Genomic DNA, 57,671 nt, shown 5'->3' with positions numbered 1-57,671 from the left:
TTCGCCGCCGGCCCGCTCGGACAGCCGGACAGCCAACTTCTGCGCCAGATCGTCGTCGACAGTCGGCAGAGCATTGAAAATACCCTTGGCCGACTTGCCGGTGACCACGGCCCACGTCGCAAACGTCAAGCGTTCAGCGGCATCTCGCGGCGGGACGTCGGAACCTGCGTCGTCCGCTGTGCCCGCACGGGAAGGATCGGCAGCAGGCATCTCCACCGGGAGCTCAACCGAAGCCGACGCCGAAACCACCTCGACGTCGCCGGCATCCGCCGCCAACTTTTCGGCAGCCTGCTGATCGGCCATCGCCTGAACCTCTTCGCGGTTCTCGATGGCGTAGCGCAGGTACTTGTTGACCTCGAGCAGGCTTGCATCCTTGACTGCCTGGAGCTGCAACTGCGGAATGTCGAACTCGTACTCGACGCGGTTCTTGATGCGCATCGCCATGAGCGAATCGAGACCGAGTTCGATGAGCGGAACCTCGGCCGGCAGATCTTCCGGCGAGTAACCCATGGATTCCGCGACAACGATCCTCAGACGGTCGTCGAGGCTCTGCGAACCGTGGGGATCCCACTTGTCGCCGGCATCTTCGACTACCTCGGCAAGAGCTTCCATAGCGCCCGTCGGACGGGCCGGTGCGGCGACGACAAGCTCGGGCAAAGCCTCACCCGACGTGACAACCGCGTCGAACAGCAACCGGAAGGAGCCGTTCTCGCGGGCATGCACCTGCACCGACGCTCCGCCCGGGTGCGGGTTGAGCGTAGTGGTGACCGTCGCGGCGCCTGAAAGCTCGCCGTGCGGGACGGCCGCGGTGAGCGTCACATCCGAAAGAACCTGAGCTGCAGCGGCAGTCACCAGAGCGGCCAGGTCGGAGACGACGGATGCGTCGGCTTCCCACACGTGGCGGCCGTCGGGCAGGGCAACGTGCGAACCGGGAACGCGTCCCGAGCCGCCCGCATTGACCCGAATGTCGAGCCAGTACGGCTTGCGCACAAAAGCAGTGCGCGGCAGAACTGCGAATTCACCTGCGGGAAGCAGAGATTCGAGATTCACAGCGTGACCGTGAACGTACAGCTGAGCCAAAGCCGACAGCACGCCGACGGACTCGTCTTCCTTACGCTTGAGCGTCTGAATGAGCTGCATGTCGTGCAGGCCGGCATCGAATGCCGTTGCGGCGACGGACATCAAGGTCACCGGATTGGGAGCAAGTTCCACAAACGTGGTGTGGCCGTTGGCAACTGCCAGACGCACCGCGTTGGTGAAGTACACACTGTGGCGCAGTCCCTTGACCCAGTACGCTTCCTGGTGGATCGGCTCGTGGCCGGCCCTGTAGAACGTGTCCTGATCGACGGACGAGTAGACGCCCACCTTCAATGTCGACGCTTCGATACCGGCCAACTCGGCAGCCAGTTCGCCGAGCAGCGGATCTACCTGCGACGTATGGCTTGCACCCTTGGTCTGCAGAACGCGAGCCATCTTGCCGTCGGCCTCAGCGGCGGCGACGATTGCCTCGATATCGGGCTGTGGTCCACCGATCACCGTGTGCGTCGGCGCCGCGTACACGCAGACCTCGAGCTTGGGATACGTGGGCAGCAGCGCTTCGATCTCGGTCGCGCTGTATTCGAGCAGAGCCATCAGGCGGATGTCGTCACCGACCAGAGCGCCCTCGGCTTCGCCCATCAGACGCGAACGCGAACAGATAACGCGGACAGCATCTTCCAAGTTCAGGCCACCGGACACGTAGGCCGCCGCAGCCTCACCCATCGAGTGCGGAACAACAGCGTCGGCGTCGGCGCCGTGATGACGCAGCAGCGCGGCCAGGCCGACCTGAATGGTGAAGATCGCGACCTGAGCGGTTTCGACGTTGTACTCGAACGAATCGTCGAGGAACATCTCCGCCACCGAGTACCCGGCCTCGTCCTGGATCAGCACGTCGACCTCGTCGACGGCTGCCTTGAACGCCGAGTTCTCCAGATACAGCTGCTTGGCCATCTTGCGGTGCTGCGAACCGAAGCCCGAGAACACCCACACCGCCCCCTTGGGCGACGGTGCGTCGGCGGAGAACACACCGGCAGCGGGCTTTCCGGCAGCAACGGCGCGCAGGGCGCTGATGGCTTCGGAACGAGTCTTGACCACAACGGCGGCGCGTGAGCGGCCGTGATTACGGCGCGAGAGTGTGCGCGCGACATCCACCAGCGGCGTCGTGCTGCCCTCTTCGGTTTCGAGCCAGTCCGCCAGATCAGCGGCCGCGCGGCGACGACGCGACGGCAATGCGCCGGAAACCGCGAGCACAACCGTCTGGTCTTCGACGAGCCCCATCGACTGCGCTGCGTCGGCAAGAACACCGGCAGCTTCGGTCTCGACATCCAGAGTCTCGACATCCAGATCAGCATCGGAGTCCGAAACAACAGCGGCTGCCGGCACGTACTCCGTCACCACGACGTGCGCGTTGGTTCCACCGAAACCGAAGCCGGACACACCGGCGATGGCCTTGCCGGTGTAGCGGGGCCACTCGATGGCCTCGGGCGTCACCTGCAGGTGCGCCTTCTCGAAATCGATGTGCGGGTTCGGGCCCAGGTAGTTGAGCGTCGCGGGAATCTTGTTTTCCTGCATCGCCAGGACAACCTTGATCAGTCCGGCAGCACCGGCTGCGGCCTCGAGGTGCCCGAAGTTGGTCTTTGCGCTGCCGAGCAGTGCCGGCTTGTTGTCGTCACGTCCACGCCCGACGACGCGGCTGAGCGCGTCGGCCTCGATGGGATCACCGAGATCGGTGCCGGTGCCGTGAGCTTCGATGTAGTCGACGGTGCTCGGCAGAATGCCGGCGTCGCGGTACGCAAAACGCAACACGTCGGCCTGAGCGTCCGGGTTGGGTGCAAGCAGTCCGTTGGAGCGGCCGTCCTGATTGACGGCGGAACCGGCGATGACCGCAAGGATGGAATCGCCGTCACGCTCGGCATCTTCGAGACGCTTGAGCACAACAAGTCCGCCGCCCTCGCTGCGAACGATTCCCTGTGCCTGAGCCGAGAAGGCGCGCAGTTTGCCGTCGGGAGCGAGCATGCCGATCTGATCGAACCCGAGAGTTCCGGGAGGGGCCAGCAGCATGTTGATGCCGCCGGCAAGCGCGATGTTGGAGTCGCCGCTGCGCAGCGAGCGCACAGCTTCGTGCACTGCGACCAGCGAAGACGAGCACGCGGTGTCCAGCGCGATGGACGGCCCGCGGAAGTCGAAGAAGTACGAGACACGGTTCGCGACGACGGCCGTCGACGTTCCCGTCAGTGCGTACGGGTGGGCGTTCGTGGGGTCGCTGACAGCGAGCAGCTGGTAGTCGTTGGCGGAACTGCCGATGAAGACACCAACCTGCTTGCCTTTGAGATCGCTCGCGGGAATGTGCGCATGCTCGAGCGCTTCCCAGGTCAGTTCGAGAGCGAGGCGCTGCTGCGGATCGACGTTGACGACCTCGAGCGGGGACATCGCGAAGAACTCCGCGTCGAATCCCTTGACGTCGTCGAGGTAGCCGCCCTTGGTGTTGGCGTTCTCGATCGCGGCCTTGAGAGCGGGATCGGACTTGAACTCGACCCAACGATCCTCGGGCAGGTCGCTGATACCGTCGCGGCCCGCGGACAGCATCTCCCACATCTCCGACGGCGTATGTCCGGCGCCGGGGAAACGAGTCGACAAGCCGACGATGGCAATGTCGTGGGCATCCGTGCTGGCGCCTGGCGCGTAGTACGACGCGTCGACGCTCTCTTCCGGCGTCTCGGGCTCGCCCTCGATGATCCGAGTGGCCAGCGACGCGATGGTCGGGTGCTGATACGCAACGGTGGCAGTCAGTGTGATTCCGAGCAGATCCTCGATGTCGCCGCTCAGGGCAACCGCATCACGTGATGCGAGCCCGAACTCCTCCATCGGACGATCGTCCGTGATCGTCGTGGCCGGCTGACCGGTCGCGTCGGCGATCCAGTTGCGTAACCACTCACGGAGCTGCGCGACACTCATGTCGACACCGCTCGCGTCAGCAGTAGCGCTCACGTCTACGGAACTGTCCTGCGCACCATCTTGTTCAACCATCAACTCACCAAGCTACCGATCATGAAGGGGATGTTCCTCAAACGCTATCGGGGAATGCCGTCTGCTGATAGCCACCACGCAGCGTCCCCTCGATGTAGCTTGCCTTGCACGCGCGGCGAGCGATCTTGCCGCTGGACGTACGCGGAATGGAACCGGCCGGAACAAGCAGGATGTCGCGTGCGGTCACACCGTGACGAGTCGAGATCGCGGCGCGGACCGTATCCGCGATCGGCTGCGGGTCGGCTTTACCGGCACCGGGTGCACGCTCGGCAACGATGACCAACTGCTCCGAGGAATCGTCGTCGTCGAACGTCAGACCCGAGTGGGAATTCGAGAAGACGACGGCAGGCAACTGGTTTGCCGGAACGGCAAACGCCGCGATGAAGCCCGGACGCAATGCGGGGCTCGCGTCCTGAGCGGAAGACTCGAGATCCTGCGGGTAGTGATTGCGGCCGTCGACGATCACCAGGTCCTTGACGCGACCGGTGATGTACAGCTCGCCGTCGACGTAGACGCCGTAGTCACCGGTACGCATCCAGTGCGCGTCCAGCGGGAGATCGTCGGTGTGGCTGTCTTCCGGCAGGCGGTTGGTCAGCGTGTTGTGGAACGTCTCGGCGGTCTCTTCGGGGCGGCCCCAGTAACCGACGCCGATGTTCTCGCCGTGCAGCCAGATCTCGCCGACGTGGTTGTCGGGGACCTCGGTCTGCGTTTCGGGGTCGACGATGGCGGCCCACTGGCTGCGTGAGACGTATCCACAGGACACCTGCGCGATGGCGTTGTCGGCGTGCTGATCGACGATGACCATGCGGCCGTTGTTGAGCTCGTTGCGGTCGACGTAGATGACCTTGGCCTCGTCGGAATGCTTGGTCGACGACACGAAAAGCGTCGCCTCCGCCATGCCGTACGACGGCTTGATCGCCGTCTTGGGGAGACCGTAAGGCGCAAACGCCTCGTTGAATTTGCGCATCGACGCCGTCGTGACCGGCTCACTGCCGTTGATCAGGCCGATGACGTTGCTCAGGTCGAGGTGCTCGCCGTCCTTGGGCAGGCCACGGGCAGCAGCATGCTCGAAAGCGAAGTTGGGGGCGGCCGCGAAGGTGCCTGCGCCGTCCGAGGCCGCTGCGAGTTCCTTGATCCAGCGGTTGGGCCGCTGAACGAAGGCGCGCGGACTCATGATGGTGATGTACTTGCCACCGAACGCAGGCAGGATGACCGTCAGCAGACCCATGTCGTGAAACAGGGGCAGCCAGGTGACGCCGCGCGAATCTTCGGTGAGCTCGATGGAGTCGACCATCTGCAGTGCATTGGTGCCGACAGCACGGTGGGTGATCTCCACACCGGCCGGAACTCGCGTCGAACCCGACGTGTACTGCAGGTAGGCGATGTCGTCGAAGCCGATATCGGGGCGAACCCAGGTTTCGCCGACGGTATCGGGAATGGCGTCGACGGCGATGATGCGCGGGCGTTCGGCGGCGGGCAGCGAACGGAACAACGCACGCACACCTGCGGCCGATGATCCGGCAGTCAGGATTGCCGACGGCTTACAGTCCCCGAGAACGGCGTGCAGGCGATCGGAGTGGCCGGGCTCGTCCGGATCGAAAAGCGGAACGGCGATGGAACCGGCCTGGATGGCCGCGAAGAACGAAATGACATAGTCGAGACCCTGAGGTGCCAGGATCGCCACGCGGTCGCCAGGCTTGGTGACCTGCTGGAGGCGGGCGGCAACAGCACGCAGACGTACACCGAACTGGTGCCACGTCAGCTCCTGTGCTTCACCGTCACGCTCACGCGAGTAATCGATGTAGCGGTACGCGAGCTCGTCCGCGTTCACACGCGAGTGTTGCTCGACGTAGTCGACCAGAGTGAAGCCCTCTTTCAGGCGAATCCGGCCCTTCTCGTCGAGAAAACCATCGAACAGCGCGTTCATTCCATCTCCTCCGAAGCGATCACACAAGCATTTTTGGTCATGCTTGCGCCCCAGACTTCCTTCGCTCTCTCGGGTATATCGTCAATCAATCGAAACGCACTACGTGCGCAACTCACCTGAATCACTTCATCGATCCCAAACCATCGATATGTTACAGATCGGCATCATCCGCATCGCCGCGCGTGCTCGGCCTCAGGGATCGTGGCGAGCGAAGAACCGATCATGGCGATCGTGTCCAGCGGCGTCGACACAGCCGATTCGCACTCCTCGAAAGTGCCGACTGCCAGGCACGCAGAGCCTGGCGGCTCCGGGGCGCCGCGCGTGCGCTCCACCGCTGCACCCCGCGGGATGCCGTGACCTGGAGTTGTGATCATCCCCACCCTGCAGCGAACTGCGAGCCGGGGCGCGCGACGCGCACCAAGGCTGTGGGTGGAACCCATGGATCACTCCTTCGTAGTCAAGGCTGGAACATCCGAACTTACTCGCCAGTCACGTTCGTGACAGCACTTTAGAGGACCAGGCGAGCAGTGGTCGCACTTTGCCACGACCAATCCAGCAGACTACTCGCCGACGCACCCCAGCCAGACAAAAAGGATCAACTGTGCGGGGGCGTCGGCGCCCCGTTGATCATGTCCGCTGCCCACTGTGCCATCCATTGGGTCGCCGTCGTGCCATCCGAATCAACTTGGAAGGAGTTGTACATGGCATGCACAGGATTGTTGTAGTACTCCGCCAAACGCGGCAGCGACGTCATGAGGTTGCCCGGATTCATCGCTCCTGCCGGGGCGTCACAGATTCCGTCACTCGGCGCACAGATCTGATAGGTGCGGTCGTTCAGCTTGCCGAACCCACCCTCACGGGGACCCGTCATCGTCAGACCCGGCAACTTCAAACCGTTCAGCGACAGCTCGGCACCCACACCGGCAACGCTTGGGCCAACGGTAATTCCGTACGCGGGATCACGACGCCCGTCCGCGATCAAGCCGACACCGAGCACCAGATCTGCCGGCACTGCGCCCGTCCCGTTGCCGATACTCGCGGCTACGTCACCGGCGATGACCGCGCCCTGCGAGAAGCCGGTGAGTACGTAACTCGTCAGTGGGCACTCGGCATGGCGCTGCACCAGAAAGTCGTTGGTGGCAGCAGTTCCCGCACCCCGGCTGTTGTTGTACGACTGCTGCCCGTCCGGCGGAAACGCCACCGGATTCGAGAACTGCGCAACGTAAGGAACCGTGTAGACATCCGCACGTGAAGCGTCGAACTGATTCTGCAAAGGACCCGTGACGTTGAGCATCAACGAAGCCGGATTTGCCGCCGGAGCATACGGATCGTCGGCAGCGCTGGACTCCCAGGTTCCAGGGATGGCAACTACCTGGACATCGGGACAACTAGCCGGCTGCGACGCCGGTTTCTCCGGTCCGGGTGGCAACGGCTCGGGTGTCGGCACCCGGCCGGCAAGGATGTACCAACCGCCGATCACCACGGCAGCGACCACCAGAATGATCAGCAGCGGGACCAGGCAACCCCGACGCTTTCCGCCTCGCGCCATCATCTATTTGCAGAATGTGGCGTTGGCGACATCGATGTAGATCTGAGCGTTGGCGGTGGCCTGCTCTGACGTGATCGCCGTGCCATCCGTCGCCGCGGAACCCACGACGGCCGTCACCAACGCAAGAATCTCCTCGTCCGAGGTTCCCTGAACATTGGCGGCGCAGATGTAGTTGGCCGTGTTGATCGCGATGCTGCCGTCACCCTCGGGAGTAACTCCCTTGGCCTTCAAACCGTCGAGGAATGCCTGTGCTTGCGGGTTGACCTCTACTTCTGTCGGACCGGGGAAACCCTCGATGCTCTGGGGCTGCTCCGGCGGAGCCGTAGCGGCCGCTCCGGGACTGGTGGGCGCTGCGGACGCCGTTGTGGTCGCGCTCGCGGAAGCCGAACTGCTCGCAGCCGACGACGATGCCGCGACGGACGTCGTGGTCGGGGTGGAGGTGACCGTCGAGTCGTCACTTCCACAAGCGACGAGCATCCCACCGGCGATCAGTGTCAGAGAGCCCACTGCGATCGCGCGCGCAAAAGTATTTCGGTTACCCGAGAAAAGCGACATCAATGTCCGTCCTTGCCTTCAGTCGAAAGTCCATCATCAGGTTACGCAACGCACAGCGGGCAGGCACCGATCCGTGATCGGGCCCGCCCGCCGTGCGTTGTGTGTCGTACGTTGCGTCCTACGGGTGAATCTCGGTCTTGCCGTCGATCACCGTGATCCAGCCGAACTGGAAGTTCTGCTGAGTTCCACCGGGGATGTCGAACTTGTCACTGAGCGGGTATCCGAGCTTGCCGCCTTCGTAGCCGACACTCTTCCATCCGTCGAAGATCGGGCCGTTGGCGACGGACCAGGCGCCCGTTGCAGGGCTCCAGTAGATGTTGCCGCCGTCGAACTCCGTGAAGCGACCGTTGTCCTTGATCGCCACTTCGTTGGACTTCGGGAACCCGAGCCATCCGTTTTCCCAACCGAGTTCGCCGTACTTGCCCATGATCATGCCGAGCACGGCGTACGTGCCGTTTGCACTGTTGTACATGGCGCCGATTTCGAAGCCCTGCACGGCGCCGGCCTTGCCGGGGGTCGCGATCTCCGCTGCGGTGGGGTACTTGAGCGGGCCACCCTCGTAGCCCTGTGCTGCCCATTCGCTGAGGATCGCTCCGCGGACGGCGTGTGCGCCGGTCCACCAGGTCCAGTAGATGGAGCCGTTCTGGAAGTGGTTGAACCGTCCCTGACCGTCGGGGGTTCCGAGTTCAGGCGTGGTCGGGAAGCCGAGCGGGCCGGCAGCTGCGCCGGTGTTCATGTACTCACCGGCGATACGGCCCGCGATGGGGTTAGCGCCGGTGGCGGAGGTCCAGTAGATGCGGCCGTTGCGGAAGTCCTGAGCCAGGCCACCCGCGACGCTGTACTCGGCTGTGACGCAGTCACCGATCCAGCTGTTTGCCGCTGCGGTTGCCGCGATGGCACCCGAAGCGCCACATGCCGGCTTCTCCACGTCGGTGCCGAGCGCGTTGGCGAGCTGCGGCCACAGCTGATGAAGCTCGAACTGCCAGTACGGCCACGAGTGCGTGCCGGACGGGCGGTAATTGATCTGCGCGGGAATGCCGAGCGAGTTGAGCTTGGTCGCAAATGTCTGCGAGGTCAGGCGCGCAAGAATCTCGAGGCCCATACCGGCGTAGTTGGTGCTGACACCGGGGATTCCCGACGGCTGATCGTACGGTCCGGTGGTGCCGCTACCGCTCGAGACGTACAGGCTGACGCCCTTGAGCTTGTCGGCCTGGGTGTACGGATCGTGGGCTGCCCACTGCGGGTTCGACGGCGGGCCCCACATCGCTGCGGAGTTGAACTTGCCCGCGTCGTTCATCGCGAACTGGATTGCCTGCGGCATTCCGAGCGACGTCGTGGTGAGGATGCCCGAGAGCGACGCGGCGAACTTGAAGAATCCGGGGTTGCGCGCGGCAAGAGACATCGCGGCCGTGCCACCCATGGAGAGACCGACCACGCCGCGGGTCTGCGTTGTGCGCCAATCGTTCTCGAGGATGGACGGAAGTTCCTTGGTGAGGAACGTCTCCCACTGGTAGAACACACCGTTGTCGGCCTCGAGCCAGTCGGAGTAGAAGCTGGACTGTCCACCGACGGGGAGAATCACGTTGACGTTCTTGTCTGCGTAGAACGACTCGGCATCGGTCTCGGCGGTCCAGCCGTTCTCGATATCGGTGGCGCGAAGGCCGTCGAGCATCCAGACGGACGGGAAGGTTGCCGACGGGTTCACGTTCCAGTCGCGGGCCAGAAGGATCTGAACCTGAATGGGGATTCCCATCGACGGGGAGTTGATCCACAGTGCGACACGGCGCTCGCTGAGCCATTCGACCTTGCCGACGGTGGCGCCGCCCTGGTTCTGGGTTGCGGCGGGCGCGGTGAGAGCCGGGCTCGGCGCAGCGGCAGCGGTACCTGCCGTGGTCAGACCTGCTGCGATCGGCAGAACCAGCAGTGCTGCCAGCGCTCCGACGACCTTGGTTCTATAGGTCCCGAAGGACCGACTGCGGTCCCGCTTGGCAAGGCCTACTCGCATGAGTTCACTCTCTTTCCCTTACTTCCGGTCCGCGTGTCTTACTACCCGGTGTTTCACGTACTCGGTATCTCACGTACTCGGTGTCTCACGTCTTCGGTATCTCACGTGTTCAGTGCCTACGCGGCGAGGCATCTCTGCCTCGCACACCACCTCGGCGACCAGAGCCCTGTCGAAACTCTTTCTACACGGAAACGACTCCGACTAGGGGTTGCCGCGCTGTTACTGGTGGTGCAATTGTTACCGAAGTTCCTGTTTACGGCATCTCCAAAACAGAAGTGCCGTTCCGGTCTTCCTCTCGGAAGTCCGGAACGGCACTTGTCTGTCTAGGTCTTGCGGTGGTGCAGCGTCATGCAGTGATGCACGGTAAAGCGGTGAAGCATGGTCACCAGGCGTTCATGGTGTCGAGGATCTGGCCGCGGGCCTTGAACAGTTCCTCGGACCAGTACGCCCACGAGTGGGTGCCGTTGGACGGGAAGCTGTAGGTGGCCGGAATGCCGAGCGTGTTCATCCGGATCTGGAATGCACGGGTGTTGGCCAGCGCAAGTGCTTCGAGGCCCATGGCGTTTGCCGTGTTGTAGTAGCCGACCAAGCCCTTGGGGTTGTCGTACTTACCGGTCAGACCGCTTGCTGCGGAGATGTACATCGACAGGCCCTTGAGGCGAGGCGCGAAGACGAACGGGTCGTTGCGCAGCCATGCCGGGCTCCACGGGGGTCCCCACATGGAGTCGACGTTGAAGCGGCCGGCATCGAGCATCGCGACGCGGATTGCTTCACGCATACCGGGAGCCGAGATGTTCAGGTAACCCGACAGCGAGCCGGCGAACTTGAACTGGTCGCGGTGGTACGCAGCGAGTGTCAGTGCGGCACTGCCACCCATCGACAGGCCGAGGACAGCGTTGTTGTTAGGCGAGACGCCGTAGTTCGCGAGGAAGTTGGGCAGCTCTTCCGTGAGGAAGGTTTCCCACTTGTAGGTCATCTGCTGACCGTTGAAGTTCGAGGGTGCGTACCAGTCGGTGTAGAAGCTGGACTGTCCGCCGACCGGCATCACGAGGGTGATGTTGTCGTTGCGGTACTGCTCGAGAGCGTTGGTCTCGAAGCTCCACGCATTGGCGTCGTCACGAGCGCGGAGGCCGTCGAGCAAGTAGAGGGCAGCGTTTCCGCCGCGAGCGGCCCACTGGACCTGAACCTTGATGTTGCCCATCGTGGAGGGCACCCACAGCTCTTCGAATCCGCCCCACGGCGCGGTCTGGACCGGCGCAGCGTGCGCGGGAGCAGCGGTAGCAACTGCGCTACCGGCGACGCCTGCGGCAAGGGGAAGCACGAGTGCTGCCGCACCGATGGCAAGTGCTCGGTGCTTGAGGCGCTGTGTCAGCCTCGTCGGGGCAAATCGCATGGATACTGCTCTCTCTCTTCGTCTGCGGTAGCTACCCCCGACTAGGGGAAGTACCGACGGATTCCGTCGGGGAACAGGTATGTGCGCCAGCCTGGACAAACCAGACTGGCAGCGGACCTCGTTCCAAGTCACACTGCGCTCGGTGGACCCTATGTCACAGGTTTGGTTGTGACAAATGGATCTCAACCACCGGGCGCTTCTCCCCTGGTGCTCACGGGAGCATTTCGGGTAGGTGAATCGTCTTCGGATACATCGGCGCCGATCACGGGAGCGTTACGGGATCGCAACATGTTTTCTCCTACGGCATAGTGATCTGCATCACTTTTGGGTTTCAAGTGGCACAAGACCACATCGCTGTAGTTCGTACGCCGGCACTCGATCGAATCGATATTTTGCCAAGTCGAATGCCTGACGGAAGTTCTGCTTGAATCGCGCCCACGTCAACTCACTGCGGTAGGAGGTCAGCAACTCCTGCGTTTCCGGACAGGTCAGCGCCAGCTTCGCGTCAGCTACCCATTCCTCGTCGAGGAAGAAGGGCAGCCACGGGTGGACGTCGACCATCCCGGTGTCCGCAACCACCCAATCCGGATACAGGTTCTTGTCGTGACCGATACGGCCGTCTTCCAGCCTCTCCGTGTGCGCGGCGAGCGGGTACGCCAGTCCCATCTGATCGAGCACACGAACGTCGAGCCCGACGTTCATGCTCGTCATACCGAGGTTCAGGAAGAAAACGACATGCTCGCCCGATTCGTCTATCGGCCCTGGCGGCGGAACGACGAACCACGCGTTGTAACTGGGAGACGGAATGAGTAGTCCACCGTCCGGGGTGTCCGCGATGGTCTCGACCATTGCTCGCATCCAGGGGTAGTCGAGGTAGTCCTCGGCACGGATCGGATGCTCGTGACCGGTGTTGAGAGCGTAGAACGCACGCTCGTCGACGATGCCCGAGCGTCCGACGATCGAGCCTTCCGGCATGCCGGTCGTATTTGCGGCGACGGCTGCCCACACGATGGTCCCCACCCACAGCACTGCGGAGACACCGAAGATCGCGGTGTCCCGGTTGCGGCCGAATGCCGTGCGCGCCGGGACCCGAAGCGGAATGACCGCCACCGGGATCAGAAGGCAGAACAACACCGGAAGCAGGACGCGGCCGTGCATGAAGTCGCCACCGACTCGAACCGAGTACACACCCAGAATCAGGCCGCTACCGAGAATGAACGTGACAACAGCGCGTGGGGTGCGCAACCACGCCTGCAACCGCACCCAGCGCGACCCTGAAACGGTCTGGGGCGCGGACGTGCGCTCGTTCCTACCGATCGCAAGAAGTAGCAGCGCACCGACCAGCAGGAACAGCAAAGGCAACCACAGCAAGTACGGTCCGACGAGATTCCACAGATAGGCAAATCCTTGCGACCACTTTGCACCGCCTGCATCCTTCGAGACCGCGGTATTGGGGTACGGAAGCCCGTAATAACCCATGCGCCAGATCTGGTACGCCACCGGAACGAGTCCGGCGACAACCACGATCATCGCGCGGACCTTCCACGTCAAGCCTGCGGACACGACGATCATCATCAGTGCAAGAGCACCAGGGATCGCCATCTCCGGGCGCACGAGGGGCCCGAGCCCGGCAACAAAAGAGAGAATCAGAATCGACGCCGTCGACGGTACTGACGCCTGTGCCCACCGAACCATCAGCAACCACAGCAGCGCGATCCAGAAAATCACCAGACACGTCTCGAGGCCGGACGTCGCAAAATCTCGGGCGGGCGGAACAGCAATGTAGACGAGAACGCCGGCCGGAACGAGGAAAACCGTCCCGCCGACGCCTGGTCGCAGATCGCGGTACAGGCGGGCCGTTCCGAGCATCGCCAAGACCACAGCTGCGGTCGAGAGCACCAAAGCGATTGCCAGGACGACATATTCGAGTCGGATCTGCGTCAGCCAGCCGAAGGCGTAGACGATGTACGTCCACGCGGTGCTCGTATTCGCCTCGACGCGTTCACCGGCGTTGAAGACGGGGCCGTTGCCGGCCAGCAGATTTCGCACGGTGCGCAGGACGATCAGTCCGTCGTCGGCGATCCATCGACGCTCCCACGCTCCCCAGAACGTGAGGACGGCAGCAAGCACCACCCCGCCGAGGAAAACTGCTCGGTTAGGGGTGGTGCTCGGTGCCGCGGTGTCGGCGACCTGGTCGGCTTCAGTGGCCGGCTCAGACGATGTAGACAGCGACACCCACTACTCCGATCCACGCCACTGCGAGGAATTGCAGAACCCGGTCACCGAGCGCGATTTCCTCGGGCTCACCGGCTTCGCCGCCGTCGACGTCCACGGCGTACCGCAGCACTGCGACGGTGAAGGGGACCATCGAAATGGCGTACCAGTTGGTGCCCTTGATGTCGTCCTGCTGGAAGGCCCACAGTCCGTAGCAGAGCACGAGTGCCGTCGCGGCCATCGTCCACACGAACCGCAGGTAGGTCATCGTGTAGCTCTCGAGCGACTTGCGGATCTTGGCGCCGGTACGTTCGGCGAGCTTCAGTTCTGCGTACCGCTTTCCGGCAGCCATGAAGAGCGAACCGAATGCCATCATCAGCAGGAACCACTGCGACAGTTCGATCTCGGCTGCCACGCCACCGGCTATGGCGCGCAACAGGAATCCGGACGACACGATGCAGATGTCGATGACGGCCTGGTGCTTCAAACCGAAGCAGTACGCAAGCTGGATGACGATGTACACGGACATCACCACGGCAAGTTGCCAGTTGGCGATGAACGAGAGAGCGATCGAACCGGACAGCAGCACCACGGCCATGCCGTACGCGATGTTGACGGGCAGAACTCCGGCCGCGATGGGGCGGAAGCGCTTGGTGGGATGCGCTCGGTCTGCCTCGACGTCCATCGCGTCGTTGACGAGGTAGATACCGGACGCCGCCATGCAGAACACGACAAATGCCAGCGCGACGGGCAAGAGCACGTCGGCTTCGGTGGCTGTGCCTGCCGCGATGGGCGCGGCGAGCACAAGAACGTTCTTGACCCACTGGCGTGGGCGGAGCGCCTTGACGATGCCGGCGGGCAGGGACTTAGGGGGTCCGCTGACCGTGGCCGCTTCCTCGCTCATTTCTCTCCATATTTCTGTTCGGCCTTATGCACCAGCGCCGCGGATGCGGCGCCCAGTGCCGCACCGGCAAGCACGTCGGTCGGGTAATGAACTCCCAGAACCAGGCGCGAAAGCATCATCGGGGGCACCAGCAACGCCGGTAAGGGTAGCCCGGTGAGTCGACCGATCAGGAATGCCGCCGCCGTCGTCGACGTGGCGTGCGAGGACGGGAAGCTCAGCTTGCTCGGCGTCGAGACGTTGACCTGCAACGACGGGTCGGACGGGCGTTTTCGCCGCACGACACGCTTGATCACGACCGACGCGGCGTGTGCCCCGAAGGCACCGACTGCAGCGCCAGCCCATTCGCGGCGACGCGGCTTGTCGACGGCAGCGCCGACGGCAGCGATCGCGATCCAGCCGAGTGAGTGCTCACCGAAGTGCGACATTCCGCGAGCAACGGCGACGGCTCCAGGCACCTGCCCGACGGTCGACTGGATTCCGGCGAGGATCCTGACCTCGGGAGATACAGCCTCAGGAGATACAGCCTCAGGAGATACCGAAGACACGTTCCCACCTTTCCGTGCTGGTCAGTGAAGGAACGGCATCCTGGTACTGCTTCTTCAGTTCGGGGAACCTGGCAGCAAGTTCGCGGCGCAACCGGGTGGCTTCCTTGAGCAGTTCGAGTGCCTGCTTGGGGTTGCGCTTGCGGTAGACGACTCCGCGGCCGTCGGCGGTGGTGACGGTGACGCCGTCCACCTGCGAGAGCAGGAACCAGCGGGCGTCGATGGTCGGCACGTTGAGCTGGGGTCGCTCGAGGTGTTCGGCCTTGGCCGGCTTCACGTTGTGAACGGCGGCCCGAAGGACTCGGGTCACCTTCGCGACGGTGGTGAGCGGCAAGCTCACGTCTCCGACGTCGGCACCTGACGGCAGTGGCAGTTCCGTCGACGACGGCAGTACGACGGCGTCGGAGAATTCCTTACGCTGGGCGTGTACCTCACCGAGTGCGGTCGGCAGCATGTTCGCGACGTGCTCGGGGCCGGCGAGGAAGTCGGCGATGGCCTTGTTCTGGATTGCGACGGTGGAGTACTCGAGGCACAGCAGGTGCTTGAGCGTTGCCTTCACCGTGTTGACCACGAGGCCGCGTCCGTTGCCCGGCATGTGCAGTGCGGCAACCACGAGACGGTTGCGGAGGTGGAAGTACGCCTGCCAGTCGATGGCGTCGTCCTTGTCGCTCCACGCCATGTGCCAGATCGCGGCACCCGGAAGTGTGACGGTCGGGTAGCCGGCTTTCTTTGCGCGCAAACCGTATTCGCAGTCGTCCCACTTGATGAAGAGCGGGAGGGGCTGCTTGATTTCTTCGGCGACCTGGCGCGGGATCATGCACATCCACCAGCCGTTGAAGTCGACGTCGATGCGGCGGTGCAGAAGCTTCGATTCGCGCAGCGGCTTCTTCGAGAAGTCGTGGTCGTATTCGACGTTCGGCGCTGCGGTCCACATGAAGATGCCGCGGTTGACCACTTCACCCATCACGTGGAGGTGGCTGCGTTCCTGCAGGTTGAGCATCTGGCCGCCCACCAGCATCGGCGATTTCGCGAACCTAGAGAAGGACAGGGCGCGCAGGATCGAGTCGGGTTCGATCTCGATGTCGTCGTCCATGAACAGGATGTGCTGGCACGACGTGTTCTTGAGTGCCTCGTACATGATTCGGCTGTATCCGCCGGAGCCGCCGAGGTTGCCCTGATCGTGAATGGTGAGCCGATCACCAAGCGCTGCAGCAGCTTCGGCGAATCCTGGCTCGTCGCGCACCTTGCGGGTGCCCTGATCCGGCATGATGACTGCCTTGATCACGTCGGACACCAGCGGATCGGATGCCAGCGCGGCAAGTGCCTTCACGGCGTCCGTCGGGCGGTTGAACGTCGGAATACCCACGGCGACAGTCGCTTCGCCGGGAGCCTCGACGGGGGCGTACCAGCCGCCGCTCTCGACAACCACGGCCGAATCGGTGGTGATGTCGAACCAGATCCAGCCACCGTCTTCGAACGGAGCAAGCTCGACGTCGAATTCCAGAGCTGCATCACCGTCGGCAAATTCTTTGCCTTCCACGTGAATTCGCGAGGAATCCGCCTTGGAACGGTAGATGTCGACGCGGCCGTGGCCGGACAGTTCCAGACGCAGGACCACCGATTTCAGGATGGACCAGCGTCGCCAGTAGCTGGCAGGGAAAGCGTTGAAGTAGGTGGCAAACGAGACCTCGGTCTCGGCGCCGAGCGCTACAGACGTGCGCGAAGTCGAGTGCGCCCGCCGACTGTTGGACCAGGACTCTTCCAAGTAGAGCGTGCGGACGTCGAGCGGTTCACCGGCGCGCGGCAGGATGATCCGCTGGAGAAGCGACTTACCGAGGTAACTTACCTCGTCCCCCACGTCGGCGTTTTCACCCTCGAGTAGATGACGTGCGTTCATTCGCTCTCCCCTGCCAATTCCGCACCCGATTCCAGATGCGGACGCAGGGTGTTCTCGAACATCGTCAGCGCACTGGCGATAGCCATGTGCATGTCGAGGTACTGGTAGGTACCCAGGCGGCCACCGAACAGCACCTTGTTGTCAGCGGTTTCCGCCTTGGCGCGTGAGCGGTACGCGGCGAGCTTGGCGCGATCCTCCGGCGTGTTGATCGGGTAGTACGGCTCGTCGGTCGACTCGGCGAAGCGTGAGAACTCGCGCATGATGACGGTCTTGTCGGCCGGGTACTCGCGTTCCGGGTGGAAGTGGCGGAACTCGTGGATGCGGGTGAACGGGACGTCCGCGTCGTTGTAGTTCATGACCGGGGTGCCCTGGAAGTCGCCGACTGGCAGAACTTCGGTCTCGAAGTCGAGGGTGCGCCAGCCCAGCTCACCTTCGGAGTAGTCGAAGTAGCGGTCGAGCGGGCCGGTGTAGATGACGGGTGCGTCGGGGTTGGCGCTGCGCAGCTCGTCCCGGACGTCGAAGTAGTCGGTGTCGAGGCGGACCTCGATCTTCGGGTCCGTGACCATGTTCTCGAGCCACGCGGTGTAACCGCCGACGGGCAGGCCCTCGTACGTGTCGTTGAAGTAGCGGTTGTCGAAGTTGTAGCGGACCGGCAGGCGGCTGATGTTGGCCGCGGGCAGCTCCGTGGGATCGGTCTGCCACTGCTTGGCGGTGTAGTCACGCACAAAGGCTTCGTACAGAGGGCGGCCGATCAGCGAGATCGCCTTCTCCTCGAGGTTGGAGGCGTCCTTCGCATCGATCTCGCTGGACTGTTCCGCGATGAGCGCGCGTGCCTCTTCCGGCGTGAAGTACCGGCCGAAGAACTGCGAGACGAGGCCCAATCCCATGGGGAACTGGTAGGCCTGGCCCTTGTGCAGCGCAAAGACGCGATGCTGGTAGTTCGTGAATTCCGTGAACTGGGTGACGTAGTCCCAGACCTTCTTGTTGGAAGTGTGGAACAGATGCGCTCCGTACTTGTGGATCTCGATGCCTGTCTCCGGCTCGGGCTCGGAGTAGGCATTGCCACCCAGGTGGTGACGGCGATCCAGAACCAGCACTCGCTTACCCAACTGGGTGGCGGCGCGCTCGGCGATGGTCAGCCCGAAGAATCCCGAACCGACGACGATGAGGTCGTACTGAGCAAGGGCGGTCTCTGAATTTGCAGCGGTCACGATGAACCAGGGTATCGGACCTGATCTACCGGGGGCGTATTAGCAGTCGTGATCACACCCGCTGTGGAACCGATACCCCGGTCCGATGCGTCCAAGCACGTGGGCTGCCCGGGTGGGCAGCGGGAGGTGGGGCCCGAAGATGACACGCATAGCCGGAGCGCTGATGCTGGCGACCGTTCTGATCTCGGTGGTGACCGGATGCGGTCGCAGCGTCGAAGGGACTGCGAGGGCGCAGGCGGCAACGGCCACGCTCGAACAGTCCCCGACCGCCACCACGTCGTCGCCCGAACCAGCAGCCGACGACGGTTTGTGCAACATTCCCGACGACGTCGCGACGGAGTTGAACGTCGACAAGTCCACCGGTGAGCGGTCGATGGAATCGGCTACCACGCTGCTGGACGACTGCGCGTGGCGTGGCCCGGATTTCGAGTTGCGAATCGCGAGCTACGAAGTTGTTGCGGCCCCATTTGCAGCGCGTCTTGCGCAGGAAGTCTCAGCCGACAGCAAAGAAATCACCATCGGCACACATCAGGCATTTGTTCTCACCCAATCCGAGGAGGAGTTCGAATCCGGCTGCGTGATCGTCCTGGACATGATGGACAACAGCATGGTGGTCATCAGGGAAGACGACACCTACATCAGTCGCGCCAGCATGTGTTCTCGCGTCCGTTCTGCCGCGACCACCATCGAAGACGCCCTGGAGTGAGACGGCCAGGGCGTCCTCGAGAGCTGGCGTCTACAGGCTCTTCGCGATGATTCCCTTCATCACTTCGTTGGCGCCGGCGTAGATCTTCTGCACGCGGGAGTCTTCGTACATGCGCGCGATCGGGTATTCGCGCATGTAGCCGTAGCCGCCGTAGAGCTGAACACAACGGTCGACGACGGCACACTGCTGCTCGGTGAGCCAGTACTTGACCATCGCGGCGTCGGCGCCGTCCAACTCACCGTTGAGGTGATCCTCGATGCAATTGTCGAGGAAGACACGGCAGGTGCGTGCGATCGTCTGGCACTCGGCCAGTTCGAAGGCGGTGTTCTGGAACTCGAAGAGGCTGTGTCCGAACGCTTGACGCGCCTTGGTGTACGCGACGGTCTCCTCGACTGCCCGCTCGATGGTTCCGATGGCCTGAGCGCCGATGATGAGGCGTTCCTGCACCAACTGCGCCATCAGCTGACCGAAGCCGAGGCCCTCGGACTCGCCCAGGAGATTCGAGACGGGAACGCGGACGTCGGTGAAGGACAGCTCCGACGTGTCGGCTCCATGCTGGCCGACCTTGTCGAGCACGCGGCCCACCGCAAAGCCTTCGCAGTCGCGCAGATCCACGATCAAGAGCGAGACACCCTTGGCGCCGGCCTTGGGGTCCGTCTTGACGGCGAGCACGATCATGTCGGCGCTGCCACCGTTGGTGATGAAGGTCTTCGACCCGTTCACCACGTAGTGGTCGCCGTCGCGGATAGCCGACGTCGTGATGGCCTTGAGGTCGGAACCTGTTCCCGGCTCGGTCATTCCGATGGCACCGAGGATTTCGCCCGTCGCCATGCCCGGCAGCCACGCCTGCTTCTGCTCTTCGTTGCCGTACTCGAGCACGTAGTGCGCGACGATGCCGCTGTGCACGGAGTTACCAAGCGCGTAGTCGCCGCAATACCCCTGCGCCTCGAAGACAGCGAGGTCGTGCGCGAAGGTTCCGCCGCCCCCGCCGTATTCCTCGGGAATGGAGCAGCACAGCAGGCCGAGCTTGCCGGCTTCGAGCCACACGGAACGGTCGACGCGATGCTGAGCGTCCCACTGCTCACGCTTGGCGATCAGCTCACGATCGAAGAAACCGCGGGCCAGCTCGGCGACTGCAGTGATCTCGTCGTCGTACCACGACGGCTTGCGCTTGGTTCCCATGATCAGACTCGCTTGAGCAGGGCTGCGAGGGCCTGGCCGCCGCCGATGCACATGGTGACGATGCCGAATTCGAGGTCGCGGCGGACCATGTCGCGAGCTGCGCGCAGCGTCAGGATCGCGCCGGTTGCGCCGACGGGGTGTCCGAGGGCGATAGCGCCGCCGTACGGGTTGGTCTTCTCCGGGTCGAGGCCGGCGTCACGGATGACAGCGATGGCCTGTGAGGCAAACGCCTCGTTGACCTCGGCGGTGCCGATGTCGGACGGCTTCAAACCTGTTTGTGCGAAGAGCTTTTCGAGGGCGAGCACGGGAGCGTAGCCCATCAGGCCTGGCTCCATGGCTGCCGTCGTGACGGCTTCGAGGGTGACCAGACCGGTCAGGCCGCGCTTGGCTGCCTCGGTGCCCGTCGCGAGAACGAGGGCTGCTGCGCCGTCGTTGATGCCCGACGCGTTACCGGCGGTGACGGAGCCGCCCTCTTCGAATGCGGGGCGCAGCTTCGCGAGGGTTTCCATCGTGGTGCCGGGCTTGGGGTGCTCGTCCTCGGTGACGGTGACGGAGCGACGGCCACCGGTTTCGACGGCGGTGATCTCCTCGGCGAAAGCGGCCTTTGCGGCGTCGGTGGCTGCGCGTCGCTGCGATTCGACGGCAAACTCGTCCTGCTGCTCGCGGCTGACGCCGTACTTACGGGCGACGGCTTCGGCGGTGCGGCCCATGTGGGCGTTGCTGAAGGGGTCGGTGAGCATCGCGACGGTGCCGTCGACGAGGCCGTGATCGCCCAACTTGAAGCCGGCGCGGGCGGAGAAATCGTAGAACGGCATGCGGGACATGCTCTCGTCGCCGCCGGCGAGCGTGATGGCGGCGGCGCCCCAGCGCATCTGCATTGCTGCCGACCAGATTGCCTGCAGACCGCTGCCACAGAGGCGGTTGACGGTGTACGCGGGAACGTTCTCGGGCAGTCCGGCTGCAATGCCGACGCGGCGCGCGTTGTAGGCGTCTGGGCCGACCTGGCCGATGCAGCCCATGACAACCTCGTCGATGTCCTCAGGTGCAACGCCGGCGCGGGTCAGCGCGGCCTTGGCAGCCGTGGCGCCGAGCTCGTGTGCGGGGACGTCCTTGAAGACGCCACCGAAGCTACCGACCGGGGTGCGAGCCCCGTCGACGATGACGATCGGTTCGGGTGTGGTCATGATTGTCCCCATCTGCTGTGCGCACGGCGCTCGAAATTCTCGGTCCGTGGCCGATACTAGGACATCTAAGTATCGCGCAGATGGGGACGTAGGCGTCAGGCCTTTGTAGTGACTGCCACTGTTGTCGTTTCCACCGTTGGGGTTACCTCTGCCGGGGCGGCCCCGGTCTTGTTGTCGTCCGTCTTGTCGTCGTTGCGGTAGCGGTAGAGCCCGATGCCCACGAGGATCGCCGCAAGACCCAGGGACACGAACATCTGGCTACGGGTCGAGTCGAGGACGACCATGCCGATGCAGAGCGCGATGATCGCGGCAATGGTGGCGTAGGTGAGATACGGGAAGAGCCACATCTTCAGTTCCAGTTCCTGGCCCGACGCTTCGAGCTTGCGACGAGTTCGCAACTGGGACACGGAGATAACGAGCCACACGAAGAGCGCGATCGCGCCGGAGGAGTTCACGAGGAACAGGAACACCTTGTCCGGGGACAGGTAGTTCATCCCAACCGTCAGGAATCCGACGATGGTCGAGACCAGCACGGCGCGCATCGGGACGCCGGTCTTCTCGATGCGGGAGAGCGACTTCGGGGCGTCGCCGCGTCCAGCGAGGGAGAAGATCATGCGGCTTGCGGTGTACAGACCGGAGTTCAGGCAGGACAGGACGGAGGTGAGAACAACGACGTCCATGATGTTGCCCGCGGCCGGGATGCCGTACGAGTCCATGACTGCGACGTACGGGCTGAGCGCGACAGACGCGCTGTCCCACGGCAGCAGGGTGACGACAACGGCGATCGAGCCGATGTAGAAGATGAGGATTCGCCACACGACGGATTTGACGGCTGCGCGAACAGCTTCGAGCGGGTTGGCCGATTCACCAGCGGCAATGGTGGCGATTTCAGCTCCGAAGAACGAGAACACCACCACAAGGACTGCGGCAAGCATCGCTCCCGTGCCGTTGGGCAGGAACCCGCCGTGGCCGGTCAGGTTGGTCATGCCGGGCGCTTCGACGCCTGGCATCCATCCACAGATCGCGACGACACCCATGCCGAGGAACGCGATGATGGCAACAACTTTGATGGACGCGAACCAGAACTCGAACTCACCGAACGACTTGACCGAGATGATGTTGGTCAAGGTCAGCACGATCATCAGAATCAGTGCCCAGGTCCATTGCGGAACACCCGGTACCCATCGGTTCATGATGAGAGCGCCTGCGGTGGCCTCGATTCCGAGGACGATGATCCAGAACCACGCGTACAGCCAGCCGATGGAGAAGCCGGCCCAGCGGCCGATGGCCTTGTCTGCGTACGAGGAGAACGACCCGGTTTCCGGGGACGCTGCCGACATCTCACCGAGCATGCGCATCACGAGGATGACGACGACGCCGGCAAGTGCGTAGGAAATCAGGACGCCTGGACCCGTTTCCTGGATCGCCACGCCGGAGCCGACAAACAGTCCGGCCCCGATGACGCCCGCGATCGCGATCATCGACAGGTGCCGCTTCTTCAGCGTGTGCTGAAGCGCGGGTTGGTCCGTACTGGACATCGAAACTCCTTGTGGGATTCTCCGGTGGGATTTTGGTGGCGCTTTTTGGCTAGCGCCAGTGTCGGACCTCGAACCCCCTCGCGACAGGCTCCACTTTGTACAAACGTGACCGCAGGCACTACATAGTGGCGCGAACAAGGTGCCAGACTGAACCCATGCCCATCACCCTGCGCCAGCTCTGCGCGACCGAACAGTTCGGCCTGCGAGTACTGGCCGGGCAAGATCAGCTCGACCGCACCCTGACCTGGGCACATGTCTCCGAACTCCCCGACCCGACGCCCTTCCTCGACGGCGGCGAATTACTCCTCATCACCGGGGTGTCGCTACCCATGACGGCCGCGGGAACAACCCGATTCGTGCGGACCCTGGTGGGCGTCGGAATTGCCGGAATCGGTTTCGGAACCGGCCTCGGATACGAGGAAGTACCGCAGGCTCTCGTAGATGCGGCCACACGTTTCAACGTGCCCCTTCTCGACGTCCCCCTGCGAACGCCGTTCATCGCACTGACAAAAGCGGTGTCCCGGGCGCAGTCCGAGGACGACATGAAAGCCCTGCGCAACAACTATCAGAGCGTGCGGCGACTCCTCCAAGCCGCTGTGACGGTCAACGGGACCCGAGCAGTTGTGCGCCGGGTCGCGGAGTTGATCGGGGGATGGGCGGCACTGCTGGACTCGGCCGGCCACACCGTCGAGATCTCGCACACCGCCGCGGCCGCGGGAATCGAGCGCACCGCTCCCGAGCGTGACGCCCGCCCGATGGAGGTCAGCTTTGTCACGAGCGAGAACGAGGACGTGATCTCCCATCCCCTGACAACGTCGCGGGGAAAGCTGATGGGATACCTCGTCGCCGGCTGCCCCGGCGCCGTCGGGTCACTGAATCAGGGCATCGTGATCACCGCCGCTTCCCTGTTGACGCTTATGACGGCCCGCACGCGAGATGCACAGCTGACGATGAATCACTTACGCACGGTGGCGATGCATCAGCTCTTCGAGGGCCAGAATACGCTCGCGCGCAACATCTCCGGAGAGCTGTGGGGCGGATTTCCGATTGAACCCTTTCAGGTCTTCCACGTCGCGGGCCCCGTCGGTCTACTCGAGAGCGTGTCCGTCTCATTGCTCGACGGCCTCAGCCGCGATTTGGCATTCGGCATCACCGATGGCGCGCTCATCGCCGTTGTGTCGGCTACGGACAGCGAACGAATTCTCGCTCGTATCAAAGGTATCGACGTAACCGTCGGCGTGTCGGACATGCTGTGGTGGGACGATCTCTCGCGGGCCAGAAGGCAGGCCGCGCAGGCAGCAGCCGAGGCCAGTGCCCGCAACCTGCCGTCGATGCGTTTTGCGGAACTCTCCGAAAGTGGATTGTCGGCGTTTCTCGATCCCGATCGGTCGACGGCTTTTGCGGCGGCCCATCTTCGACCGCTACTCGAAGCAAAGGGTGGCAGCGACCTCTACCGAACCTTGGCCATGTGGCTGGCCCACAACGGAGTGGGAGATGCTGCGGCCACTGCACTGAACATTCACCGACATACCTTGCGCAGCAGGCTCGCTCGCATCGAGAGCCTGCTCCAACTCGATCTCAGCTCCCCTACCGAACGTGCCGAACTGTGGCTCGAATATCGACTGCTCGGCGACGCCCCCACCATCTGATCTCCGGGCTGATCTTCGGGCCGTAAACGACCTGTCGGGCCTGCACCGGATTGCGGCGAGGCCCGACAGAATCGTTTTTGTGCGAGGTAAATATCGACCGATCTTCCCCTAGCTCATATCCGTCGGTATCCACTCGCGGAGCACGTTGGCATCAACTACCTGCGCACCCAAAATCTCGGTCCAGATGATGGTTCCATTTTCGAAGACGCGGAAGGTGCCTGCCTCGGAGGGCAATTGCATCTCCGGGCCGACCGGGGCGCCGAGAGTGCCGGTGGCGCCACCGAACTCTCGATATTTTGCCTCGATCTGCGTCTCGACAACCGTACCGGACGAATCAGTAATTTGCGAATTTAGTTCTGGCGCTACAGTTTCCGATACCGGACTCTCTACCACACCAGCGCCGTCACCGATAGTGAACCAGTCGGATTTCAGCCCCAATTTCATCCTCGCCTGCATTCCGGTGACACCGACGGTTGCCTTTGTTCCGACAACTTCGAGAGCCGTGACGCGGCCGCCGTCGACGCCGAGGCCGTTTCGGGAGAGAACTTTCAGCGACGTCAATTCGCCGACCCCGAAGGCCTCCGCGATCTCGCCTGCGGAAAACATCTGCGTCCAGTCATGATTGGGCGAGATGGTGTCACCTTCGTCTGCCACAGCCGGGAATGCTCCACCTGAGCTGTAACCGCCTGTAGACGAGGAGAATTCGGTGGCAACGATGTCGCCGTCGCGTGAGAGAACTGCGCCGGTGGTGCTGCGCACGGCCTCGGTGGTTCGTGGATCTTCCTTGCCTGCGCCGCCGTAGACCTGGCAATCCTGCGTGTCGCAGGTGTCGGCGTACGAGCTGCGATGCTCGACTGCGGCATACGACCGCGCGGCGACGGCTTGAGCCCGTAGTGCTTCTGCCCCACCGGAATCGGCCCAATCGGCCTTCGCCTCTACCGGCACCACTCCAAGTAGGTAGTCCTCCATGTCGAGCAGGTTGACTGTGCGCGCCGCTCCGTTGTCGAGCACAACACCAAGCGCGCCGCGATACGGGGCGTTGTCGTCGCACATCGTCAAGAATTGGTCGGCAGGCCGGTCCGGGGACAGATCTACCGGATCCACCCACGGATGGTTTGTGACCGCTTCCCAGACGACCCCGCCGCCGCAGCCGCTGGTGACGACGACGCTGGCGCCGCCGCCCGGAAGTGCGGTCAGGTGGGCAGCTTCACCGGGCGCGGTGCGCTGTCCGTTCACGACCATGCCGGCGGCGGAGTACACGTCGAGGGTCTCGTCGTCGCGGGCTGTCAGCCGAACGCTCATCTGAGCGGGCGGCATGGAGTCGAGAACAGTGCCCCCGTAGTAGTGGCTGAGAATTCGCTCGCCGGACCAACCCTGGTTTTTGGCGTAGCCGTAAGCGCCCCATTGACCCATTCCGCGGCCGTGACCGTTGCCGTGGCCGGAGAGTGTGAATTGGGTGTCGGCGGACACGACGGGCATAACCGACGGCTCGTCCTGGTAAAGAGTTCCGATACCTCCGACGGCAATTCCGAGTGCCAGAGCGGGAATCAATCCCAGCACGGAGATGCGCATCACGGAACGGCGCCGACCGGGTCCACTCACCAGGAAACGGCGTCTAACAGGCTTTTTACCTGCGGTTCCGCTTCGCTCGTTCTTCGCCATCAACGCTCTCCTCATCGCCACCGGACTCACGGGGCTGCGAAGTCGGTTCTCCGCACGTGGTCCAGTCCACAACGATTTGGCTAAAGTCTCACCCTAAGGTTGAGCGTTATGGACTCTTGTGACTAGTGTGGCAAGAGTGCCTGGACTTAGCAACACCAGTCACACGAGTCACATCCGCATCACGAGTTGCAGACATATGCGACCGAAAGATGGAGTTGATCCGCGCAACATGGCCTCCGACCTGCTCGGATCCGGTTCCGGCCGATTCTGTTCGAGGCCGTTACCGGCCCTGAAATTCGCTCGTAAGTAACTACAACCGAGGAGTCATCCCTTGCCACACCGTCGACCGAAGCCCTCATTCGTACTTGGGGCCGTAGCCGCACTGGCTGTCGCAAGTCCTTTTGCGGTATACGGCCTCACCAACGACACGCCTGACGTCCGCTCGGCAAACGAGACGTCATCCGTGGCGGTGCCCACCCAGATCTCGCAGGTTCTGCTCGCGTCGGTTCCCGACATCGTCATTCCGCTCAAGGAACTGACGGGGCTCGATCTGCCCGACATCAACCTCGGCGATCTCAAGGCACTGATCCCCACCGACATCGCGCTGCCTCCCGGAATCACGATTCCGACGGAGCTTCTGCCGGCACCGGCCGATCCGGCTGCGCCGACGGAAACGCCTGTTCAGGATGAGGAATTCCCCGGCGCTGTGGTCAAGCAACTCACTCGCGACGCCCCGTTCAGCATGGTCGCGTTGACCTCGGACACCGTCGACTCGGCGCAGTCCAAGATCCGTGCGCTGTCCGAGGACGGCATCTGGGGCCCGTGGTTCTCCCCCGACGCCATCGACGCCGAACAGGCGACGAATACTCTCTCGGCCACCGAGCCCCTCTACGTCGGACTCACCAAGGCCATCCAGATTCTGACGCCGCGCGACGCACCGGCAGTTGATGCAGCACCCGCGCCCGCCTCATCGGCGCCGGCAGAGGTTGCGCCCACCACTGAGGCCGCCCCCGCTCCCGAAGGCGAACTCGGTTACACCCCGGCATCGGTGTCGAAGCCGCTTCGCCAGGTCGAGACCACCGCTGACGAAGTCACGGCCGTGCTCATCGATCCGGGCACCAGCCCGTCGGACGACAATCTGCAGGCAGTAGCCGCACCGTTCTCCACCGGCGGTCCCGCAGTGATCACCCGCTCGCAGTGGGGTGCGGACGAAGGCCTGCGTTGCGACGGCCCGACTTACGACGACGGCCTCGGCGGTGCCACCGTGCACCACACCGCGGGCGTCAACAACTACACGAAGGCCGAGTCGGCCGGGATCGTCCGTTCGATCTACGCCTACCACGCACAGACTCTCGGCTGGTGCGACGTCGGATACAACGTGCTCGTCGACAAGTACGGCCAGATCTTCGAAGGCCGCGCAGGCGGTCTGGACAAGCCCGTCCAGGGTGCACATGCCGGTGGTTTCAACGAGAACACCGTCGGTATCGCAATGATGGGTGACTACTCCACCGTTCAGCCGTCGTCGGCAATGCTGAATTCGGTTGGTCAGTTCCTCGGGTGGCGACTCAAGTTGGCCGGCCTCAATCCGATGGGCCGCACCACGATGTACTCCGAAGGCACGCCGTACACGCCGTACCCGCAGGGTGCTGCAGTCGATTTGCCGATCATCTTCGCTCACCGTGACGTCGGAAGCACCGCCTGCCCGGGCGATGCCGCGTACGCCCGCATGGGTGAAATCCGGCAGATCGCAGCCAATGCGGCTAACGGAGTAACGGCACCCGCTAACCCCGTCACGCCTCCCGTGCAGAAGCCCAACACTCCGGCTGACACTGTTGCCGGTGGCACCGGGTCTTCCGTGACGGACCTCGTCAACCAGGTTCTGAAGTTGACCGACGATTCACCCCTCGCGCAGAAGTGGATCGCCGAAGGCGGCGACCTCGGCCGTCTCGGTGAGGCCATCACCGGAGAACTGCAGGCCAAGTTCGGCAATCTGGGAGCGTTGTTCCAGAACGGCGCTATCTACACCTCCCCCAACGGGGGCGTGTACACCGTGGTCGGTGAGATCTTCAAGGCATGGCAGAGCTACGGATCGGATCTGGGTTCCCTCGGACTCCCCATCTCGGACGAGTACTCGATTCCGGACGGGTTCCGTAGTGACTTCGAGAACGGTGCCTTGATCTTCAACCAGATCACCGGTGTAGTCACACAGATTCTCAATGCCGTGGGATAACTCCTGTGGGAAGTCCTCGAGCGCTGGTGGGTTTTACGACCACCAGCGCTCGAGGACTTTTGCGACCCCGTGCTGTGAATTGGTCTCGGTAACTTCGTCTGCTGCGGCTTTTGCCTCAGGGTGAGCGTTGCCCATCGCCACTCCCAGATCTGCCATCGCGAGCATCGGAATGTCGTTTGGCATGTCGCCGAATGCCACCAGACCGGACAGGTCGAACCCGAATTGATTCGCCGCAGCCACGAGACCCGACGCCTTCGTGATGCCGGGAGCCGAAAGTTCGATCAGCCCGTTCTCCGTCGAGTACGTCATATCTGCCAGCGACCCGACGTGCGGCGCAAGGGCGTCGTACATTGCGGTGCTGGTCATTCCCGGCCGACGGATCAGCAGTTTCACGGCCGGGACCGCCAGTACATCGTCCTCGGACATTTCCGTGTTGTCGGGGTTGAGCCACGCATGTTCGTAGTCCGGGGAGCTGACAAATTGTGGGGTAGCCGCGTCGTGGGCGCTCTCCCCCACTCGTTCCGCTGCCAGGCCGGCGCCGGGAAGCACGCTGAGCGCCAGTCCGGAGAGTTCGATCAGAGCCTCCACCGACAGGGTTGCGGCACTGAGCACGCGGTCTGCGTAGCTGTCGTAGACAACAGCGCCGTTGGCGCAGACCGCAAGAGGCGCGTAGCCCAGGCTTTCGACGACCGGCGAAATCCAGCGAGGGGGACGCCCCGTTGCCAGCAGGAACGGCGTACCGGATTCCACGACGGCGTGAATCACCTCGCGGGTGCGAGCACTGACCAACTCGTCCTCGTTGATCAAGGTGCCGTCGACATCAGTCGCGACAAGAGTTGGGCGGGCTGGGTTGGTCGGGCGCTCTGGGCTCACCCCGCCATTGTGCCTGTCAGGTACGACGGTCTCGCTCCGAGGATGCGCCCGCCAGGATCGATGCATCGGTAGCGATCACCAACCAGGCGGGGGAGGATGCCAAACGGGCGGAATCCAGCAGCACGCAAAGCAAGCGGGGGGCGCAAGATCGCTCGCACATCATGAATGGTCGAGAATCGCAGATCGCCCAGATCCGTTCATTCGCAGGAGCCGTCGCGGCGGCGAGACGATCAATAAGGGAAACAACAAAGAGTCGGGCTTCAGTTTCTTGTTTCGGTCGTGACCTGGACCCAGGTCACGACCGGCCACCGTAGACTGCATGAATCGACTTGCTTTGCTCGCCGGTGTCTTCACCTCTGAGAGATGCATCCGACAAGTGTCAGTGCGCAAGGCAGAACTCGACGAATTTGCGGACGGCGCTTCAGTCAACCGGGTAGGGATGCCAACCATGTTGACGCCACCGCCGAGCCGAACGAGCATTCTTCAACTCCGCGACACTAGTTCCGACGTATCGGGCTTCCAGTTCCGGATCCACAGGACCGGAGAACCGCCACGCCCCGCCCTGTCCACTCTGTTCCCAACTCGAAGCCCGATACACCGCTCGAACGATGTCCGCAGCAACAAAGAAAATCGGAACATCCGCCGTGTTTCGAGTGGTCGGACCGGCGAGCCACCAGCCTCGACCTTCTTAGTCCAGGGCGTATGCCGACCACAAACAGTCGTTAATAGTCGCAGCGAAGATGGCCGGGTGCGCCACACCACCATAAATTCAGACAGTCCAGTCCGTTCTACGCATAAAAGACGCATACTCTCCTTGTGACAGACCTGCCCCCTTTAATCGCCGCGCAACCATCCGAGGTTGCCCCTACGGCCTCACCTCCCGACGTGCCGCTCCCAACACCCCTGCCGGAGACAATCGTTCCCACTACGCCGCCAGAGTCACCCATCCAGCCTGACGCGGCGCCGATCTACTTTGGAGTCGAATGGAATGGTTCGGCGTATGTCGCGGTCGCGGCTCTACTCGTTGCCATTGGGAGTCTGCTCGTTGCCGCTTGGAGCGCCTGCTATGCACGAAAAAGTTACAAAATAGCAAAGGCTCAAGAGGATCGAAGGGCAGCGAAAATCGATCCCAAACTAGTCAAATCCGCCAGCTGGGCATCGTCAGATAAAAAAGCTATGTGGGTTGGAACTCTTCTAATCATCGAAAATCCGAGCGATCGCGACGGATCGATCAGTCTTGCTGAACTTGTGATCAACTCCAAAGAGGGAACACTTCGTGTTGGTCACCAGCCCAGCTCGGACGGAGGGGGCTTCATTGGCGAAACGCCGCGCCTTTTGGCGAATAGCGCCATCAAGGGATGGCTGACATTCCTAGTTCCGATCGATTTCTATTCCAAAAGGCGCATCAACACAATCCATGTGGAACTAAGCGACCCCAGGGGAATAACAGTCCATTATTCAATTTCAATCCCAGTACAGGTGAACAGTGATCCGACGCAAATCTAAAGTAGGCAGAACGAAAGTAAAGAAGCGACGCATGAGAACCTCCTATTTCGACGTCGTGGATATCGTTGCCGACGGGTCCGTAGGGTCACCCCTACAAGCCAACGGTCTGCAAGTCCCGGCACTTGTGCTTGACACCTCTCAGCGCCCAGACCTGGACGATGTGTTTCACGCTCATAGTTTCGACCATCTAAATAACGGAGATGTCAGAACCATCTGGAGTTCACAGACCAACGGTCGCTGGGTGGGACTCGAAGTTAACTTCGAACGACCGGTTGAAACGCGGGCGATTATTCGATTTCCTGTCCCTCACTACTCCGCTTTGGTCCACCTGGCACTTTCATCACAATCAATAATCATTCATCGCGGTCAGCCCGGCTCAAAATTCAAGGATATTTATTTACCAACCGAGGATGGCAGTTCGACCTCTGCATCCCAGGAAGGAATTCTACTAAATGTTCCACATGGAGGCTTTGAACTCGTTTGGGAAAAAATGTACAAAAAACAACTCTTCGAATATTTTAAAAATGAACTGAAATGCTCGGACGAGAAGGCGAAACAATTAGCGAATGAACAATACTCAGCCGTCGACGGACTGTCGAACATTCAATTATCGAGAACTCAAGAACCCGACAAACCCACGAATATGCTCTATGTAAATACAGAAGGCGCCGACGAGGGCAACTAGCCTCCTCGCGTCGAGCGCGCTAACGCGAGGTTAGGGAGAACGACTTCGTCGAATGCTTACTCACTCACCCGGTCATCTCCTGTAGTTGCTCGGCCACACCGCGCTGACCGACGCCGACCTCGACGAGTTCGGAGATGGCGGTGAACAGTGCTTCGTTCACGGGCCGGTAGAAGTCTGCGCTGGTCAGAGCTGCGACGGCACGTTTCCCGTTTCGCCTTGTTGTCTAGTTGCCCAGGTCTACGAGTAGGGCGCGACTGATGGAGGATCCTTCTACCCCGAGAGTTGATGCGATCGCGTCCAAGCTCGTGCCTGGCGTGACCGGGAGACTTCGATCTCGTGTCATCACGGTGAAGCGTCCTTGCCTGCCGTGGGCTCCGAGGCAAGATCACGCTGCGTTCAATTTGGGCGCTATCGCGGACGGAACCATAGTCTGTGACGACCGACCGTTGGATACCGATGCGGTGATCCGCAGGGCGCGAGGATCCGACAGACGGGATTGCTGCCAGATGTTGTGGTCGGGAGCGCGTTGCACACTCGTAGTGAAGGCCCGAGGCTATGCTCTGGGATGCTGACGGTGCTTACCGGGCACCGATTTGGAACGAGAGAGACCCATGACCAATACAGATAAGTGGTGCAACGCTCTATACTTCCCGTACGGCCGAAAAAAGGGGGGAGGGGTGTTTTGCCGGTTAGAGACCGGACACGATGGCGATCATTGGTGTGAGTATCAGGACGAAATGGGACTGTAGCCGCGTTGCCTTACGAATGTCAGATAGCTCTCTGGCGAGATCGCAATGTCAGGTGACTAGTCTAAGCCGTGTCCAGCCAGTCTAAGTCAAGCAACCAATCAGGAGACAGACATGGAGAAGATAGAACTCAAGCTAGAACTGAAGGCCCGAATCGACGAACTCATGCGTCAGTATGCAAAGGAAGAGATTGACGGTGAGACGTACACGCGGGAAATGATGGAGTTGACCATGTCCGCACAGAAGAGTTTTAGGTGAACCTGCAGTCCAACTACTAACTCAGGCTCGATGCTCTAGCTGACCTCACAGAAGGTGAGAACCACGACCACCGGCATGAACTGAACGGCTTGACAGTTTTCTCGGACAGGTCACGATTCAGTACGCGAGGTAGCGATTTTGCTCCGGCGCCATCTTGACCGCTCTCCGAGCCCCTTCAGCAGTCTAGTATCGACAAGGCCGGCGAAGGTTCCGAGTGTCTCATTTCCGATGTGTCAGTAACAAACGAATGAGAGACGACCCGAAGTAGCTCATAACTATGAAACGAAGTGTAAAGAGGCGGTCGGGTTCAGGACTCTTCTTCGTATTAAGATTTTCCGCGTAGCCGAGTTCAGTTCCTGGGAATGGTGACGCAGCCAGCTCCTTTGACTATTGACCTCTCGGCAATGTTCCGTGTTCCGTGTTCCGACTTTGGAGGTCGTTGTGGCGCTCGTATGTACGTCGTGTGAAGAGAGTGTCGAGGACGAGGCTAACTGGTACGAGCAAGATGAGATTTGCATGGCTTGCTTGGAGGTGGGCGGCGGTTCCACATACTGCTGCGGGGCCATATACGAAAATGGCGAGGAAACCTGCGGGAGCTGCGGCGAGCCCCTCTAGGCCGAACTACCGATTAGCAGTGGCTGTCTCCTTGGGCAGTTCAGATCAGAGTTTTATTCGACTACGTGACTGAGTCACAGTTACTTCCGCCCGATCGTGCAGTGGTCTTCTAAAACTGACACTGTTGCAACGTACGAGACCGGTCAGTCAAGATCGAAAAGCTTTGCCGGAATACAGGTCTGAAGCGTTCGGCGCTGTATGTGAATATCGAGTTGGCCCGCGCGGAGCGGGACCATGAAAGACTTCCGCCACTCTGAGCCTGCCCGTCAGTCGATCCGTCACATCTCCAGCCGACCCTGTATATCCAAGCACTCCGTGCCAAACAATTCCGTGAAGAACCTGCCAAATAATTCCGAGAGTCACATTGCAAATCGGCCGATTCGTCGACTGGATACAGTCGATTGCGTTCGAGGCATGTTGGGTAGTGGGTTCGTCGACTCCGATCGTCCTCCGGTGCGGCACAGAGTAAGTTGTGCGACTGTCTGCCCGATAGGGTGATGCCCCCCGACCTGTACCAAATCGGGGGGCATCCTTCACTCCGGAAGAATCTCTCATCCCACGAGGAATTTTCATACTGCCATACGTGACCGATTGAACCCCTGATATCTGGTCGACAATGCTCCAAGTTGAGCACCGTTCTGATGCTGCAGAAGGTTTTGCGAAACACTCCGTTGCGCGCATGTTTGGTCAAGACACCGAGCTTCAATTCCTGACGGATTCGATGTTGTTGTCTATCCTGGGGAAACGCGTGTGGACGGTGTCGAAGACCGCCTCATCGAGGATGCAGGCGAGTTGCTGCTCGATTCCCTCGATGTTCTCCTCGAACGTGTATCCAGCCGACCGGAATTCGCACCAAAAGCGGGCTCCCCACAATGGCTTACCGAATGGAATGACCGCGATTCTGATGCGGGACGTGCCCGCGCCCGTCAACACTTGCTCGTCAGAATTGCTCTTGCTGCTGCCGCTCACATCACCCCGCACACTGACATCGAGCTAACCCGACAGATGGGCATCCCCGAGGACGTTATCGAACGCGCACAAGGAGGCCGCCCTCGGTCACGGAAACCTAAGTGCCGAAACCTATCCGATGAATCCCCCGTGCAACCTGCGCTGTGGTGAGGTTCAAGCAAAGCACCATGGCACCCGAAAATTCGGGTGGAGGATGACCACCTCGACGATCTTGTCTGTCCATGGCTGCCGCGGCACCGCTGCGCGCCTGCTTGCCAAAGGATAAGCACTCGACAGTCTCAGCGACCAGGGTCCTGATCGCACTCATAGCGTCGAAAACCCCGGCGCCGGGAACGATTTCGACATTGATTGTTGACACGGGTTCTCGACAAACTTGACCTGCACAATCGCCGCGGCCGACCAGATGCCGAATACCGATCGATTTTCAACACGGCGAGGGGCCGGTCGTGGTCATCAAACCGCGGAGACCGTTGACTCCGACACACGGTAACGAGGCCCCTCTCGAACATTCAGTCACGGGCGACGTCGGTGGGTTCACGTCCGTCGACACCCGCCGTCATCTCACTCCCGGAGATACGTCACGCCAAATGCCCGAGCCTGGCGAAACTCCTGTCGCGTACTGCCGAAGTCGAACCAACCGCCTTCTTGCTTCTGAAAGATGTCGAGGCCCCGGCCGAGGTTGATTCGCCATCCGTTGTCCGTACGGATCCAGCGATCATGACCGCCAGGGTCCTTAGCCACATCAAGCTTGATGCCCTGTTGGGCAGCCCCCTGAATGATCTGACCGATCATCTGCAACTGCCTCTTCTGATACTCAGGGTCGGTTTCGAGCAGGGTGAAGAGTTTGAATGTCACCTCGTCGGCGGGGTCTTTGGCCGAGGCGATCAAGGCCAGTAACTCGACGAGATTCCGCCCTTGGTGGTTCATCCGGATGTACGGGTCGTGCAACTCGATCTCGGACGCGCCGCGCAAGTACGGCATAAGGAGGGTCTCGTAGGAGACGCCGCGTTGATTTTCGACGAAATCCCGGTGCCCTTGATACAACTCCTCCTTTACTACCGGGACGGCGATGACCGCCTTCTCCGAGCCGACAGCAGCAGGCGCAGGTACGGCCGAACCGACAAGGTCTTCGATCTCTTCGACAGCGTCTGGGCGATCGCGGTAGTAGTGCCCGGGATACTCGTCTTCCTCCAGCGTCGTGACAGCGGTCCACTCACCCGCGAGTGATTGGTACCCGAACTTCACCGTTGCCATGGTGGAGTCCATGCGCAGGATCTGGTCCTTGACGCGTTTGCGGCCCTCGATTGCGAAGCGCAAGATCTCTTCGATCTCCTGGGCGGTGGCCTTCTCGTGCGGGTAGAGCAATTTCATCAGTCCGGAGAACGTCTTGTGGATGCCGTCTCGGTCGCGAGTGGAGATGTCCGAGCCGAGTGTGTAGTACTGCTGGTAACGATCGGAGTAGTCGAGATTTCGCATCGACTTGAGGACTTCGGCAATGTAGTCGACAACAAAACCGTAACCGCTGGAGAACATCTCGCCGCGGATCGTGTCAATTTCCCAACCAGGGATGTAAAAGTGCAAGCGGTCGAGGTAGGCCGAGTCGTGGTAACTCTCGGGGAGCTCGTCGAAGAGATCTGAGTGCTTGAGCATGTACGGAACGGTGTGCGAGGTGTTGCCGACGAACACCATCGACGCCTCCGCCCCAAGCGTCTCGACACCGCGGGAGAAGGACTTGTTCGCCATGTAGTTCTTCATGATGTCGACCAGCGCCTTGTCGGTCCGCTTCTTCTTGCCCGCGAACTCATCGAACGCGACAACGTCCCAGTAGCCGACGAGACCGATCTTCCCGTTGGCGTTGTTCACGAACAGTTTCGGCACGGTGATCTCACCGCCGGAGATCAACATGCCGTGGGGCGAGAACTCAGAGTAGATGTGCGATTTGCCGGTGCCCTTCGGGCCCAGTTCGACGAGGTTGTAGTTGCGCTCCACGAACGGGATCAGCCGGATCAACTGAAGCAGTTTCGCGCGTCGCCCGAACAGCTCGGGGTTGAAGCCGATTGACTGGATAAGAAGGTCTATCCATTCATCGGTGGTGAACTCGCCCCGGGCCTGGAGGTAGCCGGCGTAGTCAAAACTCGACATCTGGATCGGCTGCAATCGACCCAAAATCCAGGGCGCCACACGGGCGTCGTCACTGTGGAAGTACTCGATGTCGCACAGGCACCACACGCCGCCCACCAGTAGTTTCTGGTTCGCGGTCACCGTGCTCGAATCCACGAGCACCCCGCTGATGCCGACGTTCGCGAACGACGCCTGATAGACGTCGTCCTTCTCGTTCAACGTCACGCTGACCCGGTCAATGATCCGGAAGCGACCCTTCTCGCGAATCTTCGACTTCACCAGCTCCGACTCGTTGCGGTGAACATAGTGCTCGGCAAGGATCCGGCGCACCTTCTCGATGCCCTCCTGGATCGTCGCCTCGTCGTCGGACGCGGCGAACTGCCCGAGCAAGTACTCCAGTACGTAAGACGGCACGATCGCGTTGCCTTTGACCGCCTTGACGAGGTCCTTGCGCACGACAGCACCCGGGAAATGCGCGTTGATCTTGCGGTCCAACGCCGTCAGCTCGGGCACGGCACCAGCAGGCCCCTCCTCGGGAGTCTGCTCGATGAGGGCCGCCTCGGTCAGGTCGATGTGGTCACTCATCAGAAATCCCATCCGTCGTCACTGGCGAAGGCACGTTTGATCGTGTATGGCGCGCTCTTGTATTTCTTCCACTGATCGGTACCCTCGATCGGCTCCGAGAGTCGGAATTCGACGCTATGGTTGTTGGCCTCGTCTGCGTCCCTACTGAGAAGCAGTGTCACGCTTTGGAATCGATCGCGACCAGCATCACTGCTCGAGTCGAAGGCCATCTCCTGCTCGTTTGATATCAGTGTGTCTCCGAAGTAGAGGCCAGCACGCAGCCGCCGCGCGGGTTTGTGCGGCTCCACCTTGGCCGATTGGTACAACTTGACCACGATCTGCCCGGTCGTGATCCGATCCGACTCGGGGTGGATGTCGACGTTCACCGGCTCGACTGTGTCGCTGCGCCTCTTGTTGATCTGGATCACCGGCACCACGACCTCCTGCAGCGAGGCGCCACCGTGCACAAACTGGAATCCGGCTCCGGGCTGCACGATCCGCTGGATCGAATTCGGGATCTGCACTTCCAGGGCGCTCGACAGTCCCACTTGGTCGGGCTTGAACGTCGTGAACGCCGCGTCCTTCTTCAAACCTCGCCCCAGCACGTAGCGGCGCGTTGATTTTACGATCTGCTCACCCTGCGGTTTCACCGTGAGATTGAACTGCTCGGCCAGTTTGGAGCGCTGATAGAGGAACCCGTGATCGGCGGTGATGATGATGTTCGTCGCGTTCGCGCTCGCAAGCTTTTTGACGATGTCGATCAGCTCACGGACCGCGTCCGCTGCCGCCGTGAAGGTTCGGTGTTCGGAGACGGGTTTGTCCCCGGTCGCGTCGATCGTGTCGTGGTAGACGTACAGAACCTGATTCGACGAGTACAGGTCGCGACGTTCGGCTGGCTTCATCTCAATGAAGTCCTTCGCCTGGATCGCCGCCCCACCGACTGCGCTGAGGATCTTGCTGCGGTTCGCGGTGCCGTCGGACTTCTGCCCGTCGACCAGCACCGGATCGCCGTCTGAGGAATGCGCCAGCGTGGTGTGCGGGAGTAGTGCCGCCATCCCGAGTTGTGTGTACGACGGCAGGACGCCGAGCATGGCGTCGATGGAAGCGGAGAACTTGTTCTCTCCTCGGATCTTCGCACTCAGCTCGTCGGCAATCTCGTAACGGAGTGCATCGGAGACGATCACGACGACCTTCTTCCGGCCTTTGAGTGTCGGGGCGACGTACTGGTCGTAGAACGACGATTGCGAGGTCATGTTGATGGTGCGCCACTGCGCGACCGCATCGACTTGCTGCTGCCAGGCCACTCCGAGCGGGGCGAGAAAATCGGTGACATAGGCCTTCTCGACCAGATCGGCCAGAATCTCGATCGGCTGCTTGAACTCAGCAGTGAGATATGCATGGGTGAACTGGCGATAGCGCTGGTCGATACGGAACCACTCGTCGCGATACCGTGTCAGCCCCTCGTCAAAGCCGCGGATTTTATACACGGCGTTCCGGATCGCCGGAATCAGTTCGGCTGCGGCGCTCAGCGCCTCGTACACGGTCGCGTAGTCGTCAAACCAGAAGCTGTCGCGACGTCTGGCGTTGATCGCATCGGCGATATCGCGATACGACATCGTCTGCGCACCGATACCCTCCACCAGACGCCGGATCACCTCACGCTCACTGGCATCGAAGATGTCCGCGTCCTTCAGTGTCTCCCAACCGATCTCACTGACGTGATCGGCGTAGTCGAGGTTACCCTCGACGGTCCGGGCCAGTGACTTCATCGCTGCACTGCTGCGTTTGGAGTCACGGAAACCGCGGAAGTCGAGCGACAGGTTTCGTGCCTTCTTCGACTCGACGACTCCGAACCCGTCGACGGCGCGCTGAAACATCCACAGCACGAACCCAGCCATCGTCGGCGTCTGCGAGGTGAACCCGTAGATGCCGGAGGCTCCGGCCCAGTAGAAGTCTGTGAAGCGGTAGGCGGCAAGCGCGTCAAATCCGGTGGTATCGCCGTCGGCGTGCTGCATCAGCAGCGTGCGGGTCAGCTCTGAGAAGCTGTGTTCCTTCTGGTTCAGAAGCACGGCGCACATTTGTGCCTGCATCACCGTCAGGTCGCCGCGGTTCAATGGCAACAGTTTGAGCCTCGCTACCAGCTTCGCATCGTTGAAGAACGCCTGATAACTGACAATCAACTCGTCGGAACCCGGCGCTGTGAGCCCGAGGTCGGCCCTCATCAACGCGCCACGGTCTGCGGTGAACACCGGGCCGTAAGCCAGTTCGATGTCGAGCAGCCAGTTCCCGAAACCTTCGGGGATGCTGCCGGCTCGGTAGATCAAGAACTTCGTCGTCGATTCTTTACGCAGTACCCGATGTTTGACTGCGAATTCGTTATCGGCGATGCGCAGCACCGTCACGTCGCTCGGCGCGAGCACGTCGAGTCCGGCGGAGTAGCCACCGTCGGGATCGTGCCATACGACTATCCGCTTGGAGACGAAGCGATCCGCAAGGTGGTCCGCGATCGTGGGGGTCTTACTCATTCATCGTCCTTGTCGTCACGAGCCGGTCCGAGCGCGCACGTGACTCGTTACCCATCGCTGGACTGCAAGCCAACAATCTTCTTCACCGCCGGGTAGAACTTCGGGTAGTTCACTTTGACGCCGTCATCGAGATCGATCTCGACCTGCTGGGTGGCGAGCGGATAGAGCACGTCATGCTCGTAGTCACGCAGTTCGGCAAGTACCTTGCGCAGCCGGTCGGCTTCCTTCTGGTCCTTCACCGATGTGCCGCCAGCGGCCGCAGCCTCGGCACGCTCAAATGCCTTCTGCAGTTTGTTCTCGTACTCGCGCAAGTACTCGTTGAGCACGGTCGAGACCGTCGACGGCGTGTAGCGGTGCAAGTAGATCAGCGCGTTGAACGAGCCCTTGGGACTGGAGAACATCCAGTAAATCGGGCGCTTCTTGTAGCGCTTCACATGGTCGTCATAGAACTTCGACCTCCCCGACTTAGTGACGAAGTAGTCGCGCAGTGTCTTTACGCCCAGCGACTCCTCTATAAACCGCAGGTTCTCCTCGAAGTGTTCTGCGGCAAACGCAGCTTTCAGAAATTGCCTGAATTGTTCGACGATGTCATCCTCGAACCAGCCATCGTCGACGAACGGAATCACATTGTCGGCGTCCGGCATGAACGTGATGTCGCTGGTTGAGCCCGTTACTCCGTTGGTTGAACCTGTCAAAACCTTAGCGAAGTAGTCCCGAAGCGTTGCACCTTGATGAGCCAGAATCAACGCCGGCGCATCGAGGCTGTAGCGACCGAACATGCAGCCAACCGCATACGAGATCAACTCTGCGGCAAGATCCGCTCGCTCCAACACTTCGTACTCGGCAGCCGTCCTGCCCGGCCCATACAGGAATTCGACATTGCGAGTCAGCGAGACCCGATGCAGCGGTACATCAATCGGAACCTCATTCAGCAAGCCATACGCCTCAGCTACGACGCGGTTGTTTTCCATTTCACGGGCTTGTTGTTCAAGCGCGACCTTCGCCTGTGCGATCGACCACGCGGCGTACCACTCTGCAAGAGACTTCCCAGCTAGTTCTGATCTCAGCCACGACGGGTTCTTGAAGTCCCAGGAAGTCTCGAAGTCATCCCAGTCTGCACGGGAAACGGCCACGTTCTCTTCTGCGAGCCTGGCACGCTCGTGCATCCCAGCGTCACATATTGGCAACTGCGCGATCTGTCCTCCATCAAAATGAAGCGTAGGAGCGACTGCCTGCAAGAGGGCGTGGGCAACGCTTGAATTGGCCAGCGAGGCGAATGCGTACCTAAAACCGGCATCTCCAAAGAAGACTGACGGCCCGACATCGTTATAAGTGAACCCATTCGGATAGACACGGAAAGCGGGATCTCCGGAGCTAATTCTTGACCATGAGACCGATGGTCGAAAGTAAGTAGAAGAGTTACGGATCACCGACTTTGGCTTCATTGATTCAAGTTCACGACCACCACCCTCCCAGTTTACAAGGTGTTCTTGATTTCCCCACCACTTTCGGAAACTGCCTCCCTTGTTATGAGGAAACCACCGAGCGGATGAGGCTTCGGATTCTTCTCTGGTCTCACATCGTAGCAATGTGCGATGCAAGTCCACCTCCCACCAAGTCCGCAAGAATCGGTCGTTGTCTGCGGTCGATAAGCCCTGCCGAGGCGCGGTGATTGTGCTGAGCGGCTGCCCAATGTTGAAGGCTGCGCGCATGACGTCGGAGAGCCAGTAAGCAACGGGTGTACCCGGCACCTTGGCAAGGTCCTCAGAGGAGGCTGTGTACCGCCACTCGCAGGCGGGATTGCGAATGGCTTCAACGAGACGAATTCTCTTTTCATTCTCGTTCAACGGGGTCAGCCGAACAAAGGGCACCCGCTTCCCCGGAGCGTTTGTCATCGAGAGGACAAACGCAGCATTGGCTCCGAATATGTCCGGGTGGTTAGAGATATCTCGCAGGTGCACAAAGCTGTCGAATGAATGTCCAGAAAGGATATCTTCCCGAAAGTTCTTAAAACTGACGATGGACATCCACGTATCCCCGATGATCTTCGCGACAAATCCTCCGGGAACCGCAAAGGCAATCGAGCGCAACACGAAGCATCCGTAGAGATCTTGCTTTCCATCGGGGAAGGCGTCCTTGGCGAACTCGGCGAGCCGCGTATCCATGTTTTTACTACCCATGTACGGAGGATTCGCTGTGACCACCGAATACCTCCGGCTCAGCGCATCCGCCTGCGCAACAGCATTGCGTACACGGTTCAGCGTGTCGTAATAGAGCGTCTCGTCCAGATCCTGTAGCCCGTCCAAGACTGCTGCAGCCTGCTTGGTCGCATCTGCGTCCGGCTGGATTAGCGAGCCTAGGATGGCTGCATCGCGGAACTGATTCCAGAACGCTTCTTCGGGACCGCGGTTGCCACTCTTCGTAACCAGCAAGTCCAACTCATCTGGCGAGAATGAGATCGGCTCGATCACGCAGACCTTCGGTTCGACCCCCGAACGAGTGAGAAAACGGCGATCCCGCGCCCGCGCCTTCATTGTGAGAGCGAACGACGCAAGCGCCCCGGCACGCGGATCGATCTCGGTGCCATGAAGATTGTGGGCTAGGATCAGACTCGGAATCTCCGACGGCGCATACCCCTCCTCCTCGTAGATCGAGTACAGCAGGTCGAAGGCATAAGTAAGCATATGACCCGACCCACACGCCGGGTCGATCACCGTCAACTCTTCAGGCCCCGAAACCCTCAGGAAATCGGTCTCCTCCTCGATCGGCGCGATGTAGTAGTCCATTTGGTCGACCAGTCGCGAGGTCGGCCGGTTGAGCATCCAGAGTCGTCCGAGCGAGTTCTCCAGGAGGTAGCGGACGATCCAGTGCGGAGTGAAGAGCTGGGTTGCTGCGGGGATCTCGTCGGCGCCGGCCTTCTTGTTTTTCTTGAACCCGGCGAAAACCTCGTCTTTCCGCTCGGAGATGTAGAACTGGTAGAGCCAGCCGATCACCTCGACGTCGTTACAGACGTCCTCGGTGAGCACTTCGCGGGCCCGGGACAGGAGCGCCCCATCGGCGAGCAAGCCTGCGGGCACAAGCAACTCGGTGTAAGCACCCTCGGCATCGAACATGAATGGCATCGTCTTGTGCCAATACCGGCAGTACTCGGTGAGCAGCAGAGCATAGGCCTCGCCCTCGGCGTCGGTGCTGCGGCGGGTACCGTCCAGCAGACCGATGATCGCCGCGTGAGTGCCGGCATTGGTGACGACCTCAGTGCTAATGTCACCGCGTTTCGCGTCGGCCAGGATCTCCGGTTGGCCGTGGGCCTGGCCCGATGCCGGTGAGACAATCCCGGCGTCGGTGTAGCCGCGGGCGTCCATGAAGCGCAGCGCGATGAGACGGTTGAACCAGGTGTAGGCGACCCTGTCGATCAGGTGCTCACGACCGTGGCAAGCGATCTCCGACTCGAGAAGGCGTACCGTCTCGGCCCGCTCGCTGCGCGCGACAGATCCGGCGGCGAGCACCGTTGAAACCCGTGCCTCGACGGCGACAATCAGTTCGCGCCTGGCGGCCTTCGCGAAACTCTCCAACGGCTTGGTATACATGCTGCGTCCTTAAACTCGTGCCCTCAAGGGCCTGGGCACTACAGAGTGATGCGTTTGTTGTCGTTGATCGTCGCGAGCAAAGTCTCGCGAAGTTGATCAAGATAGGCGTCGACCTGCGCCTCGGTTTCGAGCACCCCACCCGCTCCCGGCAAAGAGAGTTTCCTGATCGAAATGCTCTGTCTTGCAGGAGGTGTCGAGACCCTCGGAGCCTTCGACTCGTCGTCTCCCGGAACCTCCTGCTCTGGGACTGGTGCAGCCTTTCCAGCCTCAAGCTCGTCGAGAATCGCGGGATAGATCGTGTCGTCAAACTGCGCAGCAAGGTGACGGATCGCAGGGATCTGCATCTCCTGCTGGACGCGTGCCAATATCTGCTCGGCCTTGCGAGTCACCGACTGGCGAGCCGCCTCCGTCGCGTCCGCGTACGCGGCGCTTACCGGAACCTGCTTCCAGTAGTCGTCGATCTTGGCCGTCGCAGCGACGCGTTCTGCGGTGATCACAGCCCCGAGCTGCTCCCGCAAGGTCGTAACTGCGCTCCCGAGCTTTGTGGTTCTATTGCCGCGAAATAGCTGGGCATCTTCTAGCGCGGTCTCGATCCCGTCGGCGACTCCGGCTTCCAAGTAGGCGATGTTGGTACTGTTCGCCTGCATGAACGAGCGGGCTCCGTCGTAGATGCTTCGCTGATTTCCGTTGAGGAACGACTTGATCGGATCGATCAGGTTGTCCTTAGCATCGAGCAGGTCGTCGGCACCGTCGAAATGCTCGACGAACCAGGCCACCGGATTGCTGCTCAGCTCCGCGAGCAGCCCGATCGGTTCGTCGAGCTGGTCGATGAACGGGTAGGTGGCGGCGCCCGCACGCAGTGCCTTCAGCTCGGCGAGTTTCGCTTCGAGACGTTCTTTGCCGACGCGGCCGAGTTCGGCTACATCTTTCGTGACGGAGCCGTCGTCGGTGAAGTCGATGATGAACTTGCGGAACAGGTTCACGATCTTTTGTTCGTAGACGCGCTGCGGGGCGACGATCAGTTTTGGGTAGCGCTGGGTGTTGCGCAGCGCCCCGGTGATCTCCGTCCGGGCGATTGTCTTGCCGTCGACCTGGATCTCGATCTTCGTCTGTCCTGCGAGATAGGCCACCATGGCGGCGATGGACCATTGGTCCCAGCCGTACGGCTTGGTGGTGTAACGCTCGATGAGTTGCTTCATCGTGACCATCTCGTGCCGCTTTCCGCGCATCTCCAGATGACCGAGCAGGTCGCCTGCGGGGACATCGAGGATGCTGTGGGTGTCCTCGAACATGCCCTCGGCCGGGCTCACCAGTCCGCTTAGGCTCTGCTCGCTGAAGGTCTTACCGCCGAGCATGCCGAGGTTGGTGTAGGTGGCGGAGATGACCTTGCCGAAGCCGTCGTTGATGCGAGTCTGCGCATCCGTCGAGGTCACGTCGAGGACCCCGGCGTTGTGGATCAGGGTCGCTGCCCCGACCGCTGTCCGCAGACGTTCGACAATTTCCTTTTCCCGCTCAGCATTCTGGGTGCCCTTCTCGCTGAGGATCCTGGTCTCGCTCGCGGTGCGACTGGACCCCTGAGCGCGCTTGACGTACTTCTCCGTCTTCAGGAGCAGGCGCAGGTCGGCGAGGATTCGGTTCGCTTCTGCCGGGAGTGCGACTCGGAGTTCGTCGAGCCCCGCGCTCTGCATCTTGATTTGCTCCAGACTGAAATCGGTCTCGGGGCTGATAAAGTGCAGCGACAGCTCGTGCTGCTTGCCGTACGAGACCCCGTCGAGCTTGTAGCCGAACGAGAAGTTCTGGCCGTTCTTGGCAGTGACCTTCGTGGCCTTGACGACCGACTCGGCGAGCAGCTTGTTGAGTTTCGCGGAGGCCTCGGAGCTGTCGATGTCGACGTCCTTGATTTCCTGCTCGATCTTCTGCTCTTCGTTGGTCAGATAGTCGTACAGGTCGCCATTGCGCTGAATGTAGGTCTGCGCCTCCAGTGTGTTTAGCGCCTCGATGACATCTTTGCCGAGCTGGGTCAGATCGGTACCGAAGCGGTCGTAGACCAGCACAGTGAGGTTGCGGGGCGTGGCCTTGAAGCTGTCGACGTACTTCACCAAGAACAGCGCTTTGAGCAACCGCACCGCAAGCTGGCTGAGCTTGCCGCCGTCGCAGGCGTTCTCGGCGCCCAAGATCGCGCGCTGATTCGCGGCCTTCAGCGATGCCCGGATGCCCTCGAACATCTGGTCGAAGGATGCGAGGGTGCCGAGCGGCTGGTCAGCGAGGCCGGTGGCGACTTCCTGAACGACGCCGAGCATGGAACGCTCACCGACCGAGCTGTTGCGGCCTTCAAAGATATTGTGGTCGCTGATCGACTCGATCGCGGCCTGGAAAAGCGGGAACTGGTAGCCCACAAACGGGTAGGTGCCGACGAAGTGCCGCTCGTCGCGGTAGTTCGGATAATGGCGGCCCTCGACGAAGTCGAACAGGGTCTTGAAGTTCGCATGCTCCGCGTCGTAGATCGCCTCGACCTCGGCGCTCGCACCATCGGCCTTGGCCAGGAGACGCTTGCGGATGACCTCCTCGACGTCCTGGCTGGTGAGTTTGAGCCGGTTCTTGAAGCGCGCCTGGATCTTGGAGAAGTCGCTGGCCTGCTGTTTGGTGCGGTCGCCGCCGACCTTCTCCATGTCTTCCTGGGAAGTCACGAAGATCCACGACCGCCCCTGACACTTGGTGGCAAGCGATTCGGCGATGGTCTGGAGGTTGAGCATGAGTTGGGTGTGGGTGCCGATGAACTGGCCGACCTCGTCGACGAAGAAATTCAACCGGTAGCCGTCAGGCTGTTGGCCAAGCCAGGCGGCAACCTCGCCGGCAAAATCTTCGATCGAGACCGAGTAGTTCGCGCTGTACTGGCGGATGATGCCGGGGCTCTCGGAGCCATTGACCTCGGCAAAGGCCTTGTCAATGTTGCCTGCTTCAAGGGCCGTTTGCTCGCGTCCCTGTGACCAGGGGATTCCCGCAATCTGTTCGAAGGCTTCCTGGAAGGCCACGTACTGGTCACGGAAGTCGAGGTCGCGTTCAAAGCGGGCGATGTGTCCTTGGTTGCCGTAGTAGCCGCGGGACTCGTCGAATATCTTCACGAACACCTTCAGTAGGGCGTCGTTCTGGTCCTTCGAGATCAGGGTGGCCTTCTGGTCGATGTTGAACAGCAGGCTCTTCGCGTCGATTCGTTCGGCCTTGTCGATCAACGGCGGCAGGAACGCGTCGTCAGCCTTTGTCCGAAATTGGGTGCAGACCTCGGTGCGCGGGTAGTCGTGGCCTTCGATGTCGCCGAGCAGGTGGGCCAGCATCTTCAACAGGTGCGACTTACCGGAGCCGAAGAAACCGGAGATCCACACGCCGTTCGCGTTCGTGTAGTTCGTGTACGCCTCCAGTACCTGCTCGACGCCCTTGGCGGCCTCGTTGGTGAGGACATACTCCTCCACCTCAGTAGCGAGTTGGGAGGTGTCGTCAGCCTTGATGACGCCCTCAATCGAGCGGTCGATCGGCTTGGCGAAGATCTCGTTGATCACGGTCATGCTTATGTCTCCTGCTCGAGGATGTCCTTGGCCCGGTAATAGCTGTCGCTCGCGCCAAGGTTCAATGCGCGGAGCTGGTGGCCGGTCGACCGGGTGAACTCGTACGTGCCCGGGAACCACGCCAACATCGGGCGACCCACGACCACGCTCTGCAAGTTCTCCAGCACCGTGTGTGTACGGATAAACGGAAACACCTCACCGATCCCGGTGAGGAAGACCACGGTTGCGTTCGGTTCAGTTCCCGGCTCAGTGTCGAGCCGAGCTCGGATCGCCGGAGCGAGGTGATCGTGCGGGTCGAGCATGCCCTGAAGCAACTCGCGGAAGTCCGCCTTGTCCATCGTCGACTCCGCTTGGAGAACTCTGTCCCAGACGCCTCGTTCGTTGAGGAGTTCGACGGAAAGGTCATACAGGTTGATCTCGATCACGCTGATGCCGTCATCGCTCTGGAGCTTCGTGGTGACTCGGTCGCGCATACCGTCGACGTCGAGGGCCCAGGCAGGCGGAAAGTGATAGATAAAGAAGGGAACTTCCTTGGAGAGGCCCTCCATCCTCAAGAACCGGTCGCTACGCAACACGTCATATACGTGCTTCTCTTCGTGGGTGAGGTTTCGTTGGGTTGTTCTCATCGCTGCACCTGGTTGCCTGAGGATGTGAATGGTGTGATCATCGGAAAGAATCGGAGGTCGCTGGGCGTGCGGCGGTCCAGCACCTCGATGACGCGCCCGGAGATCACGGCGGGGATGATGTGGCCGGCGGCGGTATGCAGACCTGCCTCGCGGAGCATCCGGAACAACGTCTGGCGAAGCTTCTGTCTCGTCGACGACTTCAGTCCGTCGAGCTCGGGGTGCCACAGGCTCTTACCGGTGATGAACCGGTTGAAGACCTCGGCGTCGAGCGTCGGCGTCATCAGAAGGAAACGCTCGCGCAGCACCTCTTCGGCAAAGTCGCCGATCAGCGCGTAACGGCGACAGGCCGCAGCCCACATCAGGTGGTGCTGCTCCGTAGGGCTTCCCTCGACAAGCAGTTCGATCTCGTCATCGCCGAGCGCCGCGAGTCGCTGAACGGTCTCGCGGGTGACCCTGATGAGTGATGAGGTAGTGCGGGCCTGCAACAAGTTGCCGTCGACAACTCGGACACGGGTCGCCCTCCAGTCGCGAGACTCGAGGTATATCGCTGCGACGGACTCACCCTCGCGGGCGAGTAGGCCACCACTGGTGAACGACAATGCATAGCGCGATTGCGCTTCGTCAGTCACGTGGTGCAAGGCCTCCCTTCCTGTCCTCAGAACAGCACACAGACTATCGGGTGCCTGCGGTAATCCTGGCGGTCGGCCCGCAGGCTGAGATCTTCCCCCGCTGCGCGTCCGGTTGTCGACTTCGCTGGCGCGATGCTCCCGGCGCCTGCGTGCGATAGGTCACCCGTAGGTCTCGGTTGCGATGAAGCCGGTTATGGACTTTCGCGTTGTAGCTGATGGTGATGGTGCGGTCGTCGGCGTTCTTGCCGGTATCGGGGTCTCTTCCTTCTTGCCCACTTCGTCTTCGATACTCGGACGTCTCACGGCCTTCTGCCGAGAAGCCTGAATTGGGTTTCAGATGACCGTCGAAAGCGGAAGCGACAGTAAGTCCCTCTTCTGAGAACCTGACATACCAGTCGGTCATATTTCGCTTACTCGCGATACGATCACGCGGTCTGCATCGGCAGGCGCGCACATCACTGAGACCCGCACGAGTCCCTAAATGTCGCATCCAACCAAACTTGACCAACGAGAGTGGAAATGGCAAAAGACATCATCATCGAAGTAACTGACCGCATCGAACGCATGGATGCACTTGAGGAACGTCTAGGGGTTTCCCTCGAAGCCATGTATGCCGTCTACACGAAGACTAGCTACTCAAGCGGAGTACGCGTTAACTTTGATGTCATCGCCCCATCCGGACAGATCGATAGTTCCTTAAAGGTCGTCATATCTGCCTACAACCAAAATGGTCAGCTAGTGGCTACAGACTACACTCGGATCAGCGAGAGCAGTTTCATCGGGTTTGAATCCTGTAGCGAAAGCCTGGATTGCGACGGTCCTCCATCAAAGATTCGTGTTTACCCAACGAATTCGTAGAGGAAGCAGCGTTCGTGAGCATACTCAGCACTGTGCGTCAGGAACTTCTCACTGAGGCGAGAAATTCTCCACAACTTCTATCGGATATGGCTGGCCTGGAACGATATGTGGCCGAGTCGTATTCGACCCGAGCCTTCATCGAAATACTCCAGAATTCCGACGACGCCGGTGCTGACCGTGTTGCCTTTGCCAGGGGCGACGATTGGGTCATCTGCGCCAATTCAGGAAGACCCTTTAACCTCAACGACTTTCGTTCGTTGTGCAGAAGCGCCTCATCCAGTAAGTCACGAGGACAAGGCATTGGATATCGTGGCATAGGATTCAAGTCGGTGGTTGGGATTGCCGATCGAGTTCACCTGATCAGCAATCAACTACAAGCAACATTCTCCCGGGACCTGACCCAGAATCTAATTGGAGAGCCAGCGCCGGTACCCCTGATCCGAATCCCACATCCGCTCACGATCGACGCCAACTCAGCCCAACTGACTGCCGCGAATCGGATGATTGAAAAAGGTTTCCCGACCGTATTCATCATGGAAGGTCTCAATCAGGATCAAGTAGCAGAGGAATTCGCGCGATTCGACTCCGACTATCTACTATTCTTGAATCATGTCGCCTCAGTTGAGCTTCAAGATTCGTCTGAGGTTCGCTTTCAGTGTCACCGTCAACTCTTAACTGCCGAATCGGCGATTCTCAACATATTCGCACCAACCAGATCTGAGAAGTGGAAGGTTGAGCGACGCCGAGACATCGCCATCGCATTCTCAATGGATGGCGAGCGCGTCGTTCCCCTACGTGCAGATGAATCCATTGCACATGCATACCTTCCAACGCTAGAACAGTCGGGATTCGGCATTCGAGTAAATGGCGATTTCAGCACCGACCCGTCGCGGACTCGAATAACCCTCGACGATCACACTGCAATTCAGATCGACTCGATCGCAGCGGTGATTAGTGAACGAATCCTTTCGACTATGGAGTCTCCCGACGATGCAAGCTCCGAAATGCTCGCTTGCCTTTCTCCGAACGTAGATGACGTCGCACTAAAATTTCAGAAACGCAGTTTTCGATCAGAACTCCTGAACAATGTCTCGGAACGCCTTCGCCCACTCCAGAGCCGACTTCACCTCGCACCCATCTGGCTCAACGATAACGACGCTGCGGCAGTCTCGATAGCCCCAGAAGGCCGTAGAATGATCGCCCAATCCGCAGCCGATGTATCGGCGGCCGTCAAGATCGCGAAATTTGCCGGCGTCAAGACCGCGTCAACCCAGGAACTACTTGCCTCAGCGGCATGCGGATCGATGACAAGCACTGGCTGTGCTGAATTGATCAGTCACGTCATCAAGAGCCTCGTCCCCATTGGCGTTTCTGTCGAGGAGCTGATTTCGTCGAATGTTTGGTTCGCAGACGACGGGCCTCATGAGCTGATCGAAATAGTGGCATCCGGTTCGACAATCTCGGCCCACTTCTTAGAGTCTCTCAAGAGCTGCGGAACCGACGTTATCTCGATCCAGAGGCGTGTCGGCCGATACATGGAGAAGGAAGGGCTGGCAAAGGCACTTGGAACCAGTATTGCCGCAGATAATTTCGTTACATCTGGAAATCCTGAATACGCAACCCCGAATGTGATGGCCTCCGACCCACTAGGCGATTCGCTTCAACACTTTCGCAATGTTTCGATCGCTCGCGGAAGCCGAATCGCAACGACACGAAATGCTTCTGCATGGCGTTCTGCCGAACTTTGTGTGTTGGGGCTACTCACTGACCTCGGATACGAAGCCGAAGACCATAGTCGACAGAATCTTGGCTACGACCTTCTGGCGACGTATGACTCAAAACAGTATTTTGTAGAAGTAAAGTCCATCAATTACGCGGGCCAACCTTTCTCATTGACCCCCAACGAAGACTCCTTCGCGAGGGACTCCCCGGACAGATACATTTTGGCGCTCGTTCTCCGCGCTACGGACACTACTTTTGTGCAGTTCCTCCGCAATCCACGAACTCAACTCGAATTCACGAAACAATGCCGCCAGTGGTCCTGGGAGTGCAGTCAATACGAGTTCGAAGCTGACTACGAACTCACTGAACCGTGACAGACTTTCCAAGAGCCACAGCCTCGGCGGCCGATTCGGTCCAGATTTTCGATCTCTCCAACACGTGTTTCATAAATGACCCCTTAACGAACGTAGGGAACGATCTTCGGCGAGCTGGCCGAAGATATGTTCCGAAACCCGTGTCCAAAACGGATGATTCATTACATGGGTTGTCGGTGAGTTCTGGAACGCTGCTGCCTGCAGTATTCGCGCGGTTTCTCCTCGGTTAGTGTGTGACTCTCGGAATTATTTGGCACGTTCTTCCCTGAATTATTTGGCACGGTGATAGCCGTCAGACACTCTCACCTTGGGATCCTCAGTCGAGTAGGAGGCGGGAGGTATCTCGGGCCTCTCACTGTGTTGAGATCCGCCAACCCGGCATCCTCAGAGCCTCCGAACAACTCCTCGACGCGGCGACTGTTCAGAAAACCACTGATCAACTGCCACAGTTCATCCGCGAATGCCGGGGCGTCTGGACCGACCAAGCGAAACAAGAACACGAACGCATCATCATCATCGAGCGCGGCCACGATGCCGTGCTCGGCGATCGCCCCCGCATCATCGGGGTACACCCCACCCAGGAACTCCAGCCCATGCAGATAATCGTCGAGGTACCTGTTCGGGCGCATCCCCTCATTCTTCCATCATGATCACTCCTGCAAGATCGGCAAGCCGGACCCACGTCGTGGGCGATCGGTTGTCTCGTTCTTCTTCGAGCGTCATCGTGTCAGTCTCACCGATCCGACGTCGTTCATTGGGAGATGCAATCAAATCGACAGGCAGCAACCGAAACGAGCTGAGAGCAATTCTGCGGGTTTGGGTGTGCGTTTTGACCATCGTCATACCGGACGATCGCAAACGCACTTCTGTGTGAAATTGACGTGGGCAAATTCTCGCACGTTCGTCCGGTTTATGCGTCCGTTGGATTCATCCGGCATGGCATAGTTTCTAGCGGACGATCGGTGTGCAGGACGTCGTGAACGGCGAAAATCCGAGTGCAATGAAGACCGGCTTTACGCGCGCCTGAGTACAGCCGCCCAGGACTCGTCGATTCACGTTGCATTCCTAGCCAAGGAAGGGGTCGGCGATCACGCCGCTCCAAGGCTCAACAGTGCGATCAACACGGTCCGGTGACGACGACGTCTCTGCGCGGCAGGACTTGATCGTCTTGCTCGCCTGCGCAGACACCAAAAGAGGCAGTCAAGAGGTTGGCGAGGCAAAGGCGGCGCAGTGTCGATCAACGGGAAAATATACGACCCAACCGATTCGATGGGCGATATGTTCTTCGGCATCCTCCGCCTGATGACCGAATTGAAGTCGACCTAGTCCGGGGTAGCGGCGCCGAATGGAGATCGAAATGCGGACGTAACGGATCCGTGGCGCGTTCGCTCAACGCCCTCGCTTCGCCCGTTCCGCCACATCCATGGCCGCAGCTTCCTCCGGAGTAGGCGCCCCTCCCCCGAGCCGACGCGGCACCCCAGTACCCACCAGGATCATGAGCAAACCCATCCTGAACGTGATGCAAGATGGCGTCCATCTCGATCCGCAGAATCTCAGTGAGCGCATCCGCCGGCTCTACCGGATCAATGGGCGCCCCAACTTCAACGGAGATCGGAAAATGGTTGCGGCCCAAATTCTTCGGTCCGCCTTTTGTCACCAACCGCTGCGCACCCCATACGATCACGGGAATGATTGGCACATTCGCTTCGATGGACATCCGGGCAGCACCGGACTTGAATTCCTTGATCTCGAAGCTCCGGCTGATTGTCGCCTCGGGATACACGCCCACCAATTCACCACGACCCAGTGCGTCGACGCCGACTTGAAAGGCTTCAGCACCCGCCGAGCGATCCACTTCGATGACGCCACATCCGCGCATGAGGAACGCGAGAACCTTGTTGTTCGCCAATTCTGTTTTGGCCATCACCCGAAGCTTCCGCTTCGACTCGCGCACGGCAAGGGCCGCTTGGATGAAGTCCAGGTAGCTCGTGTGGTTGATCGCGATCACCGCTCCGCCGACACGCGGAACGTTCTCGGTGCCGGTTCGGGTGACCGCCAAACCCTGTAGACGGCAGAGAACACGCGCGGTGGTCTCGACTGCCGTGTATACGGGTTCGGCGGTCACGGGCTCAGCCTTCCGACTTGCGGGCCTCGCGTGCTTTTGCCTTGGCCTCGGCTTCTTCGGCATCCATCTTGTCTGCCTGTTCGAGGGTGGGCGCACTGCCACCCAATCGTGCGGGTACCCAGTACTCGCCTGCGGGATGCTGGTAGCCCTTCTGAGCTTCGAGCAGCAGTTCCTGCATCGTCGTGCGCAGTTTGGCCGTCAGCTCACTGGCCGGTTCGAAAGGCTGGATGGGCTCGCCGACGGCAATGGAGATCGGAGTATTGGTGCGGCCCAACCGCTTCGGGTAGCCCTTGGTCCACACGCGCTGTGCACCCCAGATCGCGACGGGAATGATGGGAACACCGGCCTCGATGGCCATGCGGGCAGCGCCGGACTTGAATTCCTTGATCTCGAAGCTCCGACTGATCGTGGCTTCCGGATACACACCGACCAGTTCGCCGCGCTTGAGGAAGTCGACGGCCGCCTTGTAGGAATCGGCGCCGGCACCACGATCGACGGGGATGTGCTTGAGGGCTCGCATGATGGGCCCGGAAATCTTGTTGTCGAAAACTTCCTTCTTGGCCATGAACCGGATGTACCGCTTCGGGGTGCGCGCCGGCAGACCCGCGTAGGTGAAGTCCATGTACCCGGTGTGGTTGATCGCGATCACCGCACCACCGGTTGCGGGGATATTCCGATCACCCTGAACCGAGAACTTCAGGCCTTCGAACGCGAAGACGGTACGGGCGATGCCGATGACTGTTCTGTATACGGGGTCCACAGGTTCCCAGCCTAGCGGTGAACCCGTGATCTGACCCACCGCGTGGGCGCGTGTTTCCGGTGGTGACGTCGGGTTATCCGCGATGCCCAGGGGTTGCCTGATCGAACCCGCCGCGCGGAGGGCCTACCCTGGTACCGTCGCTCAGCACATTTTCAGGAGGCATACCAGTGCAGGTCACCAGCGTCGGTCACGCCGGATTCCACATTCAGACGGCCGCAGGCTCGATCCTGTGCGATCCGTGGGTCAACCCCGCGTATTTTGCGTCGTGGTTCCCGTTCCCGGATAACTCGGAGTTGGATTGGGACGCCATCGGTAATTGCGATTACCTGTACGTCTCGCACCTTCACAAGGATCATTTCGATCCCGAGAACCTGAGCAAGCATGTCAACAAGGACGCCACGGTCCTGCTGCCGGACTACCCGGTCCCGGACCTCAAGCGTGAGCTCGAGAAGCTCGGTTTCCACAAGTTCTTCGAAACCGAGGATTCCGTCAAGCACACCGTCTCGGGCCCCAAGGGTGACCTCGAGATCATGATCATTGCCCTGCGCGCCCCGGCCGACGGCCCGATCGGCGACTCCGGCATCGTGATTTCCGACGGCGAGACCACCTGCTTCAACATGAACGACGCGCGTCCCGTCGACATGGATGTTCTCGGCGAGCAGTTCGGCAAGATCGACATCCATCTTCTGCAGTACTCGGGCGCCATCTGGTACCCGATGGTGTACGACATCCCGAAGGGCACCAAGCGCAACTTCGGCAAGCAGAAGCGTCAGCGCGGCATGGATCGCTGCCGTAGCTACATCGAGCAGGTCGACGCTACCTGGGTCGTCCCGTCGGCCGGCCCGCCGGTTTTCCTCGACGACGCTCTGCGCGACCTCAACGACGATCACGGCGACGAGGGAAACATCTTCCCCGATCAGATCGTGTTCCTCGAGCAGATGCGCATCCATGGCAATAACGGTGGCCTGCTGATGATCCCCGGCTCCGTCGTCGATATTCACGGCAGCGAAGCTGTTCTGTCCCATCCGATTCCGGATGCAGAGGTCGACAAGATCTTCTCGAACAAGGCCGAGTACATCGAGAACATGGCCCAGAAGATGGCTCCCGTTCTCGCTGCCGAAAAGGCATCGTGGGCACCGGCTGAGGGTGAACCGCTCCTCGAGGCAATCAAGGCGAAGTTCGAGCCGATCATGGCGCAGTCGGACGTCATCTGCGACGGCATCGGCTACCCCGTCGGACTTGTCATGGGCGACGAGACGGTAGTCCTCGACTTCCCGAAGCGACTCGTCCGCGAGCCCATCGACGGTGAAGGCAAGTACCGCTACGGATTCCGCATCGCACCCGAGTTGGTTCGCACCGTCCTGCGCGACGACGAACCCGACTGGGTCAACACCATCTTCCTCTCCACCCGCTTCCAAGCGTGGCGAGTGGGCGGGTACAACGAGTTCCTCTACACATTCTTCAAGTGCCTCACCGACGAACGCATCGCCTACGCCGACGGCTGGTTCTCCGAAGCCCACGACGACACCGCGTCAATCGAGCTGGGCGGTTACGAGATTCAGCGTCGTTGCCCGCACCTGAAGGCCGACCTCACCAAATTCGGTGTGGTGGAAGGCAACAAGCTCACGTGCAACCTGCACGGCTGGCAGTGGGACCTCGAAACCGGCGCCTGCAAGACGTCCAAGGGACACGAGTTGCGCACCCGCAAGCTCTAACCGCTACATAGCCGAAAGTGGGGCTGCAGGTCGTCAGACCTGCAGCCCCACTTCATGTTACGGATGACGAAAGTTCATCTTCTGCCCTACGAGCCGAAGATGTTACCCAGCGAACCCGATCCACCGGTTTCCGTCTCCGCTTCGGTGACGTTGATCGTCGATCCGGTAGATTCCGACGCCTTCATCCCGGGACCACCGCTGAACACCGCAGTGATCGAACGATTACCCGCAGTGGCGAAGGTGTGATCAAGAACAGCAACTCCGTTGACCACGTCCACCGCTGCACCCAACGGCAGATTGCCCTCGAAGAACTGCACTGTGCCAACGCTGCCCAGCGGAGACACATTGGCCTTCAACTGAACACTTTTACCCACAACACCTGAGGCCGGCACATTCAACGTTGTCGTCGTATCCACATCAGTCGGCGCTACAACAGTCACATTGACAGTCTCCGCATTCGACGTCGAGCCGGCCAACGTACCGGAACCGCTGTACACCGCGGTCACCGTCAACGTGCCGACGGCGTTGAACGTATGCGGCAACATCGCTGCACCGTTGACTACCGGAACCGAACCAACGCTGACACCGTCAACCTTGAAGTCGACCGTGCCGCCTGACGGAGCCGGATCACCTGAAGGCTGACCAGCAACCGCAGCGGAAAGATCCAGTTCCACACCGACCTTCGCTTCACCGGCAACACTGAGCACGGTTGTCGAAGTCGTGTCGACAACCACTGCATCAGACACCGTCACCGTCGACGGACCAGCGCTCGACGCCACAAAACCCGCACCCGAGAAGTCCGCCGTCACCGACTGCACACCCGCAGCAGCAAACGTGTGCGACAGCGTCGCAACACCATTCGACACCACAGCAGTACCAACCTCGACACCGCCAACCTTGAACGACACCGAACCCACAGCGGAAGCCGGAGCAACCGTCGCCGTCAAATCAACAGCAACATCCGTCGTCGCAACAGACGGAACCGTCAAACCCAGCGTCGTATCAACGTCAACCGGAACCGGATCAGAGACCGTCACCGTCGACGGACCCGCACTCGACGCCACAAAACCCGCACCCGAGAAATCAGCCGTCACCGACTGCACACCAGCAGCAGCAAACGTGTGCGACACAGTCGCAACACCATTCGACACAGATGCAGAACCAACCTCGACACCACCAACCTTGAACGACACCGAACCCACCGCAGAAGCCGGAGCAACCGTCGCCGTCAAATCAACAGCAACACCCGTCGTCGCAACAGCCGGAACCGTCAAACCCAGCGTCGTATCAACGTCAACCGGAGCCGGATCAGAGACCGTCACCGCCGACGGGCCCGCACTCGACGCCACAAAACCAGCACCCGAGAAATCAGCCGTCACCGACTGCACACCAGCAGCAGCAAACGTGTGCGACAGCGTCGCAACACCATTCGACACCACAGCAGTACCAACCTCGACACCGCCAACCTTGAACGACACCGAACCCACAGCGGAAGCCGGAGCAACGGTCGCCGTCAAATCGACAGCATCACCCGTCGTCGCGGCAGCCGGAACCGTCAAACCAAGCGTCGTATCAACATCAGGCGGAGCCAAGACGGTCACAGTGACCGGAGTTGAGATCGGACCGACACCAACAGCATTCGCCGCAACGGCAGTCACGGTCAGGGTGCCGACCTCGCTGGTGACGATGTCACAGCTGAAAGCACCGGCAGCACCAGCGGTAGCCTTGCACGTCTTCTCACCAGCTATGACCGTGACCTCCGAATTGGCCTCAGCAGTCCCGGAAACCGTCACAGTGCCGCCGACAACAACAGATGTCGGGTTCACGGTGACTGCGGTCGGCGCCGCAGGGGCGGTCGGCGCAGCTGCCACAGTTCCGGTCTGCGCGGTCGAGGTCGATACTGCGTTGGTGGCGTCGCTGAGGTACTTCGCGGTGATCGAGTACGGCTGGCCCGCGTCCGCGCCGGACGGAGTCCACGCGTAGGTAGCGGTGCCGTTGGCGATCGTGCCGGTACCAAGGGGGTTGTCGTTGTTGAAGAAGGCGACGTCGCCGGCGGCACCTGTTGTGACGGTGGCCGTCAGAGTCGAGGCCCGATCGGCCTGCGGTGCAGGCGCTACGGCGAGGGTGGTCTGCGTCGCAGCCTTTGCAACTGTGATCGACGGACCCGTATTGGCGGTTTCAGAGCCCGTACCCTGGTTCGCGCTGATGCCGGCGCCCGTTATCAGGGCGACGTCGCGGGCACAGTTCTGGCCGACGGTGTACTTGACCGTGTAGTCGATGTTCCGATTGGCGGCGCTGCGGATCCACGATCCTGTCATGCTCACAGATGTGGAGGTCGAACTCGTACCGACGCCATTTCCGGCGACTTTTGACGAATCCACGACGTAGGTGAGGCAGTCCGGGTGAATGTCCTTGAAGGCACTGATGGTCGGAGCGAGAC

36 protein-coding genes and 1 pseudogene (2 of these 37 only partly in view) are annotated in these 57,671 nt (G+C 60.9%); 9 read left to right on the top strand and 28 right to left on the bottom strand.

What is annotated here, in order from left to right; translation table 11 throughout:
• From pks13 to glf, 12 genes are all read right to left on the bottom strand, one after another.
• Positions 1–4,065, bottom strand: the 5' portion of a protein-coding gene (gene pks13, locus C7T36_RS14835; RefSeq protein ID WP_045066349.1) for a polyketide synthase Pks13. It extends 942 nt beyond the left edge of the window; 4,065 of the gene's 5,007 nt are visible here — the first part of the coding sequence; the start codon lies at positions 4,063–4,065; the stop codon falls past the left edge of the window.
• Between the two features lie 37 nt (positions 4,066–4,102).
• Positions 4,103–5,992: a long-chain-fatty-acid--AMP ligase FadD32 gene (gene fadD32 / locus C7T36_RS14830; RefSeq protein WP_033235157.1), complete on the bottom strand. Its 1,890-nt coding sequence runs from the start codon at positions 5,990–5,992 to the stop codon at positions 4,103–4,105.
• A gap of 164 nt (positions 5,993–6,156) precedes the next feature.
• Positions 6,157–6,432, bottom strand: coding sequence for a hypothetical protein (locus tag C7T36_RS14825; RefSeq protein WP_045066346.1), 276 nt, complete (start codon positions 6,430–6,432; stop codon positions 6,157–6,159).
• A gap of 155 nt (positions 6,433–6,587) precedes the next feature.
• Positions 6,588–7,541 carry a cutinase family protein gene (locus C7T36_RS14820; protein ID WP_033235237.1) on the bottom strand — a complete coding sequence of 318 codons (954 nt, stop codon included), beginning with the start codon at positions 7,539–7,541 and terminating at the stop codon, positions 6,588–6,590.
• A 3-nt stretch (positions 7,542–7,544) separates the two neighbouring features.
• On the bottom strand, positions 7,545–8,096 hold the full coding sequence (locus C7T36_RS14815; protein WP_045066344.1) for a DUF732 domain-containing protein: 552 nt from the start codon (positions 8,094–8,096) through the stop codon (positions 7,545–7,547).
• 118 nt (positions 8,097–8,214) lie between these two features.
• Positions 8,215–10,101 (bottom strand): alpha/beta hydrolase-fold protein, encoded by a 1,887-nt coding sequence (locus C7T36_RS14810; protein WP_045066342.1) that lies wholly within the window; start codon positions 10,099–10,101, stop codon positions 8,215–8,217.
• A 382-nt stretch (positions 10,102–10,483) separates the two neighbouring features.
• Complete coding sequence (locus tag C7T36_RS14805; protein WP_045066340.1) at positions 10,484–11,494, bottom strand: alpha/beta hydrolase family protein; 1,011 nt, start codon at positions 11,492–11,494, stop codon at positions 10,484–10,486.
• Between the two features lie 318 nt (positions 11,495–11,812).
• Positions 11,813–13,729: a flagellar motor control protein ZomB gene (zomB, locus tag C7T36_RS14800; RefSeq protein ID WP_033235161.1), complete on the bottom strand. Its 1,917-nt coding sequence runs from the start codon at positions 13,727–13,729 to the stop codon at positions 11,813–11,815.
• Positions 13,707–14,612 (bottom strand): decaprenyl-phosphate phosphoribosyltransferase, encoded by a 906-nt coding sequence (locus tag C7T36_RS14795; RefSeq protein ID WP_033235162.1) that lies wholly within the window; start codon positions 14,610–14,612, stop codon positions 13,707–13,709. Before C7T36_RS14795 ends, zomB begins: the two co-directional genes overlap by 23 nt.
• Positions 14,609–15,100 carry a phosphatase PAP2 family protein gene (locus C7T36_RS14790; RefSeq protein ID WP_033235239.1) on the bottom strand — a complete coding sequence of 164 codons (492 nt, stop codon included), beginning with the start codon at positions 15,098–15,100 and terminating at the stop codon, positions 14,609–14,611. The genes C7T36_RS14795 and C7T36_RS14790 overlap by 4 nt, the downstream gene beginning before the upstream one ends.
• Positions 15,101–15,137: 37 nt before the next feature.
• On the bottom strand, positions 15,138–17,051 hold the full coding sequence (locus C7T36_RS14785; protein WP_045066335.1) for a glycosyltransferase: 1,914 nt from the start codon (positions 17,049–17,051) through the stop codon (positions 15,138–15,140).
• Positions 17,048–18,262, bottom strand: coding sequence for a UDP-galactopyranose mutase (gene glf, locus C7T36_RS14780; RefSeq protein WP_045066334.1), 1,215 nt, complete (start codon positions 18,260–18,262; stop codon positions 17,048–17,050). Before glf ends, C7T36_RS14785 begins: the two co-directional genes overlap by 4 nt.
• 139 nt (positions 18,263–18,401) lie before the next feature.
• Between glf and C7T36_RS14775 the strand changes: the two genes are divergently transcribed.
• Entirely contained in the window at positions 18,402–18,968 is a 567-nt protein-coding gene (locus C7T36_RS14775) for a DUF3558 family protein (protein ID WP_162487730.1), read from the top strand.
• A 30-nt stretch (positions 18,969–18,998) separates the two neighbouring features.
• On the opposite strand, the gene C7T36_RS14770 is transcribed toward C7T36_RS14775, so the two are convergent.
• From C7T36_RS14770 to C7T36_RS14760, 3 genes are all read right to left on the bottom strand, one after another.
• Positions 18,999–20,150: an acyl-CoA dehydrogenase family protein gene (locus C7T36_RS14770; protein ID WP_033235166.1), complete on the bottom strand. Its 1,152-nt coding sequence runs from the start codon at positions 20,148–20,150 to the stop codon at positions 18,999–19,001.
• A gap of 2 nt (positions 20,151–20,152) precedes the next feature.
• Complete coding sequence (locus C7T36_RS14765; protein WP_045066844.1) at positions 20,153–21,334, bottom strand: thiolase family protein; 1,182 nt, start codon at positions 21,332–21,334, stop codon at positions 20,153–20,155.
• A gap of 95 nt (positions 21,335–21,429) precedes the next feature.
• Complete coding sequence (locus C7T36_RS14760; protein WP_045066331.1) at positions 21,430–22,872, bottom strand: amino acid permease; 1,443 nt, start codon at positions 22,870–22,872, stop codon at positions 21,430–21,432.
• A 155-nt stretch (positions 22,873–23,027) separates the two neighbouring features.
• On the opposite strand from C7T36_RS14760, the gene C7T36_RS14755 reads away from it, so the two are divergent.
• Positions 23,028–24,521 (top strand): PucR family transcriptional regulator, encoded by a 1,494-nt coding sequence (locus tag C7T36_RS14755; RefSeq protein WP_045066329.1) that lies wholly within the window; start codon positions 23,028–23,030, stop codon positions 24,519–24,521.
• Between the two features lie 108 nt (positions 24,522–24,629).
• On the opposite strand, the gene C7T36_RS14750 is transcribed toward C7T36_RS14755, so the two are convergent.
• Entirely contained in the window at positions 24,630–26,183 is a 1,554-nt protein-coding gene (locus C7T36_RS14750; protein WP_045066327.1) for a SpoIID/LytB domain-containing protein, read from the bottom strand.
• 331 nt (positions 26,184–26,514) lie between these two features.
• Between C7T36_RS14750 and C7T36_RS14745 the strand changes: the two genes are divergently transcribed.
• Complete coding sequence (locus tag C7T36_RS14745) at positions 26,515–28,413, top strand: N-acetylmuramoyl-L-alanine amidase (RefSeq protein WP_045066326.1); 1,899 nt, start codon at positions 26,515–26,517, stop codon at positions 28,411–28,413.
• Between the two features lie 33 nt (positions 28,414–28,446).
• Here C7T36_RS14745 and C7T36_RS14740 read toward each other — a convergent pair whose 3' ends face one another.
• Positions 28,447–29,286, bottom strand: a complete 840-nt coding sequence (locus C7T36_RS14740; protein ID WP_045066324.1) for a Cof-type HAD-IIB family hydrolase — start codon at positions 29,284–29,286, stop codon at positions 28,447–28,449.
• An 816-nt stretch (positions 29,287–30,102) separates the two neighbouring features.
• Between C7T36_RS14740 and C7T36_RS29850 the strand changes: the two genes are divergently transcribed.
• The 3 genes from C7T36_RS29850 to C7T36_RS30140 all read left to right on the top strand — a co-directional run bounded on the left by C7T36_RS29850 (position 30,103) and on the right by C7T36_RS30140 (position 32,481).
• The gene (locus C7T36_RS29850; RefSeq protein ID WP_146153441.1) at positions 30,103–30,792 is read left to right on the top strand and encodes a hypothetical protein; all 690 of its coding nucleotides are present in this window, start codon (positions 30,103–30,105) and stop codon (positions 30,790–30,792) included.
• Positions 30,793–30,823: 31 nt separating this feature from the next.
• Entirely contained in the window at positions 30,824–31,477 is a 654-nt protein-coding gene (locus C7T36_RS29845; protein ID WP_146153440.1) for a hypothetical protein, read from the top strand.
• Between the two features lie 860 nt (positions 31,478–32,337).
• Positions 32,338–32,481, top strand: coding sequence for a hypothetical protein (locus C7T36_RS30140; protein ID WP_181317476.1), 144 nt, complete (start codon positions 32,338–32,340; stop codon positions 32,479–32,481).
• Positions 32,482–33,798: 1,317 nt separating this feature from the next.
• Here the strand turns inward: C7T36_RS30140 and C7T36_RS14710 are convergent.
• The 7 genes from C7T36_RS14710 to C7T36_RS14675 all read right to left on the bottom strand — a co-directional run bounded on the left by C7T36_RS14710 (position 33,799) and on the right by C7T36_RS14675 (position 47,677).
• Entirely contained in the window at positions 33,799–34,065 is a 267-nt protein-coding gene (locus C7T36_RS14710; protein WP_106939727.1) for a hypothetical protein, read from the bottom strand.
• Between the two features lie 561 nt (positions 34,066–34,626).
• Positions 34,627–36,771: a BREX system Lon protease-like protein BrxL gene (gene brxL, locus C7T36_RS14700; protein WP_084702701.1), complete on the bottom strand. Its 2,145-nt coding sequence runs from the start codon at positions 36,769–36,771 to the stop codon at positions 34,627–34,629.
• A complete protein-coding gene (gene pglZ, locus C7T36_RS14695) occupies positions 36,771–39,275 on the bottom strand; it encodes a BREX-1 system phosphatase PglZ type A (protein ID WP_045066312.1) in 2,505 nt (834 codons plus the stop codon). The genes brxL and pglZ overlap by 1 nt, the downstream gene beginning before the upstream one ends.
• 47 nt (positions 39,276–39,322) lie before the next feature.
• On the bottom strand, positions 39,323–42,862 hold the full coding sequence (gene pglX / locus C7T36_RS14690) for a BREX-1 system adenine-specific DNA-methyltransferase PglX (RefSeq protein WP_045066310.1): 3,540 nt from the start codon (positions 42,860–42,862) through the stop codon (positions 39,323–39,325).
• A gap of 38 nt (positions 42,863–42,900) precedes the next feature.
• Positions 42,901–46,422: a BREX system P-loop protein BrxC gene (gene brxC / locus C7T36_RS14685; RefSeq protein WP_045066308.1), complete on the bottom strand. Its 3,522-nt coding sequence runs from the start codon at positions 46,420–46,422 to the stop codon at positions 42,901–42,903.
• A 2-nt stretch (positions 46,423–46,424) separates the two neighbouring features.
• On the bottom strand, positions 46,425–47,048 hold the full coding sequence (locus C7T36_RS14680) for a DUF1788 domain-containing protein (RefSeq protein WP_045066306.1): 624 nt from the start codon (positions 47,046–47,048) through the stop codon (positions 46,425–46,427).
• Positions 47,045–47,677, bottom strand: coding sequence for a DUF1819 family protein (locus C7T36_RS14675; protein ID WP_045066305.1), 633 nt, complete (start codon positions 47,675–47,677; stop codon positions 47,045–47,047). The genes C7T36_RS14680 and C7T36_RS14675 overlap by 4 nt, the downstream gene beginning before the upstream one ends.
• A gap of 519 nt (positions 47,678–48,196) precedes the next feature.
• Between C7T36_RS14675 and C7T36_RS14670 the strand changes: the two genes are divergently transcribed.
• On the top strand, positions 48,197–48,535 hold the full coding sequence (locus C7T36_RS14670) for a hypothetical protein (protein WP_045066302.1): 339 nt from the start codon (positions 48,197–48,199) through the stop codon (positions 48,533–48,535).
• A gap of 14 nt (positions 48,536–48,549) precedes the next feature.
• Positions 48,550–50,631 (top strand): DUF3883 domain-containing protein, encoded by a 2,082-nt coding sequence (locus C7T36_RS14665; protein ID WP_146153439.1) that lies wholly within the window; start codon positions 48,550–48,552, stop codon positions 50,629–50,631.
• 302 nt (positions 50,632–50,933) lie between these two features.
• On the opposite strand, the gene C7T36_RS14660 is transcribed toward C7T36_RS14665, so the two are convergent.
• From C7T36_RS14660 to C7T36_RS14645, 3 genes and pseudogenes are all read right to left on the bottom strand, one after another.
• Positions 50,934–51,260, bottom strand: coding sequence for a hypothetical protein (locus C7T36_RS14660; RefSeq protein WP_045066298.1), 327 nt, complete (start codon positions 51,258–51,260; stop codon positions 50,934–50,936).
• Positions 51,261–52,020: 760 nt separating this feature from the next.
• Positions 52,021–52,756, bottom strand: a pseudogene (locus C7T36_RS14650) (lysophospholipid acyltransferase family protein).
• Positions 52,757–52,760: 4 nt separating this feature from the next.
• Positions 52,761–53,516, bottom strand: coding sequence for a 1-acyl-sn-glycerol-3-phosphate acyltransferase (locus tag C7T36_RS14645; RefSeq protein WP_045066842.1), 756 nt, complete (start codon positions 53,514–53,516; stop codon positions 52,761–52,763).
• Positions 53,517–53,683: 167 nt separating this feature from the next.
• On the opposite strand from C7T36_RS14645, the gene C7T36_RS14640 reads away from it, so the two are divergent.
• Positions 53,684–55,231 carry an MBL fold metallo-hydrolase gene (locus C7T36_RS14640; protein ID WP_045066296.1) on the top strand — a complete coding sequence of 516 codons (1,548 nt, stop codon included), beginning with the start codon at positions 53,684–53,686 and terminating at the stop codon, positions 55,229–55,231.
• Positions 55,232–55,317: 86 nt separating this feature from the next.
• On the opposite strand, the gene C7T36_RS14635 is transcribed toward C7T36_RS14640, so the two are convergent.
• On the bottom strand, positions 55,318–57,671 hold the 3' portion of the coding sequence (locus C7T36_RS14635; protein WP_052683450.1) for an Ig-like domain-containing protein. The gene runs 280 nt beyond the window's last position; only the last 2,354 of its 2,634 coding nucleotides appear in the window; its start codon lies beyond the right edge, outside the window; its stop codon occupies positions 55,318–55,320.

It is taken from the genome of Rhodococcus sp. AD45-ID (assembly GCF_003023755.1).
Taxonomy (GTDB): Bacteria; Actinomycetota; Actinomycetes; order Mycobacteriales; family Mycobacteriaceae; genus Rhodococcus_F; species Rhodococcus_F globerula.
This window is presented reverse-complemented; position numbering and strand designations above follow the sequence as displayed.

Excerpts from the sequence above, each read along its gene's own strand:
- fadD32 (WP_033235157.1), bottom strand. The coding sequence starts at position 5,992 with ATGAACGCGCTGTTCGATGGTTTTCTCGACGAGAAGGGCCGGATTCGC.
- C7T36_RS14825 (WP_045066346.1), bottom strand. The coding sequence starts at position 6,432 with ATGGGTTCCACCCACAGCCTTGGTGCGCGTCGCGCGCCCCGGCTCGCA.
- C7T36_RS14820 (WP_033235237.1), bottom strand. The coding sequence starts at position 7,541 with ATGGCGCGAGGCGGAAAGCGTCGGGGTTGCCTGGTCCCGCTGCTGATC.
- C7T36_RS14815 (WP_045066344.1), bottom strand. The coding sequence starts at position 8,096 with ATGTCGCTTTTCTCGGGTAACCGAAATACTTTTGCGCGCGCGATCGCA.
- C7T36_RS14810 (WP_045066342.1), bottom strand. The coding sequence starts at position 10,101 with ATGCGAGTAGGCCTTGCCAAGCGGGACCGCAGTCGGTCCTTCGGGACC.
- C7T36_RS14805 (WP_045066340.1), bottom strand. The coding sequence starts at position 11,494 with ATGCGATTTGCCCCGACGAGGCTGACACAGCGCCTCAAGCACCGAGCA.
- C7T36_RS14795 (WP_033235162.1), bottom strand. The coding sequence starts at position 14,612 with ATGAGCGAGGAAGCGGCCACGGTCAGCGGACCCCCTAAGTCCCTGCCC.
- C7T36_RS14785 (WP_045066335.1), bottom strand. The coding sequence starts at position 17,051 with ATGAACGCACGTCATCTACTCGAGGGTGAAAACGCCGACGTGGGGGAC.
- C7T36_RS14775 (WP_162487730.1), top strand. The coding sequence starts at position 18,402 with ATGACACGCATAGCCGGAGCGCTGATGCTGGCGACCGTTCTGATCTCG.
- C7T36_RS14770 (WP_033235166.1), bottom strand. The coding sequence starts at position 20,150 with ATGGGAACCAAGCGCAAGCCGTCGTGGTACGACGACGAGATCACTGCA.
- C7T36_RS14765 (WP_045066844.1), bottom strand. The coding sequence starts at position 21,334 with ATGACCACACCCGAACCGATCGTCATCGTCGACGGGGCTCGCACCCCG.
- C7T36_RS14760 (WP_045066331.1), bottom strand. The coding sequence starts at position 22,872 with ATGTCCAGTACGGACCAACCCGCGCTTCAGCACACGCTGAAGAAGCGG.
- C7T36_RS14755 (WP_045066329.1), top strand. The coding sequence starts at position 23,028 with ATGCCCATCACCCTGCGCCAGCTCTGCGCGACCGAACAGTTCGGCCTG.
- C7T36_RS14750 (WP_045066327.1), bottom strand. The coding sequence starts at position 26,183 with ATGGCGAAGAACGAGCGAAGCGGAACCGCAGGTAAAAAGCCTGTTAGA.
- C7T36_RS29845 (WP_146153440.1), top strand. The coding sequence starts at position 30,824 with ATGAGAACCTCCTATTTCGACGTCGTGGATATCGTTGCCGACGGGTCC.
- C7T36_RS30140 (WP_181317476.1), top strand. The coding sequence starts at position 32,338 with ATGGAGAAGATAGAACTCAAGCTAGAACTGAAGGCCCGAATCGACGAA.
- brxL (WP_084702701.1), bottom strand. The coding sequence starts at position 36,771 with ATGAGTGACCACATCGACCTGACCGAGGCGGCCCTCATCGAGCAGACT.
- pglZ (WP_045066312.1), bottom strand. The coding sequence starts at position 39,275 with ATGAGTAAGACCCCCACGATCGCGGACCACCTTGCGGATCGCTTCGTC.
- pglX (WP_045066310.1), bottom strand. The coding sequence starts at position 42,862 with ATGTATACCAAGCCGTTGGAGAGTTTCGCGAAGGCCGCCAGGCGCGAA.
- brxC (WP_045066308.1), bottom strand. The coding sequence starts at position 46,422 with ATGACCGTGATCAACGAGATCTTCGCCAAGCCGATCGACCGCTCGATT.
- C7T36_RS14680 (WP_045066306.1), bottom strand. The coding sequence starts at position 47,048 with ATGAGAACAACCCAACGAAACCTCACCCACGAAGAGAAGCACGTATAT.
- C7T36_RS14670 (WP_045066302.1), top strand. The coding sequence starts at position 48,197 with ATGGCAAAAGACATCATCATCGAAGTAACTGACCGCATCGAACGCATG.
- C7T36_RS14660 (WP_045066298.1), bottom strand. The coding sequence starts at position 51,260 with ATGCGCCCGAACAGGTACCTCGACGATTATCTGCATGGGCTGGAGTTC.